The sequence below is a fragment of the Actinoplanes sp. NPDC049265 genome (assembly GCF_043197135.1).
GTDB lineage: Bacteria > Actinomycetota > Actinomycetes > Mycobacteriales > Micromonosporaceae > Actinoplanes.
Map to the genome: position 1 here is coordinate 56673 of NZ_JBICSP010000005.1, position 55794 is coordinate 112466.

Here is a 55794-nt window from a genome sequence, read left to right on the forward strand (position 1 = left end):
GCCGTAGGGCGACGCCATGAACGCCGCCCAGCCGCGCGCGGTCCGGCCGGGCAGCCGGGCGTGGCTGATCGTCAGCAGGGCCAGGTCGGCGTCGCCGCTGAACGCGTTGCCGATGCTCACCCCACCGCCGGAGAGCAGGCCCCGGCCGTCGCTGAGTCGCGGCTCGATCAGCGCGGCGTCGCGTGGCTTGTTGGTGACCATCAGCTTGCCGCTGTCCTTCTCGTACCAGCGGAAGCCGGGGATCTGCGCCGAGGCGCCGTGCAGAATGCCGGCCTGCGACGCGGGCGTGGTCGACGGCACGCCGGTGTGCCAGCGGGCCATCGTGTGGCTGCCGGAGCGCAGCCAGTGGCCGATGGTCGGCAGGTTGCCCGCCCGCACCGCCCAGCGCAGCACCGGTTCGGCCACCCCGTCGAGCTGGATGACCAGCAGGCCGGGCTCGGTGCCGGGCAGCGGGCGCCGGAACGAGAACAGCCGCCCGGTCTGCCGGCGGCGTACGCCCCGCATCAGCCGCCGCGCCTCTTTGACGAACGTGTCGTCGGAGCCGCTGTCGACCATCCAGTCGAGGATGGCGGCGAACACCACGGCCAGGATCGCGGCCACCACCACCGACGGCAGCCCGCTGACGTGGTCGCCGGGGTCCAGTTCGAACGCGGCCACGATGATCATGACCTGGGCGACCACCCCGAACAGCATGGCGCCCCAGCCGCCGAGCGCGGTGATGCCGACCAGCAGCAGCGGGCGCAGCACGGCCCCGGCCACGGCGACCAGCACGACCAGGTTGAGCGTGTCGAGCACGTCCGCGCTGGCCACCCCCGGCATCAGCCAGAGCGTCAACGTCAGCACCACGAAAGTGACCAGGGCGCTGCGGAGCACGGCCCGCATCCGGGCCAGGATGCGCCGCGGGCTGAACAGCGCACGCAGTTCACCCGGCCAGGTGTTCGTGCGTACGGTCACGGGACAAACGATCGCACAGGCGGCGTGACGCGGACGGGTGACGTCGCCAAGGCCACTATTGAACCCGGGACAAATCCGCCGGTAGCTTCGCGCGGGTGCCGCGCCGGATCGCCCTTCTTCTCGCCCTGTTCATTGTTGCTGGTTGTGCTCATGAGCCGCCTGTTCCGGAGAGGTCGATGCGCGTCGTCGGCTATTACCCCAACTGGGGTACGTACGCCCGCGACTTCCAGGTCGGCGACGTTCACGCCGACCAGCTCACCCACCTGGTGTACGCCTTCGGCAAGGTCACCCGCGGCCGGTGTGCGCCCGGCGACGAGTGGGCCGACTTCGGCCGGAACTCGGGCGGCAACATCGGCCGGCTGGCCCGGCTCAAGGCCGCCCATCCTGGGCTGAAGGTGATGTGGTCGTTCGGTGGCTGGTCCGGCTCGGACGGGTTCGCCGAGGCGGCTCGGGACCCGGCGCGGTTCGCCGACAGCTGCGCCGCGCTGCTGAACGACCGGCGCTGGGCCGGCGTGTTCGACGGCATCGACATCGACTGGGAGTATCCGAACGCGTGCGGTGAAACGTGTGACCACAGCGGCCCGCGCGCCCTGGGCGCCCTGCTGGCCGCCCTCAGGCCAAAGTTTCCCCTGGTCAGCGCGGCCGTGTCCGGTGACGCGGGCAAGCTCGGCCAGGCCGACTACGCGGCCGCGGCCCGGAGCGCCGACTGGCTCAACGCGATGACCTACGACTTCTTCGGCACCGGCGGGACACCCGGCCCCACCGCGGCTCATTCGGCGCTCACCGCGTACCCGGGCATCCCGAATCCCGGCGCGACCGCCGACACCACCGTGCGTACCCTCCGTGGCCTGGGTGTTCCCGCTTCGAAGATCCTGCTCGGGGTCGGCTTCTACGGCCGCGGCTGGACCGGCGTGCGCTCAGCAACCCCGGGCACGACCGGCACCGGCCCGGCGCCCGGCACGCACGAGAAGGGCCTGGAGGACTACCGCGTGCTGAGCCGCCGCTGCCCGCCCATCGGCACGCTCGGCGGCACGGCGCTCGCGGTCTGCGGCAGCGAGTGGTGGAGCTACGACACCCCCGAGACGATCAGGACCAAGATGGCGTACGCCCGGAGCAACGCCCTCGGTGGCGCTTTCGCCTGGGAACTCTCCGGCGACACGAAGTCGGCCGACCTGCTCCACGCGATGAACGCGGGCCTGCGCCCACCCGCCTCATGAGTCGCGCAGCCGATCGACCGCGGCCTGGCGCCCCGCCGTAGGCCGCGTCCCGGGGGCAACCGGAGTCGTCAGTCCTCGCGGACCACGATGCCGAGAGCCCGGGCCAGAACGTGCGACAACGCCGGCAGGTCGTCGGGGTGGATGATCGCGCCGGTCCAGCTCGACATGCCGCCCACACCATCCAGGGCGCAGCGCCGGAAGCGGCAGCCCGCCATGGTGGCGTTGCTGAACTGGGCGCCGGCCAGGTCGCAGTCGGTGAAGGCGGCGCCGCGCAGGTCCGCCTCGGCGAAGTCGGCGCCGGTCAGGTTGCAGTGGTCGAAGGCGACCGCGTCGAAGCGGGCCAGTCGCCAGTTGGCCAGGTCGATTTTGCAGCCGGTGAAGGTTACGTCGCTGAGGACGCCGTCGTTGAGGGCCAGGCCGGTCATCCGGGAGTCGGCCACCCGCAGCCGCTCGAACGCGCCGCGCTCGGCCCGCAGGTTGGACAGGTCGGTCGCCTCGATCACGCAGTCGACGAACCGGATCTGGGGCAGGTGGGATCCGGCGAGGGCGGCCTTCCGGAAGCGGCACTGCCGGAACTCGACGCCCTCGGCGCGGCTTCCGGCCAGGTCGATGTCGTCGTAGGCGGCGGTCCGCACGGTCTGTTCGGGTTCCAGTTCGAGCTGGATGCCGGCGGCGGGGGTGAGCTCGGCCGGTGTCTGGGGTGGTCGCGGCGGGCCGGAGCGCGGGCGACGGGAGCCGGCGGTTCGTCGGGTGGGCACGGCTGCCCACCCTACGAGACGCTAGGCCGCGTTTCGCAGTCCCATCGGGGCTGCGAAGCACGGCCTAGTTGTGCCGGTGACCGGCCTGGTGGGCCTTGAGCAGGTTGCCGGCCTTCGGCTTGCCGCTCTCGGCGAGCAGAGCGCCGGTCACGTCCCGGGTGCCGGAGTCGCAGTCCCGGCACTGCTGCTCGATGGCCTTGAGCTTGGCCCGGCGGCGGCGGGACAGCTGAGGTGGCCGTTCCGCGTCCTGACGGCGACGCAGACCCTTGACCACCTCAGCCGATTTGTCAGCAAGCTTCCGGGTTTGTCGAGATCCCATGAGGTGAGGCTAGCTTCGCCGCCACCGGTCGGGGCCTACTTCCGGCGCTTCCACGTCTGCTGGGAGTGCCCGGCGGCCTGGCACTGGACCATCTCCAGTTTGGTGCCGTCGGCCGTACCGTCACCGACGCTGTCGACGCAGTTGTCGATCAGCAGGGTACGGAGCATGTTGTTGACGATCGTCCACTGCTGCGAGGTGGTGCCGTTGCAGATGGCGACCTGGGCCACCACGCCCTGGCCCTTCTCACCCATCCGGACGTCCATGCACAGCCCGGTCGAGAGCACCCGGATGGTGCCGTCGCCGCGGACGTCCCAGCGCTGGGCGTCGCTGTTGGTGCAGGTCTTCTCGGTCAGCTGGGTCCAGTCGGTGCCGGCTCCGGCGTCGATGCACCGCTTCGAGGCGAGTTGGACGAACGAGACGCCCGGGCGCGGGGCGGCGGGCTTCTTGGCGGTCCCGGTGGTGCCCTTCTTCGTCGGCTCCTGCTCCTTGGGCGGCGTCGCCTTGCCGGTGGCCGAGGCGGCCGCGAGCGGCTTCTTCGAGGTGACCGGCGCGGTGGGCGGCACGGCCGGCGTGGTCGCGCCACCCTTCAGGCGGGTGTCCAGCTTGTAGGTGTCGGTGTAGGCGGCGACCTGCTTCAGGTAGGTCGTCGTGGCGCCCTGCGGCGATCCGCTGCTGCGCCGAACCGTGTCGGTGCCGGCCTTGTACGCCCACAGCGCCGCCAGGTACGGGTCACCGGGCAACCCGCCGAGCTCGCGGACCATGGCGCACATCGCCGTGCCGACCGCCGGCACCGCCGTCTTGATGTCGCCGGGCGCCGCGCTCCGCGGTGCGTACCGCTCCCAGATGTCGCTCCGGAACTGGGCCACACCACGCTCGCCGCGCGGGCCGACCTTGCCGGCGTCGAACCCGGACAGGGTCATGATCTGACCGGCGACCGCCGCGGCCGACACCTCGGGGCAGATCGCGCCGGCCCGCACGAGCGGCTGGACGTACTCGTCGGGGATCGGCTTGGCCTGGTTGGCCGGCGCGTCGACCAGGACGGTCCGGGGTTCTCCGCCGCCCAGGTAGGGCAGCGAGGCGTAGTAGGCGGCGTACCCGTCGGCCTTGCGCACGTATTCGGCGGCGGCGTCCGGCACCCGCCCGGCCTGACGCACGGCGGCCACCCCGGAGCGGTACGCGGCCAGGGACAACTGCCAGGCGTCGCCGGTCACCCCGGCCGACCGGATCTGACCGCTGAGGTCACACATCCGGTGGGCGAGCGCGATGATGTTCGCCTCGGGGTCCATGCGCCCGGCGTTCGACCAGGGTGTCCACTTCTGCCAGACCGTGTCGCTCAGACCGGCCAGCCCGCGGCCGCCCGAGGCGGTCTGCTGGGCGCTCTCGTCCAGGCCCGACTCGACCATCAGCTGGCCGGCGAGGCGCGCCGGGGTGAGCGCCGGGCACGACGTCGCGGCCTCGGTGAGCGCCTCGACCTGCTGGTCCGACAGCGCTTTGCCGACCAGGTGGTCGTCGTCGGCGGAGGCGACACCGTAACCGGCGGCGGTCACGGCGACGGAGAGGGCCGCGACCGCGGCGATCAGCGGGAGGAGTACGCGGCGGTTCAGCAGGGCGGCCTTCGGCGGCAGCGAGAGTCGCATCAAAACCATCACTTTCACGGGAGCGGCGACATGCACGACGTCGGAGCACCCCCACTGGTTCGGTGCGCTAGGTGAATTTTCGGTCTCAGTGCCGGAAATGTGGCCGGAGGTCGGCGGCGAGCAGACGGTCGAGCAAACGGTCGGGCAGCACGCGGGACACCCGGGTCAGCACCGCGGCGTCGCGCCCGACGGTGTACCGGGTACGCGGCCGCCGCGCGGTGACGGCCTTGGCGATCACCTGGGCGGCCCGGTCGGCGCTGACGCCGTTGGCGGTGAAGGCCCGGGCGTGGGAGACGATCGCCGGGATCAGCCGGCCGTAGCGGACGGCCTGTTCCGGGGTGAGGGCGGCGATCATCCGGTCCGCGGTGACGATGGCGTGCGAGGTCAGCTCGGTGCGCACGCCGCCGGGCTGGATGACGATCACCCGTACGCCGTGCGGTGCCATTTCCCGGCGCAGGGAGTCGCTCAGGCCTTCCAGCGCGAACTTGGCCGCGGCGTACGCGCCGTAGGTGGGCAGTGCGACCCGGCCGCCGACCGAGCTGATGTTGATCACCCGGCCGGCGCCGCGCAGCAGGGCGGGCAGCAGCGCCTGGGTGACGGCGATCTGACCGAACAGGTTGACCTCGAGCTGCTGCCGCCAGGCGTCCATCGGCAGCGCCTCGACCGGGCCGTTGATGCCGATGCCGGCGTTGTTGATCACCGCGCGCAGCGGCCGTCCGTCGGCGGCGACCCGGTCGGCCAGGGCCGCCACCTGGTCGGGGGACGTGATGTCGAGGGTGATCGGTTCGACCCCGGCGGACGGTTCGGTCGGCCGGCGCGCGCCGGCGAGGACGTGGAAGCCACGGCGGGCGAGTTCGCGGGCGGTGGCGGCGCCGATGCCGGACGAGGTGCCGGTCACGACGACGAGTTCAGTTGACGTTGTCATCTGAATGACGGTAGCAGTTGAGATGACGTTGTCAACAGTAAGCTGGTATCCGTGATCAGCCGCGTGGAGTCCGCCGCCGCCACCCGTCGCGCCCTCGTCGACGCCGCCGCCGACCTGCTCGACCAGGGCGGGCCCGACGCGGTCACGCTGCGCGAGGTAGGTGCCCGGGCCGGCGTGAGCCGCGGCGCGCCCTATCGGCACTTCGCCGACAAAGAGAGCCTGCTGACCGCGATCGCCGTCGAGAGCTGGGACCGCATCGGAGATCAGGTACGTGAGCTGCGTACCCGCGAAGAGCCGGCACCGGCCGGCAAGCTGCACCACGCACTGACCGCCCTGATCGGCGTCGGCCGCCGGCAGCCGCACCTGTTCCGGCTGATGTTCGCCACCCCGGCCGGCGATCCGTCGGCCGTGGTCCGGGCGGCCGGCCGCGCCCAGGACGAGTTCCTGGCCATCGTCGCCGAGTTGGTCGGCGACCAGGACGCGCGACGGATCGGCGCCCTGCTGATGACCAGCGCCCACGGGATCACCGGCATGGAGGTCAGCGGCCACCTCACGGCCGAGAAGTGGGGCACGTCGGGCGACGAGATCGTGACCAGCCTGATCGAGATGATCCCGAAAAAGAGAGAGAGTCTTCGAACGGAGGGCTGATCGCCAAGAGAAGAGATGATCTCCAAGAGGCGATAGCGTGGCTCGCATGGCGCGACCGAAGATCGTGATCGTCGGAGCCGGCTTCGCGGGCTTCACCGCCGCGCGCAAACTGGCCGCCCTGGCCGGTGGCAGCGCGGACATCATCGTGATCAACCCGACCGACTACTTCCTCTACCTGCCGCTGCTGCCCGAGGTGTCGGCCGGGATCCTGGAACCCCGCCGGGTCACCGTCTCGCTGGCCGGCGCGCTGCCCGGCGTACGGGTGATCCTCGGCGAGGTCGACTCGTTCGACCTGGCCGGGCGCACGGTCTCCTACCGCGACCCGGACGGCGGCAAGGGCACCGTCGGCTACCACCGCCTGGTGATCGCCGCCGGCAGTGTGAACAAGCTGCTGCCGGTGCCCGGCGTGACCGAGTACGCGCACGGCTACCGCGGCATCCCCGAGGCGCTCTTCCTGCGCGACCACATCACCCGGCAGATCGAGATGGCGGATACGGCCACCGACCCGGCCGAGCGTCGCGCGCGCACCACGTTCGTGGTCGTCGGCGCCGGCTACACCGGCACCGAGGTGGCCGCCCAGGGCGTGCTGTACACCGACGCGCTGACCCGCGACCGCCCCGAGGTGCATCCGGAGTGGCTGCTGATCGACACCGCCGACCGGATCCTGCCGACCCTCGACCAGCGGTTGGGCCGGGCCTCGGACCGCGCGTTGCGCGAGCGGGGGGTGGAGATCCGGCTGGGTACGAGCGTGAAGGAGGCCACCGCCGACGGCGTCCACCTCAGCGACGGCGACTACCTGCCCACCCGCTCACTGATCTGGTGCGTCGGCGTGCGGCCCGACCCGCTGATCCAGAGCATGGGCCTGGCTACCAAGCAGGGCCGGCTGGTGGTCGACGAGTTCCTCAACGTCCCGCACTACCCGGACGTGTACGCGTGCGGCGACGCGGCCGCCGTCGAGGACCTGACCCGGCCGGGTGAGCTGACCGGGATGACCGCCCAGCACGCCACGCGGCAGGGCACCACGGTGGCGAAGAACATCGCCGCGTCGTACGGGCATGGCCGGCGCCGCGCGTACAAACACCATGATCTTGGTTTCGTGGTCGACCTCGGTGGCCTCGACGCGGCGGCGAACCCGCTCGGCGTGCCGCTCTCCGGCCTGCCGGCCAAGGCGGTGACCCGCGGCTACCACCTGCTGTCGATGCCGGGCAACCGGGTGCGGGTGGCCGCCGACTGGCTGCTCGACGCCGTCCTGCCGCGCCAGGGCGTGCAACTGGGCCTGGTGCCGGGCAGCGCCGTGCCGCTCGACAGCGCCTCCCCGGAAACCGAGTCGTAGGACGCCGCTCAGTCTCGCGGGTCGATCACCGCGATTCCCGCATCCTTGGCGGCGACGGCGAGCCGGTCGTCATACGTGGCCAGGCCATCGACATCCGGGCCGAGCACGCGTGCGGTCGCGAGGTGGATCGCGTCCAGTGACCGCAGCATCCGGTCCGGCTCGTTCGTCGCGGCCTCAACGACTTCGTCATCGATTTTGTGGCCAATCACCATCGCGGCAGCACCCCTCCGCACCCCTCCCGCGGACCGAGTCAGGTGCGGAAGGACGACCGGCCGGTCTCTCGGGAGGCGACGATCCACGTCGGCTGATCGGTCGGCATTGAACGGACGAACGGCGGGCCGGTTGCTGTCTTCGCAAAACATGTCACAAGTAATAATTCGGGCATGAAGCGTAGTCTGTCCGCCGCCATCCTCGCCGCGATCGTGCTGACCGGCGTCGTACCCGCGCCCGCCTCGGCCTCGTCGCAGATGATCGCCCGGTACGACTTCGAGGGCCGCTCCGCCACCGCGCTCGACACCAGCGGGCGCGGGCACACCATGCACGTCGTCGCCCGGCGCGGCGGCGAGATCACCATCGTCACGCACGGCAGCGGCCACGCCCTGCAGTTCCCGCCCCGGTGCGGCGGCACCAAGTGCCCGCACGTCGTGCTCCAGGCGCCGCACGCGGCCGACCTCAACCCCGGCCGCCGCCCGATCATCTTCGGCGCCTCGGTCCGGCTGCCGGCCGCCGAGACGACCAAGGGCCAGAACGTGGTCCAGAAGGGCTACTCGACGCAGGGCAGCCAGTACAAACTGCAGATCGACGGGAGGCTCGGCCGACCCAGCTGCGTGCTGGTCGACGTGGCGCGGCGGGGCATCCACCTGGCCTACAGCTCGGTCTCGGTGGCCGACGGCGACTGGCACGCGATCCAGTGCAACCGCCTCGGCCGGGTCCTCAGTGTCGTGGTCGACGGCCAGGTGCGCGGCCGGTCCACCGTGCCCGCGACCCTGTCGGTGGTCAACCGGGCGCCGCTGAGCATCGGCGGGAAGGGCGCCTACCGCGACAACGACCAGTTCCAGGGCGCGGTCGACGACGTCTGGGTCCAGATCGGCTGAGGCCGGCGGGTCCAGTGGTGGGCGGGTGCCGGCAGGGCGGCGCCCGGCCCACGAACGGCGACGGCCCTCGCGGGAACCCCGCGAGGGCCGTCGTCGTGCGGAACCGAACTAGAAGACGAGGTTGAAGTCGTCCCAGCCCGAGCTGATCTGGCGGCCGCTGCTGTTCAGCCACCCGCCATGACCGTTGGTGGTGTACAACTTCAGGTCGCCGTTGGTGCGGACACCGACCAGGTCGACCAGGTTGTCGCCGTTCCAGTCGCCGGGCGACATGAACGTGGAGAAGCCGCCCCAGCCGGACCCGATCGCGGTGCCCTCCGGGTTGATCCAGCCACCGGCGCCGTTGCTGTTGTACAGCCGCAGCTCGCCGCCCGGGGTACGCCCGATCAGCGACTGGTGGCCGTCACCGAGCCAGGAGCCCGGGGTCAGCACGGTGTTGAACTTGTTCCAGCGGGTGCCGATCTGGGTGCCGCGCGGGTTGAGCCAGCCACCCGAGCCGTTGCTGGTGTAGAGCACCAGGCGGCCGTCGGAGGTGCGACCCATCAGGTTGGGCCGGCCGTCGCCGAGCCAGTTGCTGGTCACCATGATGTCGGTGTACGCGTTCCAGCCGTTGCCGATCTGCGCCGGCTGGCCACCGACGAAGCCGCCCTGGCCGTCGCTGCGGTACTTGAACAGACGACCGGCCGAGTCGCGGGCGAAGACCGCCTGGCGGCCGTCGCCGTCCCAGTTGTTCACCCGGAACAGCTTGGTGAAGTTGTTCCAGTTGCTCTCGCTGGCGTACCCGAAGTAGCTGAAGCCGGTCAGGTCACGGTTGGCCAGGCCGGCGCCCGAGCCGAGGTACAGCTCGCCTGTGTCCTTGATGCGGCCGAACAGGTCGCTGTGGCCGTCGCCGGTCCAGTCCAGGTTGTTCGGGCCGACCACGCTGAGCTGAGCCCGCACCGAGTCGGAGTAGTGGTTGAGCGCCTCGAACACACCGAGCTTGGCGCCGCAGTTGCTCGAGCCCCAGTCGGTGATGCCGACCTGCAGGTAGCTGCCGGCCGCACCGGTGAAGATCGGGCCACCGGAGTCGCCGAAGCAGGTGTCGGTGGTCGGCGGGAGGCCGGCGCACATCATCCGGTTCGGGTCGAACTTCGTGCCCCACTGCGCGGTGGAGGCACACGTCGAGTCGGCCGCGATCTGCACCGCGCCGGCCCGCAGGATGCCCGAGTCGTTGTTGTTCTCGTCGGTGACGCCGTAGCCGACGATGGTCGCCGGGGTGCCGCCGGCCGGGTCGGCCGCGCCCTGGTCGGCCAACTGCTGCGGGGTGTACGCGCTGGGCAGCGCGTCCTTGAGCGTCAGCACCGCCACGTCGTCCAGCGGCACGGCGTTGGGGTCGTTGAGCAGGTCCTGGTAGTTGTAGCCCTGGTGGGTCCAGGTGTTCGAGACCCGGGCGACGAAACCGGCGGCCTGGTTGGACAGGTCGTCGCGGCCGGCGATGACCGAGGTGGTGCCCCACGGGAAGTCGACCGTGCAGTGGCCGGCCGTCAGCACGTGGGTGGGGTCGATCACGGTGCCAGTGCAGGTGCTGATGTACCAGCCCTCGTTACCGTTCTCGTCGGCGCCGATGAAGATGGTCTGCAGGCCGACGACGCTCGGGAAGTCGGCCGACCGGACCGGAGCGCCCCCGACGATGCGGGCGCCGGTGCGCGGCGACTGGAAGAGCCTCGCCCGGGCGCCGGGCGCCTCCGGGCCCTTGGTGGCGCGCCTGGCGCCGGCCGGCAGCTTCTTGTGCGGGACGGCGAACTTCTTCGCCTCCTTAGGGATGGCGGGCAGCTCACCCTGGCTCGGCGCGCGGTACGCCTCGGCGGCACTGGCGACTGTGGACGGCAGCAGAGCGGCCGTGACCGCCACCGCCAATCCGGTCGCGAGGCCGACGATCCGACGCTTCTTCAACACGACGTCTCCTGTCGTTGTCCCCTCGTGGACCCGGACCATGACGGCAACAGAGACGGAAAGCGTGAATCGACGGCATCGCGACACGCGCGGAATGGCTTGTGGATCCCCGTTTTCCGGCTGGCGTACGAGCCGGGCGCTGCACGCTAGCAGTGCGGCGACGACAAACAAAAGGGCCATTCGCATATTTGACTATGCCCGCGCGGGCGAACTAGCGAGCGGTCACGTCCCTTACCGCGTCGGCGACGGCGCGGAAGTCCCGCTTGAGAATCGCGCCGTGGTTGCTGGCGACCTTCGCGGCGAGCCGGATGTTGGGGTTGCGGGCGATCACCGCCTCCAGACCGCCGCGGATCCGCTCCTGCTCGTCGCCGCGGCTGCCGAGCGAGGTTCCGGAGGCGACGACATACCGCGCCGGGACGGTGATGGCGTCGAGCACCGGGCCGAGCTCGCGCTCACGCGACAGCCGGCCGAGCTCGATGTTGCTGTCGGCCTGCTGATCGGCGGTCATCCGCGGGGTCAGGCCGGTCGGGCGCAGCACCGGCGTCAGCCACCGCATCCGCTTGAACAGCTTGCGGATCCGCAGCTCCATGGCGTCGTCGAGCCAATCGTGCGGGTACGCACCGTCCACCATCACCACGCCCAGGGTGCGCTCCGGGTTCCGGGCGGCCCAGTGTGCCGCCACCACCGCCCCGTACGACCAGCCGACCAGCACCGCGCGGTCCACGCCGCGGGCGGCGAGCACGGCGTCGACGTCCCGGACCGCCGCCGCGAAGGTGTAGTCGGCCGACGTCCCGGACTTCCGGCCGCGGGCACGTTCGTCGTAGGTGATGTGCCGCCACCGTGGGCCCAGGTCGGCGAGGACGCGTCGCCAGTAGCCCTGGGTGGCGAACTGGCCGTTGAGGTAGACGACCGGTACGCCGGTGCCACCGGTGTCGGTGACGGCCAGGGCCGTGTCGTCGATCGGCACCATGCTGGTCGAGGTGGTCATGTCGTTCCCCGTCTCTCTCGTGTTTCCGATATGAGAAACGCTACGTTGCTTTCCAGACCAGGCAACCACTTCTTTGCAATGGGAACACGTTTATGCAGCTCAAGACTACTAAGTCGTTGCAACAGGTGTGTCTTCAATGCAATGGAATCGTTGCGCCTGCTAGGGTTCGGACATGCCCGGAGGGAGATTGACCCAGCACGAGCGGCGGCAGATCGCGCTCGGGCTGGCCGACAGCCTGGCGTACGCCGAGATCGCCCGTCGCCTCGACCGGCCGACCTCGACCATCACCCGCGAGGTCATGCGCAACGGCGGCCCGACGGCGTACCGCGCTGATCTGGCCCACCACGCCACCGCCCACCGCGCTCACCGGCGCCGCCCCACCGCCACCCCGCGCGTGATCGCCTCCACCCCCGCACCCGGCCGCGACGCCCAGGCCGTGGCCGAGTACGCGGAAACCCTCACCACCGTCCTCATGGCCTCCGGCCTGCCCCGGATGACGGCCAGGGTGCTGACCTGCCTCTACACCACCGACGCGGGCAGCCTCACCGCCGCCGAGCTGGCCCGCGACCTGCGGGTCAGCCCCGCCTCCATCTCCAAGGCGATCGCCTTCCTAGAGGGCCTGAGCCTGGTCCGCCGGGAACGCGACGACCGCCGCCGCGACCGCTACGTCGTCGACGACGAGCTCTTCTACCAGTCGACGCTGGCCGGCGCCCGGGCCAACGACCAGCTCGTGGCCACCGCCCGCCAGGGCGTCGCCATCCTCGGACCGGACACCCCGGCGGCCGCCCGCCTCGAGAGCATCGCCCGCTTCCTGACCTTCATCAGCGAGAGCATGGTCCGCGCGGCCGAACAGGCCCGCACCATCCTGCACACCAGGCCCTGACACCGCGACCAGGCGGCACCGAAGGCGCCGGCGAGGACGGCAGCGCGCGGGCGCTAGAGCTAGGCGGGGACCCGCAGGCCGGCCAGGGCGAACCCGAGCACCCGGTCGCGTTGCGCCGCGTCGATGAAGGCGCCCGAGGTCAGCCCGGAGACCATGCGCAACATGTCGTCGAAGCTGGCGTCGGTACGCACCTCGCCGGCCTCCTGGGCGCGCTGGAACAGCGGTTCCCCGGCCTCGTACATGGCCGCGCGGCAAGCCCGGAACATCTCCGACTCGCGGTTCAGAGCCTCGACCAGCGCCCGTTTGGTCGCGACATAGGCGACGAAGCGGTCGAGCCACGCGGCCAGTGCCTCCCAGGGCGGCAGGGCGGCGACCGACGAGGCCACCTCGGCGAGCTGGTTGACCTCGTCGACGTACACGGCCTCGAACAGATCCTGCCGCGTCGGAAAGTTGCGGTACAGCGTCCCGATCCCGACCCCGGCCCGCCGCGCGATGTCCTCCAGCGACGCCTCGGTGCCGTTCTCGGCGAACGCGTCACGAGCGGCCGCGAGCAACGCGTCGAAGTTTCGCCGGGCGTCGGCGCGCTGCGGACGGCGTACGGAAACAGCCACGGAGACGCTCCTCACAGGAAACTCGCTTGCGAAGCGGAGGCACACCTCCACTAAAGTGGAGGCATGCCTCGACTTTATCAGAGCAGGCCACGTACGACCTTCGCGGTTCTGGCCGCCGCCGCCGCGGCCTTCTCGCTCATGCAGTCGCTGGTCACGCCGGTCCTTCCGACGATCCAGCAGGATCTGCACACCTCCACCGGCACGGTCACCTGGGTGCTCACCGCCTGGTTGCTGGCCGCCTCGGTCGCCACTCCGCTGATGGGCCGCATCGCCGACATGACCGGCAAGGACCGCGCCCTGCTGGTCGCGCTGGCCGCGATCGCCGTCGGCTGCCTGCTCGCCGCGGTCGCCCCCAACGTCACAGTGCTCATCGTCGCCCGCGTCATCCAGGGCCTCGGCGGCGCGATCTTCCCGGTCTCGTTCGGCATCGTCCGCGACGAGTTCCCGCCCGCGCGGGTCAGCTCGGCGATCGGAATGCTGGCCGCGGTCATCGCCACCGGCGGCGGCCTCGGCATCGTGCTGGCCGGCCCGATCGTGGGCGCGCTCAGCTGGCGCTGGCTGTTCTGGCTGCCGATGGTGGTGGTGATCGGCGTCGGCCTACTCGCGTGGCGGCTGATTCCCCGGTCACCCGTACGCACCCCCGGCCGCGTCAACTGGCTCTCCGCCGCCCTGCTGTCCGGCTGGCTCGTCGCGCTACTCCTGCCGTTGAGCAAGGCCGCCGCCTGGGGCTGGGCCTCCACCCGCACGCTCGGGCTCTTCGCCGCCGCCGTCGTGCTCTGCGCCGCCTGGCTGGTCGCGGAGCTGCGCTCGGACGAACCGCTGATCGACCTGCGCATGATGCGTCTGCCCGCGGTCTGGACCGCCAACCTGGTCGCGCTGCTGTTCGGCGCCGCGATGTTCGGGGTGTTCGCGTTCCTGCCGCAGCTCATGCAGATCCCGGTCACGTCCGGTTACGGCTTCGGCGCCTCGGTCACCGGCGCCGGCCTGTTGATGCTGCCGATGCTGGTCACCATGGCCGTGTTCGGCTCCCTCAGCGGCCCGCTCACCCGCTGGGCCGGCAGCAAGGCCCAGCTGCTGTGGGGCGCGGGCCTGAGCGCCCTGGCCACCCTGTCGCTGGCGCTGCGGCACGGCGAGCGGTGGGAGGTCGCGGTGGCCGGCGGCCTGTTCGGCATCGGGCTCGGCCTCGTCTACTCGTCGCTGGTCAACCTGATCGTGCTCAGCGTGCCGCGCCACCAGACGGGCGTGGCCAGCGGCATGAACACCAACATCCGGACGATCGGCGCCTCCCTCGGCACAGCGATCGTCAGCTCGATCATCACCAGCCATCCCGGCGCCCAGGGGTTGCCGGCCGAGTCCGGCTACACCACGTCGTTCCTGGTGCTGTCGGTCGTGGCGGCGGCCGCCTTCCTGGTCGCCCTGCTCGTACCGGTCGCTCGCCGGGCCACCGAGCCGCAGCCCGAGCGCCCGGCCGAGGTGCTCACGCCCGTCGAGGTCTAGGGGGCATCTGACGGGTCACTCACGCCGCAGGCCTGGTGATCCGTCAGATCCGCCCTAGGACATGAGGAGCCCAAAACATGACGGTACGACGAGTCGCCACTGGTCATAACGCGGCGGGCAAGTCCGTTTTCGCCGGCGACGTAGAACTCGAGCACGACGGGGGCGGTGGCCCTATTCACCAGATCTGGGCGGCCGACCACAACGGTGTGCACCTCCCGGACGACGGTTCGGAGCCGGCCTGTGAGGACGAGTACTTCCCGAAACCCGGCGGGTTCCGTTTCGTCATCGTCTCGCTGGCACCGCGGGGCGCCGACCCTCTGCCGGAGCTCGCACCGGGCACATTCACCCCGCGGCGGCCCATTCGTTACGGCTTCGACGGCGACTTTCCCGAAGGCGGCGGGATGCACAGGTCGGCCAGCATCGATCTGATGGTGGTCCTGTCCGGGGAACTCACCCTCGAACTCGACGACGGCGCCAGTAAGACCATGAAGGCCGGCGACACGATCATCCAGAACGGTACGAAGCACCGGTGGATCAACAACGGCGACGTGCCGGCGGTGTGCGCCGCCGTCATCGTCGGCGTCGACCACGACGACTTCACCTAGGGCGCATCGGTGAGGCCCGTGGTGCGCGCTGGGCGTGCACCACGGCGTCGGCCCCCGGCCATGTGCACGTGAGGCTGACGACCCCGCGGTCCAGCCGGGGCCACGGCACTCGGCTGGACCGGGAAACAGATCTAGCTCCCGCCCCGCGCGGCCTCCCGCGCCGCCGCCGGGTCGCCCGCGGCCAGCACCGCCTGGGCCGCGGCCCGGCACTCGTCGATCGTCCGGGCGGCCAGGGCCGCCCGCACCCGCGGAATCGCCGCCGGAGCCATCGACAGGCTGGTTACGCCCATCCCGGCCAGCACCACGGCGAAGTCGGGATCGGCGGCCGCCTCGCCGCACACCCCGACCGGGCGGCCCATCACCTGACCGGCCGCGGCGCACAGGGCGACCAGCGAGATCAGCGCCGGCTGCCACGGGTCGAGCAGGTCGGCCAGTTCGCCGCTGCGGCGGTCGGCGGCGAACGTGTACTGGCTCAGGTCGTTGGTGCCGACGCTGAGGAAGTCGACGGCCTGCAGGAACTCGCGGGCCCGGACGGCGGCGGCCGGAACCTCGACCATGGCGCCGACCCGGGGCAGGCCGAGGTCGCGGCACAGGGCGGCGAACTGGGCCGCCTCCCCCACCGTCGTCACCATCGGCGCCATCACCGCCACCTTCGCCGCCGACGAGCGGGCGGCCTCGGCGATCGCGCTGATCTGCGTACGCAGAATGTCCTCGCGCCGGCGCGCCACCCGCAGCCCGCGGATGCCCAGCGCCGGATTGGGCTCCTGATAGTCGCGCAGGAACGGCAAGGGTTTGTCCGAGCCGGCGTCGAGCGTGCGCACCACCACCTGCCGGTCCGGCATCGCCTCGAACACCGCGCGGTAGGCCGCCACCTGCTCGGCCAGGCCGGGCGGGTCGATGTGGTGCTGGAAGAGCAACTCGGTGCGGAACAGGCCGACGCCCTCCACCGGCACGCCGTCGAGTTCGGCCGCGCTGCCGATGTTGGCCAGCAGGGGCACCGGGTGGCCGTCGCGGGTGGCGCCGCGGATGCCGGTCGGCAGGGCCGGGGACTCGACCCGGGGCACCGGCCGCCCGGGGCCGACGGTGACCCGGCCGGTGGCGCCGTCGACCATGGCGACCGGGCCGCCCAGGCCGACAGTGACCCGGCCGGTCGTACCGTCCACGGTGACCATCGTGCCGTCGGTGATGTCGAGGGCGCCGGAGCAGGCCACCACGGTCGGTACGCCGCGGGCGCGGGCCAGGATCGCGGTGTGGCTGACGTACGAGCCGGCCGAGGTGAGCACGGCCAGGACCTGGGCCGGGTCGAGCATGGCGGCGTCGGCCGGAGCGAGATCGACCGCGAGGAGTACGAACGGACGGCCCGGCCGCGGCAGCGACGGCATCGGCAGGCCGAGGCAGCCGGCCACCACCCGGTCGCGAAGGTCGTCCAGGTCGACGGCCCGGGCGGCGAGCAGACCACCGGCGGCGAGCAGGGCCGACCGGTGCTCGGCGAGCACGGTGGCCACGGCGTGCGGTGCCTCGTGACCGGCCCGGACGGCCATCGCGATGCCGTCGCGCAGCGTCCGGTCGGCGGCCAGGGCGGCTTGCACACGGAGGATCTCGCTGGTGGTCGGGTCGGTGGCGGCGTCGGCCCGGGCGCCGATGTCGTGGCTGACCGCGTCGATCGCGGCGAACGCCCGCTCGACCTCGGCGTCCGGGTCGGTCACCGGCCGGGCCGGTGGCAGCCGGGGCGGGTCGGCGAGCCGGTACGCGGGACCGGTGGCGGTGCCGGGGCTGGCCCCGAGACCGCGAAGCAGATCAGCCATCAGCTCGCCCCGAGACCGCGAAGCACGTCAGCCATCGACTTCCCCGAGACCGCCAGAAGCAGGTCAGCCATCGACTCCCCCGAGACCGCCAGAAGCAGGTCAGCCATCGACTCCCCCGAGACCGTCCGAAGCAACGAAGCCGTCGTGCGCGGCGATCGCCTGCGCGACCAGGGACAGATCGACCACCGAGGACGACTCCAGGACCAGCTCGGTGCCGTACGGCGCGGCCAGGGTCAGCAGGGACAGCACGGAGTCGGCCGGCACCGGTTTGCCGTCGTCACGGCGTACCCACACCGGGCTCTGACAGGAAGCGGCGACCGCCGCGACCCGCGCCGCGGCCCGGGCGTGCAACCCGCTCGCGCTGCCCACCAGCACCGTCACGATCATGCCGCGACCTCGGGGTTGAGCATCGCCAGGATGTCCGCGGGATCGGCCGTCGAGCGCAGCGCCAGCGCTCGCCGGGGATCGAGCAGGATCCCGGCCAGCGCCGACAGCACCGAGAGGTGGCCCTCGCCGCGCACCGCGATCGCCACGCACACCGTGACCAGGCCGCCGTCCCACGGCACGCCGCCGGGGAACCGCAGCACGGCCAGCGAATCGCGTCGGACCAGCGCACGCGAGCCGTCGACGCCGTGCGGGATGGCCACGCCCTCGCCGAGCCAGGTCGACATCAGGCGTTCCCGTTCCAGCATGGCCCACCGGTAGCCGCGCTCGACCGCGCCGATCTCTTCCAGCACGTCGGCGCAGCGGTGCACGGCGACCAGCCGGTCCACGGCCGACTCGGCCACGCGGATGGCCCGCAGGTCGAGCACCGCGCCGATCCCGGTCATCCGGCCAGCCTCACCAGCGCGCGCCCCAGCACGCCGTCATTGTCGTCGGCGTTCCAGGTGACCAGTGCCCCGGGGGTCATCGACCAACGTTGATCAGCGATTTGGTACAGCGACTCCGGGCTGGGCCAGGCGTTCGAGACGACGAGCAGGCCGTGCACGCCGCCCTCGCGGAACACCTGTTGCGCGGCGGCCACGGTGGCGCTCGGCAGCACGCCCGAGTCCAGATAGCACAGTGCGATGCCGAAGATCCGGTGGAAGATCGCGGCGTACAGGTTGCTGCCGTGGTCCTCCGGCACCCAGGACAGATTGGCCGAGGTGCGCCGGAGCGAGTCGATGACGGCCCGTTCGTAGGTGACCCGGCGCAGGTCGGCCAGGCGCATCGGGTCGAGCACCTCGACCAGCCGGCGCCGGGCCGGACCGGGCATCTCGTCCAGCATCATCGCCAGGTGTTCCGAGGACACCCGGTCGAGCTGGGCACCGGCCCGGTCCGGGGGCAGCGCGGCCATCACCTCGGCCGCCTCGATCAGCGGCAGCAGCGCGAGTTCGGCGGCGAGCCGGGCGTCGTCGAGGAAGCCGAGCAGGGTGGCCCGGCGGGCCGGGTCGGCGGCGATCAGCAGCTTGGCGATCAGGCGCCCGTCCATGGCCGCGATCAGCCGGACGATCCGGTCACGTGGCATCGACAGCAGAACCTGGCCGGCCCGCCGCGGCGGCGTGGCACCGAGCATGGTGACCACGTGTTCGGTCGGCATGGCCCCGAGCACGCGCGTCAGCCTCCCTGCTTGATCGCGGCTACCACCTTCGCCACCGCCGGGTCGCCGAGGAACAGCCGGAACGGCACCACCTCGGCGTGCGGCGCGGCGGCGCGGACCCGGTCGTACAGGGCGGCCTGACAGAGCACCAGTTCGGCGTCGGCCGGGATGGCGGCCACCGGGCAGTGCTCGACCTGGACGGGCAGGTTCCGGAACTCCCGCTTGAGCGTGCTGGCCAGCATCACACTGCTGCCCATGCCGGCGTCGCAGGCGACGACAAGTTTGCCGATCATCGTCACAGACCTTCCTCGTCGCGGCTCAGCCGACCGAACCCCAGCAGCAGCGAGCCGACCATGAACGACACCAGGGCGGCGACCGCGATGCCGGCCAGCACGCCGAGATAGGCGCCGCGCGGGGTGTTGGTGAGGAAGGCGAAGATGCTGCCCGGCGAGGGCGTGGCGACCAGCCCGGCCCCGGTCACCATGAACGTGCCGATGCCGGCCGCCCCGCCGCAGATCGCGGCCAGGATCATGCTCGGCTTCATCAGCACGTACGGGAAGTAGATCTCGTGGATGCCGCCGAGGAACTGGATCGCCATCGCGGCGGGCACGCTCGGCCGCAGCGCCTTGGGCCCGAAGCAGAGGTACGCCAGCAGGATGCCGAAGCCCGGACCGGGGTTGGTCTCGAGCATGAACAGGACGGACCGCCCGGTCTGGGCCGACTCGGCCACCCCGAGCGGGCCGAGCACACCGTGGTTGACCGCGTTGTTCAGGAACAGCACCTTGGCCGGCTCGATCAGCAGCGCGGCCGCGGGCAGCAGCGACTGGTCGATCAGGAACTGCACGCCCCGGCCGGCCGCCTCGGTGAACAGTTCCATCACCGGCCCGATGGCCAGCACACCGGCGATCGCGAACAGAGCGCCGAGGATGCCGGCGGTGAAGTTGTCGACCAGCATCTCGAAACCCGGGCGGATCCGGTCCTTGAGGGCACCGTCGATCAACTTCAGCACGTACGCGGTCAGCGGCGCGATCAGCATGGCCCCGAAGAACATCGGGGCGTCGGCGCCGATCACGATGCCGACCGTGGCGACCGCGCCGACCACGGCCCCGCGCTGGCCGTGCACCATCCGGCCGCCGGTGTATCCGATCAGGACCGGGAGCAGGACATGCACCATCGGGTCGACCAGCGTCGCCAGCCTCGGGTTGGGCAACCAGCCGCCCGGGATGAACAACGCGGTGATCAGGCCCCACGCGATGAACGCGGCGATGTTGGGCATGACCATGCCGGCCAGGTGCCCGCCAAATCGCTGAACGCGAGCTTTGACACCGGTCTCGCCGGCCGGCACAGCGGGGGTGTAAAGCTCTGCCACGCGAAGCTCCTGCAGCCTGTTCTACAAGGGGAGGCTTCGTTGTACCGACGAGATCACCGAGTGTCAACGGCTGTCCGGTCTAGATTTCGGATGTTGCTGAGCGTCAGCGGACAATAAGGACTTCTCAGTGTCCTGTGAATGGGGACGGAGCGTCGGTATTCGTCCGGTCGTTAGCGTTCCCCGGTGCGCACATTGATCTCGTTGGCCGCGATCGCCTCGGCTGTCCTCATCCCGCTGTCCACCATGTCCGCTCCGGCGCAGGCCGCGGCGCCCCAGCAGTACGTTGCGCTGGGCGACTCGTACGCGTCCGGCGTCGGCGCCTACCCGTACGACGACGCCACCTGCCTGCGCAGCCCCCGCAGCTACCCGCGGACCTGGGCCGCCGCCCACCCGTCGTACACGCTGACCGACCGGACCTGCAGCGGCGCGACGATCGCGGACGTGCGGAACACCCAGCTGTCGGCCCTCAACGCCACTACCGCGCTGGTGACCATCCAGGTCGGCGGCAACGACGACGGTTTCCGCTCGACTGTGGAGAACTGCCTGACCGGCAGCGACAGCCTGTGTTCGGTGTCGTCGCAGCTGGGCTCGCACTACGCCACCCACGACCTGGTCGACAACCTGGCCGCGCTCTACGCCGACGTGCAGGCCCGGGCGCCGCACGCCGCCATCGCCGTGCTCGGCTACCCGCGGCTGGTGACCGCGACCGGCTCCTGCGGACTGGTGAATCCGAGCGCGGCCAAGCGGACCGCGCTGAACAGCAACGCCGACGCCATGGCCCAGGGCGTGAAGGCCGCGGCCGACCGCCGTGGGCTCTACTTCATCGACGTGCGGTCGCTGTTCCAGGGGCACGAGGCCTGCGGCACCGCGCCCTGGATCAACGGTGTGGACCTCGCCCACCAGACCGAGATCTTCCATCCCACCGCGGCCGGTCACAAGGCGTACGCCGACATCCTGACGATCGCCACCGACTGGTAGCTGTCACTCGGGCAGGATCGTGCTCCCGAGCTGCTCGATCAGCGGCGCGAGTTTCATGAACCGCTCCGGCGCCCACGGTTCGGGCAGGGCGCCGGGGACCGGTTCGTCGCCGCCCTGCACGAACAGCTGTTCCGGCCCGGCCGGCGTGAAGAGGAAGAGCGTCTCGGCCGGCTTCGAGCTGATGTTCTTGAAACGGTGCCGGTGCCGGCGCGGGATGAAGACGAACGATCCGGCCTCGGCCACGAACGTCTTCTCCCCGTCGAGGAACTCCAGTTCACCCGAGAGCAGGTAGAACGCCTCGTCCTCGGCGCCGTGGCTGTGCGCGACCGGGCCGGATCCGGGCGGGACGATCGCGTGGACGAAGGACAGCGTGCCGTTCGTGTCGCTCCGCGCCGCCTTGATTGTGTAGACGTCGCCGGACATCCACTTGACCACTCCTTCGGCCGCGGGCACGTGCAGCACCCCACCGCCGGGGGTGGCGCGGGGTTCGTCAGGGATCGAGAAAGTCATGGAGCGGAAACTATTCATTAGTTGATGCTCTAGTCAATGTTGTGGGTAAAGTCTGCCCATGCCGGCTGCCCGTTATTACTCACCGCGGCGGGAGGACGCCGCCGCGGCCACCCGAACGGCGATCCTCACCCACGCGTTGCGGCTGTTCCTCGAGCACGGCTACGCCGGCGTCACCGTCACCCAGATCGCCAAGGCGGCCGAGGTGGCGCCGCAGACCGTCTACGCCAGCGCCGGCGGCAAGGCCGGCATCCTGGCCGCGCTGTTCCGCCCGATCCTCGAGGACACCACAGCCAAGGAGGCCAACGGCGCCGGGCGGGACACCACCGACCCGAGGCAGGTGATCGCCCTGGCCGCCGCCGGCACCCGCCACGTGTCCGAGCAATACCGCGATCTGCTCAACGATCTGGTCCGGCAGGCGCCGGGCGAGCCGGCCGCGCAAGAGGTGGTCGACACCGTGATGGCGAAGTGCCTGCTCGGCCTCTCCGGCGTCGCCGACCGCCTGATCGAACTCGGCGTCCTGCGCGCCGGCATCGACCGCGAGCAGGCCATCGACACACTGTGGTTCTACTTCGGGCACAACGCCTGGTACGGCCTGGTCGCCGACCGCGGCTGGCCCTGGGACCGAGCCCAGGCGTGGCTCGGCGACGGCGCCTGCCGGGCCCTGCTGAATCAGGACTGATCGACGCCGAGCGCGGCGAACGCGGTGTCGATCAGCTCGGGCCGAGCGGAACGGCCGTCGACCGCGACCCACTCGTCGATCGCCACCGCGAGCGCGGTCAGCGCCGTCGCGGCGAGCACCTGACGCTCGAACGCGGTCAGGTCGCCCCGCCCGGCGGTCGCCTCGGCGAACAGGGCCCGGGTGCCCCGCTGAGCCTCCAGCTGCCCGGCCCGCAACTAACACTTAGGGGAGGAACTCCTCCGGACGGCCAGAACCGGCCGCGTCCTTCCGGCGGCCGAACAGCTTCCAGCCCCGCTTCTTCGGCTCGGCGGCACGCACCGTCTCGCCGTTCAGCACGGCCAGCCGATGCTGCGCGACCGGGTTCTCCGGCTCCAGGCGCAGCGAGATCAGCAACGCCTGCCGGGCCTGGTCGGCGTGCCCGAGGGCGTCCAGGGCCACGCCGTGGGTGAAGTAGTAGTGCGCCTCGTTCGGATCCAGGCCGATCGCCGTACGCGCGGCCTGCTCGGCGTCGGCGATCTGCCGGTCGGCGGCGAGCAGCGCCCAGGCCACCCGGTCGTGCCACAGCGGGTTCTTCGGCTCCACGATCACCGCGCGGTAGGCCATCGTCACGGCCTCGTCGTGCCGACCCATCAGGGTCAGCGCGCGGCTGGCGGAGGCCAGCGGCCGGGGATCGTCCGGGGCCAGCGCGATCGCCTTGGCCGCGGCGTCCAGAGCACCCTCGGTCAGGTCGAGCACCAGCCGGATCCGGGCCATCAGGATCCAGCCCACGGCCGAGGACGGGTCGCCGGCCAGCACCTTCTCCAGCAATGCGGCGGCCTTGGCCGGATCGACCCGCTCGAACAGTGCGGCGGCACGGGCCACACCGAGCTCGGTCGGCGTCATGCTCTCGATGTCGATGAGAAGGTCGTGGCTCACACAGGCCATCATCGGCAGCCCCTCGCCCGATGTAAGCCGTTTCCAGGGATTTCTCCCGTTAGGATCGCCGCCGCCGAATCATGATCACGATGTAGATCCCGGCCACGGCCAGCAGCGCGGCGGTCACGTCGAGGCCGGCCAGCAGGGCGACCAGGGCCACGACGGCGCAGACGACACCGACGGCGGCCAGAAAACCCACGCTTCCCGGGTACGCCGGCCGCCGGCCCGCCGCGACCACGTGCTCGGCCAGCCGCTCCCGGGCCTCGGCGTCGCCCGGGTCACGCAGCACCCGGTCGAGCAGCGCCCGGCGCCGGGCCTCGCGTTCGAATCTCGGATCGGGGGTCACCCGCCTGCTGTCGGCCGGTAGTCCCAGTACCTGAGCGACATTGAACTTCCGGCCGGCTCCTTCGTCGTCGCCAGCATGACCACGACTGAGCTGGACTTCACGACCAGCGTCTTCGACCAGGAACACATCACCCTCGCGGGCACACGCGAGGGCATCGTGCGCGGCGGCCGTGATCTGTTCGACCGGCTGCCCCGGGCGTTCGAGGGCATCAACCAGACCGCCGTGATCGGCTGGGGCCCGCAGGGCTCGGCGCAGGCCCAGAACCTGCGCGATTCCCTCGGCGGCCGGCTCAGGGTGGTCGTGGGCCTGCGCGATGGTTCGTCGTCGTTCGCCGCCGCCCGGGACGCCGGTTTCACCGAGGCGGACGGGACGCTGGGCGAGATGTTCGAGGTCATCGCCGCCTCCGACATGGTCCTGCTGCTCATCTCCGACGCCGCCCAGGCCGCCCTGTACGAGCGGATCTTCGCCGCCCTGCGGCCCGGCGCGACGCTCGGCCTGTCGCACGGCTTCCTGCTCGGCCACCTCGACCGGCAGGGCGCCACCTTCCCGGCCGGCATCGACGTGATCGCGGTGTGCCCCAAGGGCATGGGCGCCTCGGTACGGGCCCTCTACGTGCAGGGGGCGCGGACCAACGGCGCCGGCATCAACGCCAGCTTCGCGGTCGAACAGGACGTCAGCGGCCGGGCCGTCGAGCGGGCGCTGGGCTGGTCGGTCGGGCTGGGCGCGCCATACACCTTCCGGACCACGCTGCGCTCGGAGTACGTGTCCGACCTGACCGGCGAGCGGGCGATCCTGCTCGGCGGCGTGCACGGCATCGTCGAGAGCCTCTACCGGCGGTTCCGGGATCAGGGCCTGAGCGAGACCGACGCGTACCGGCACTCGGTCGACTGCGTCACCGGGCCGATCTCGCGGACCGTGTCCAAGGACGGTCTGCTCGGCCTGTACCGGCGGCTGGACGCGGGCCAGCGGGAGACCTTCGGGCGGGCGTACGCGGCCGCGTACCCGGTCGGCCTGGAACTCACCCACGAGATCTACGACGAGGTCAGCTCGGGCAACGAGATCCGCAGCGTCATCCTGGCCGGCCGGCGGCTGGACCGGTTCCCGATGGGCCGCATCGACCAGGCCGACATGTGGCGGGCCGGTGAGGTCGCCCGGCAGGACCGCGACGACGAGGCGCTGCCCCTCGACCCGTTCACCGCGGGCATCTTCTGCGGCGTCATGATGGCGCAGATCGACACGTTCATCGAGCAGGGTCACCCGTACTCGGAGATCGCCAACGAGTCGGTCATCGAGGCGACGGACTCGCTCAACCCGTACATGCACGCCCGCGGCGTCGCGTACATGGTGGACAACTGCTCGACCACGGCCCGGCTGGGCTCCCGCAAGTGGGCGCCCCGGTTCGACTACCTGCTCACCCAGACCGCGTACCCCGCCGCCGACCACGACCCCGGCTCGCTCGACACCACCCTGGTCAAGGCGTTCGAAGAGCACCCGATCCACGAGGTGCTGCGGATCTGCGCCCAGATGCGGCCCTCGGTCGACATCTTCGTCCAGTGACCGACCCGGCGTCCTTCGCCGACCTGCTGGCCGGCAGCTACCTGCGGCTGACCGGCCGGCCCCTGGTCCCCGACGGCCTGCACGGCCCGGAGGCGGCGGCATGGCTCGGCGCGGCGCCGTTCGGGTTGCTGGCCCACGACACGTCGCCCGACCCGGTGTTCGTCTACGCCAACCGGACCGCCCAGGAGCTGTTCGGGTACGACACGGATGAACTGGTCGGCCTGCCCTCCCGCCTGTCGGCGGGGGCGCAGGACCGCGACGAGCGCCGGGCCTTCATGGAGTCGGTGCGGCGCGACGGGTACGCCGACGACTACCGCGGTCCCCGGGTCCGCAAGGACGGCGGCCGGTTCTGGATCGAGGACAGCACGGTCTGGAACCTGGTCGACGGCGGCGCGCTCGTCGGCCAGGCCGCCCAGATCCGGAGCTGGACCTAGGGTGACCGGGATCGGCCTACGCGCTGTCAGTTCGCGCTTTCCCATCAGCCGGGCGCATCGTCGCGGCTGAGCAGAAACGGGACGGCGTCGGGGGCACGACGTCAGCGGACGAGATCGGGGTGCACCGGGTCGCCGGCCCGGCCGGCGGCCTCGTGCGCCGCCTCTTCCAGCGGCCGGACCCGCGCCGGGGCCGGGATCCGGGGCCGGCCGGCAGCACGGCCAGAACGGTGGGCAAGGTGACGGCGACGGCTCGGGCATACCCCTCGGCGGAAGGGTGGAAGCGGTCATGTCCGAACATGCGCTCGGGGTCGGCCGCGAAGTAGGGGTTGAGAAGACTCGCGAGCGACACGGTGAAACCACCCGCCCGAGCCACCTCGATGGTCTGGGCCGCCGCCAGCCGACGGCTCAGAAACCGGGCCACCCAGCTCAACGGTGGTCGGAACGGCGGTAGCACGCCCAGGTCGGGACAGGTGCCGACGACGACCGTGCAGCCGGCCGCACGTAGCCGGCGCACCTCGATGCCCAGCTGTCGCACCCGTTTCCGCTGGCCGGCCAGCATGGTGACATCGTTCCCGCCGATGTAGATGACCGCCAGGTCCGGCGCCAGGCACAGGGCTCGGTCCACCTGGTAAGGCAGGTCGGGGGTCTCCGCACCCGGCACGGCCAGAGTGTGAGCTGTGACCCGCCGCCGAAGCCGGCGCGAGATCCCGGCGGCCAGGAGCGCGGCCGGGGTCTCACGCGAGCGGTGGGCGCCGTACCCGGCGGCGAACGAGTCGCCCAGTAGCACCAGGGAGAACGGGTCACGCGAGGTACGCGGGCCGTAACCCACGTCGCCCCGTGGCGGAGGTGCCACCGGTTCCGGGATACCGCGCCGGGTCGCAACTGTCTGCCATTTGAACGCGGCGGTTCCACCGAACAGGCAAGCGATCACCGGCAGCAGGACGACGATGTTCATCAGTCGGTGGCGACGGTCAGGAGAGGGATCGGGACCAGCAGGATCAGCTTTCGCATTCAGGAAAACTATGGCGGGCCCGGTAGTCGGCGCTTCGTTCCTTTTTGTGTGACACGGGCCCCACCCGATGAATTGGTCCAGGTCCCGAGGGAGGCTCGCGGCGCTCGGCCGGCCGGAAACCCAAATCTGGGTGCCCTTCTGTCCCTGCGCGGCCCTACGAGCGTTCCCCCTATCGTGGGTGTGTGGACCATGGAGTTGAGACCATCGGGCTGGTGCTGCACCCGCGGAAGCCGGTCGGCGAGTCGATCACCACGATCGTGCGGTGGGCCGAGGCCGCCGGGCAGCCGGTGCTGGCCCTCGACCAGGATCGCGATCGGGTTCCGCCGGAGGTCGAGGTGGTGTCCGACGACGAGTTCCGGCGCCGGGTCGCGGGCGTGGTCTCGCTCGGCGGGGACGGGACCATGCTCGGGGCGATGCGCCTGGTCGCCGACCGGCCGGTCCCGGTGCTCGGGGTCAACCACGGCAACCTGGGCTTCCTGGTCGAGGTGACGCCCTCGGGGCTGGAGGCGGCGCTGGCCCGGCTGGCCGACGGCGACTTCACCGTCGAGCAGCACGGTTGCCTGGTCGCCGAGACCAGCGGGCCCGACGAACTGTCGACCGGTTACGGCTTCAACGACGTGGTGCTGGCCCGCCTCGGCCGCACCGGCGCCGTCTCGATCGACCTGGCCGTGAACGACCTGCGGTACGGCTACTACAAGTGCGACGCGGTGGTGCTGGCCACTCCGAACGGCTCGACCGCCTACAACTACGCGGCCGGCGGGCCGATCCTCTCCCCCTCGGCCGCGTGCACGGTGATCGCGCCGGTCGCGCCGATGGCCGGCATCGGCCGGGCGGTCGTGCTCGGCGCCGGTGACGTGGTGTCGCTGACCGTGGCCGAGGACAGCGCGCCGGTCGCGGTCGACGTGGACGGGACCGCGGCCGGCGAGCTGAAACCCGGTGACGTTCTGACCGCCCGGATGCGGGTGGACGCGGCCGAGGTGGTCCGGCTGGACGCGAGCGCGCACGCCGGCCGCAGCCGGGTGAAGCTCAGCCTGCTCGATCTGCCGCTGCGCCGGGACCAACTGCTCGAGCTGATCCCGGCGGAGCTGCGTCAGGAGGCGGCGGAGCTCAACGCACGCCGATCCGGTGCTGAAGGTCCGCTCGGCTGAGCGGCTGGGCGGCGCTCTTCTCGGCGGCGGCCGCGGCCGGCGGGGCGAGCGGCTTGCACTTCAGGTCCGAGGTGTTGGCCTTGACCCGCTTGGGCAGAGACCCGTTCGCGAGGTACGCGGCCACGGCGCCGTCCACGCACTTGTTGCCGAACAGCGAGCCGGCGTGCGTGGTCCCGCCGACGCCCTCGATCAGCGCCGCCCGGGGGAACCGCTTGCGCACCTCGAGGCTGCCGGTGAACGGGGTCGCCGCGTCCAGCGTCTCGCTGATCAGCAGCACCGGCGGCGCCTTGATCCCGGTCACCGCGACCGGTTTGGCCGACCTGGCCCCCCACTTCCGGCAGGGCGCGTTGAACCAGGCGTTGCCCCAGGTCTCGAAGGGCGCCTGGGCGTGCACGGCCCAGTTGTCCGAGCGCCACGTCGACCAGGGCGACGGCCACGGCGCGTCGGTGCACTGGACGGCGAGGTAGACGGCGTACCCGTTGTCGGCGTTCGCGGTCTGCGGGTTGCCCTCGTCGAAGAGCTTCTTCAGCGGCGCGGCGTCCTTCTTCACGGCGTACGCCGAGAATGCCTCGGCGACCGTCGCCCAGCCGAACACGTAGTAGCCGGCCTGGAGGAACACGTCGGTCAGCTCGGCCGGCCCGATCACCTTGGCCGCCGGCTTGCTCGCCACCTGCTTGAGCAGGCCGTAGTAGCGCTTCTCGACCGCCGCGCCGGTCCGGCCCAGGTGGTAGACGTCGTCGTGGGCGGCGACCCAGGCCCAGTAGACCTTCATCGACTTCTCGAAGGCGAGGTCCTGGTCGAGGTTGGCGTCGTACCAGACCCGGGCCGGGTCCACGTTGCCGTCCAGGACCATCCGCCGCACCCGCTGCGGGAACAGCGTGGCGTAGACCTGGCCGAGGTAGGTGCCGTACGAGAAGCCGTAGAAGTTGATCTGCTCGGCGCCCAGCGCGCGGCGGATCGCGTCCATGTCGCGGACGTTGTCCACGGTTGTCATGTGGTCGAGCAGTTTGCCGCCGGCCCGGTCACAGTCGGCGGCGTACTTCGCGGTACGGGCCAGCCAGTCCTTCTCGATCGCGGCCGTGCTCGGCACGTAGGCCGGGCGGTCGTACCCGATGTACTTGTCGTCGCAGCTCAGCACCGGTTTGGACGAGCCGACGCCGCGTGGGTCGAACCCGATCCAGTCGTACGCCTTGCCCGCACCGCCGGGCACGTAGTCGCCGAGCGCCGACAGGGTGAGCCCGGCCCCGCCCGGCCCGCCCGGGTTGACCAGCATGATGCCCTGGTAGTCGGCGGCCGTGTGCTTGATCCGGGACACGGCCAGCTTGAGCGTCGCTCCGTCCGGACGGGCCCAGTCCCGTGGCACTGCCACGAACCCGCACTCCGCCTTCCGCGCTGCCAGCGCCGGGCTCGCGCATTTGCCCCAGGTGATCCCCGCGGCCGGCTGGTCCGGTCCGGCCCAGGCGTTCGCGGCCACGGCGGCGCCGGCCACTGTCACACCGATGGCCGTCGCGGCCATCAGAATCCTTCGCATTCCATACCTCTCGCCGGTTTTCGCCCAAATTAGGCTTCACCTCGCGAAACCGGGTCGCCCGTAGCGGCGACACGGGTGAAATACGACTCAATACGACAAGTCTGTCGGTTAGCGTCAAATCATGACCGCTGTGACGATCAAGAAGCCGCCGGTCCGGGACCGGCTGCTGGCCGCGGCCGACGAGCTGTTCTATGCCGAGGGCGTGCACACCGTCGGCATCGACCGGGTCATCGATCGCGCCGGCGTGGCCAAGGCCTCCCTGTACAGCGCCTTCCGCAGCAAGGAGGCGCTGGTCCGGGCCTACCTGGAGGGGCGGCACGAGCGGCGCCGGGTGCGCCTGCTGCACAGCCTCGCGGCGTACGAGGATCCGAGGGAACGCCTGCTCGGTGTGTTCGACGTGCTGGCCGAGGTCGCCGGCGCGCCGACCTTCCGGGGGTGTGCGTTCTACAACGCCTCGGCCGAGTCCCCGGACGGCGGGGCCGTGCAGGAGGTGTGTGACACCACCCGGGCCTGGACCCGGGGGTTGTTCACCGAGCTGGCCCGGGACGCCGGCGCCCGCGACCCCGAGCAGCTGACCGCTCAGCTGATGGTGCTCTACGACGGCGCGATGGCCGGGGCCCGGATGGACCGGCGCCCGCAGGCGATGGCCGACGCCCGTTCGGTCGCCGCCACCCTGCTCGCCGCCCAGCTGTAACGCCGACGCTCACGCTCAGAGCGGTGTCCGATCGCCGGATACCGCTCTGAGCTCGTGCGGGTAGATGGAGACCCCGGCCTCGTAGTCGCCGACGGCCACGATCGCCACGCCGTCCACCTCGGTCACCGCAACGCAGGTGACCGATCCGAGCAGGCCCGCGACGTCCGGTCCGGACCGGGCGGCGCGGCCGAGGTCCCAGCTCTCCACACCCTCCTCGGCCGCGACGAACGCGATCGGGCGGCCGTGCACCGTCGCCACCTCGATCGCCTGGATCCAGCCGGCTTCGCGTTCCAGCGTCGCCCGGCGTTCACCCGTGGCCAGATCGCACAGGTGCAGCCAGCCGGCTTCGTACGGGTCGGTCCATTCGTCACCGTCGGCGGTGTACGCGTCGGTGCTGTGCACCGCCATCACCCGGCCGCCGACCTCGGTGAACACACCGGCTCCACGGTCCTCGGGGGTCAGCCACGGCGGTAGCAGCGGGACGGCGGCGGCGACGTCCCAGATCGTCACCATCCCCAGTTCCGGCTCCGCGTCGGGAAACAGCTCCGGATCCGGCTCACCGGCGGTCAGCGCGACCAGCTTGCCGTCCGCGACGGCGAGAGCGTGCACGGCGGCCTCGCCCGGCACCCGCAGGTCCCCGACGACAGCACCGGTCGGGGCGTCCCACACCCGCAGATGTCCGTCGGTGACCGTGGCGACCAGTGATCCCGTGGCAGCGAGCCGCCCGCCGCCGACTTCGGACAGGGGCTCGCCGATCCGCTCGCCGGTGTCCGGGTCCCAGCGCCGGATTCCGTCGTCGGCCGCGCTGATCAGAATCCCACCGGCGTAGACCAGACCACCGATCTCTCCGTCATGGGCCGCGATCGGGCCACCGACGGTCCGGCCGGCCGCGTCCCACAGGAGGATCGCGCCGCTCTCATCGGCGGATGCGAAGCCGGGCCGCCCCGCTCGCACCACCGCGGTCAGGCCGGTGACGGGGTCAGTGTGACCGGCGCCCCGGGACGATTCGTCGACCAGCCACAGTCGCGGCGACTCCGGCTGATGGGCGGCGATCACCGCCGGCCGGCCGGCCCAGCGGGTAACCCCCAGGGCCGACACGGGGCCGGCGCCCCCTTGCCACGGCATCCCGATCGGCTCGCCGGTCGAGACATCCCAGACTCGGACCAGGCCGTTGTCCGAACCGGTGGCGAGCAGCGAGCCACCCACGGCGAGGGCGGTCACCGGGTACGGCGGCACACCGTCCGCGTGCCGGTTGCGGTGATCGATGGTCGCCACGTCGGAGCCGGAGGCGGTGTCCCGGATCCGGATCCCGTCGCCTCTGATCGTCGCGACCCGCGCCGGAGTTGCCGGGACGATCGGGCCGTCCCCGGCTCGGTGGCGGATCGGCCGGCCGCCTTCCAGGTCCCAGACCCGGCCGCTGTCGAAGATCACGACCGGCCGGCCGCCGGCCGTGCCCAGTCCGCTGAACCCCTCCATCGGGCCGCCGTAGAGGTCGCTTTCCAGCGCTACACCGGTCGAGGTGTCCAGCACCGACAAGGCGCCGTGCTCCCCGGCGAAGGCGACGAAGCCGGCCGAGACGGCGCCCGCCCCGGCCCCTTCGGAGCGGAGCGCTTCCTCCTCGCCGGGCAGCCAGATGTCCACCCGGCGCTCGGATCCGATCTTCCAGACCAACGCCGCCGCGAGTTCGCCACCGATCTCGGCCAGCCCGAGCCGGGTCAGCCACACAGTCTCGTTCGAGGTCGCCGGGACCTCCGGCCCGGTCCGCCACAGCCTCGGCAGGGTGTGCTCCGCACCGGCGGACACGTTCCAGGCCGGCGGCGCGGCGTCCGGTCCCTGGTTCCAACGCTGCGAGACGATCAGCAACTCGCCCCGGTGCTCGACCGCCGCGACCATGGCATCGTGCCCGGGGAACGAGGCGCCGACGGGCTCGGCGGTGAGCGCGTCCAGGACTTGCAGTTGCCCGGCGGCCCCGGTCACCACCAGCAGCCGGTCGCCGTGCTCGACGAACGCGAGCCCACCGGTGGGATGGGTGGCTCGGGGTGTGCCGTCCAGCTCCCAGACCCGGATCTCGTCCCGGTTGGCCGAGGCGACCAGGCCCGCGCCGAGCCCGACCGCTGTCGGATAGGCCGGCCCGCGCCGGCCCGGGGCGGCCGGTTCGCCGGTCGCCGGGTCGCGCACCGTGACCAGATCCGACGAACCGGTCACGAGCAGCGGACGGCCGTCGGCGCGGCCCAGTTGCATCGCACTCGGTACCGCCCAGCCGTGCAGCAGCGACCGGTCCGGCCGCCGTACGCCGGTCTCGAGATCGAGCACGCGCAGCGGTACGTCGGACGCCGACCGGCCGGCGAACACCACCACCGGCCGCCCGTCGATCTCGGCGAACTCGATCCGCTCGGTCTCGAAGTCCGCGCCGAGACCCTCACCCGAGAACTGATGCGGCGCCTGCGGGGAGGCGACCCAACCGGAAGACATGAATCGCGACAATAGTGCTTCGAGCCATTGTGGTCGCACGGCCAGAACGAAAGTGCACCGCCTCTGTCCCGGACCACCTCGGGTTGCGCGGCGAGCCGGCGGCGCGGTCGGTCAGCGCTCGGCCACCGGCGTGGCCGGGGTCAGCGGCTGCGCCTCGGCGATCTCGGCCTCGAGCTTGGTCTCGGCGGTGACCTCGTCGGTGGCTTCCGGCGTGCGCGGGCCACGGACCAGCGAGGCCAGCGCGCCGAGGACGCCCAGCCCGATCGCCATCCAGAAGACGATCACCAGGCCGTCGTGGAACGGGCCGGCGATCAGCCGCGGGAAGAACGACAGGCCGGTCAGCACGGCCGCGTTGCCGGGCGGCAGCGCGCCCAGCACCTGGGGCCCGAGCAACTCGGCGATCGGGTTGTAGCCGAGGAACGCCGCGAACAGGGTGCCGACCGGCGGCAGGCCCGCGACCTGGCCGGCGGTCGCCGCGGGCACGCCCTGCGCGGTCAGCCCGGCGCTCAGTGTGCCGGGCAGGTGGTCGGCCAGCCCGGCCACCATCAGCGAGAAGAACACCCCGATGGACAGCACCTGGCCGGCGTTCATGAAGGTCGCGCGCATGCCGGACGCGGCGCCGCGCATGTTGGCCGGCACGCTGGACATCACCAGCGAGGTGTTCGGCGCCGAGAACAGGCCGCCGCCGACACCGTTGACGAAGATCAAGATCGCGAAGACGGGGTACGAGAAATCACCGGGTACGAGCAGCAGCCCGGCGAACGACGCGGCCATCACCAGCAGGCCACCGGCGGCGAACGGGCGCGACCCGAAACGGTCGGAGAGCCAGCCCGACAACGGCCCGGCGATCAGGAAGCCGATGGTCAGCGGGAGCAGATAGATGCCGGCCCAGAGCGGGGTGGACTCGTAGTCGTACCCGTGCAGTGGCAGCCAGATGCCCTGCAACCAGATGATCAGCATGAACTGCAGGCCGCCACGGGCGATCGCGGCCAGCAGGCTGGCCGCGTTGCCACTGGTGAAAGCCGCGTTGCGGAACAGCGCGAGCGGAAACATGGGCTCGGCGGCCCGGGCCTCGATCACGCCGAAGAGCACCAGGATCACGACGCCGCCGATCAGCCCGGTCAGCACCCACGGGTTGGTCCAGCCCATCGTGTGGCCGCCGTAGGGCTGGATCCCGTACGTGATGGCGGCCAGCACCGCGGTGAGACCGACCGCGAAGGTCAGGTTGCCCCACCAGTCGATCTTCGCCTTCCGGCGGACGCCACTGTCGTGCAGCGAGCGGTACGCCCACACCGTCCCCAGGATGCCGAGCGGGATGTTCACCCAGAACACCGAGCGCCAGTCCCACTCGGCCAGCACCCCGCCGGCCACCAGGCCGATGAACGAGCCGGCCAGCGCCGACACGATGTTGACGCCGAGCGCCATGCCGCGCTGCCGGGCCGGGAACGCGTCGGTGATGATCGCGGCCGAGTTGGCCATCAGCATCGCGCCGCCGATCGCCTGCACCACCCGCCAGCCGATCAGCCACAGGGCGCCGCCGCTGCCGTCGAACGGGTCGAGGGAGAGCACGATCGAGGTCAGCGTGAAGATCGCGAAGCCGGCGTTGTAGATCCGGACCCGGCCGTACATGTCACCCAGCCGGCCCAGGGTGACCACCAGCACCGCGGTGACCAGCATGTAGCCCATCAGCATCCAGAGCAGGTAGCTGACGTTGCCGGGGGTGAGCGGGTTGAGGTCGATGCCCTTGAAGATCGCCGGTAGCGAGATCAGCACGATCGAGGCGTTGATGGTGGCGAGCAGGGTGCCGAGGGTCGTGTTCGACAGCGCGACCCACTTGTAGCGGGGGTGGTCCACGGAGAGCACGGAACGGCTCCTCTTTTACTCAGTGATCAGGTCACCCAGCCGCCGGAGGGCGGGGAGTGCTTCGAGCAGGGCGGCGTGCTCGTCGTCGGGCAGCTGCTCCAGCAGGTCGGCCAGCGCCCGGGCCCGGCCGTCGCGGCGACGGGCCACGGCGCTGCGGCCCTCGTCGGTGATGCTGACGACGACCACCCGGCCGTCGGCGGGGTCGCCGCCCCGGCGGACCAGGCCTTCCCGCTCGAGCCGGGTGACCAGCTGGGTCATCGCCGGTTGGGAGACGCCCTCGGGCACGTACAGCTCGCTGAGCCGGTGCGGACCGGACCGTTCGAGCCGCCGCAGCGTGGAGGCGGCGGTCAGGCTCAGCTCCGAGCGTGGCGTCAGCCGCCGCAGGGCCTCGTAGAACCGCTCGAATCCAGCGATGACGCGCGCATCGTCGGGCTTGATCGTCGTGGCCACCGGCTGCACCCCTGATTTATATCACTGGCTTATACAGATAAACCCGTCGCGAACCTGTGACGAGCACCATCCACCCGGACGCGCCCGGTCCGGGTCCGGCCGGCCCAGCGTCCGGTTTGTCACCATGCGGTGATGGAGACGTGGTTGCGTCCACAGCTGGGTACGACCACCCGGGACGACTCCCGCGCGCCCAAGGCCTACATGGCAGCCTTGCAGCACGTCGCACTGACCCTGGCCGCCGACCCCGCGTGGCGCTCCTGGTGGCGTGGCTCCGGCATGACCACCTGCGAGCTGGGCATCGTCGCCGAGGACAAGCTCGACCACCTGCGCCCCAGCGCCGACATCCGCCGGCACGGCACCCAGGTGCGGGCCAACTTCACCAGCGCCGCCCCGCCCGTACCGTCCGACCTGGTCAAACTGGCCGCGGCCGAGCTGACCGGCATGTTCGAGGTGATCCGCGAGGCGATGGGCCTCCCCCGCCTGCCGCCCATGCCCCCGCTGGCCGCGATGCCGGCCGAGCCCCCCACGGTCGAGGTGACGAAGAAGTCACTGCCCAGCGCGCCGCGCGAACTCGAACACCAGCAGGGCTACCTGACGCTGGCGCAGATCCACGAGTTCTTCGGCTGACCAGCCTCAGGTTTCACCCTCGCTGCCGAACAGAACTGTGTCCGGAGTTCGGCAGAGAGGTCCCCCATGAGCGCCGCCGGGAGCGAGACGCCCCTCTGGGCCGGCCCGCGTACCACCGTGCGCCGGGACGGCGGCTTCGTGGTCAAGGAAACGCACGGCCCGGACGCCGCCGCCCGGGTCCAGCACGAACGGCACATCCTGGAACGGCTGGCCGGCGTCGACGGCGTGACCCGGCTGGCACCCCAGCATCCGGGCGAACCGCACCGGCTGGTGCTGCACGACGTACCCGGGCGGACCGGACTGCGCGCCCTGCCGCCACCGGTGCTCGGCCGGCTGGCGCTGCGGCTCGCGCACATCGTCGAACGCGTACACGCGGCCCGGGTGATGCACCGCGACATCAACCCGGACAACGTCGTCCTGGGCGAACCCGACCACGAGCCCGTGCTCATCGACTTCGACCTGGCCACGACCTTCGCCGAGGTCCGGCCGGCGTTCATGCGCCCGGAGCGGATCCCGGGGCAGCTGCCCTACCTCGCGCCCGAGCAGACCGGCCGCACCGCGCTCGCCGTCGACCAGCGCGCCGACCTCTACGCCCTCGGCGCCACCGTGTACGCGTTCGCGACCGGCCGGCCGCCGTTCCCCGACGACGACCCGCTGCACCTGGTGCACGAGGTCCTGACCGCCGTCCCGGCGCCGCTGGCCGAGGTGGTGCCCGAGGTCGGCGTCGGTCTGTCGGACATCGTGGCCCGGCTGCTGGAGAAGGATCCCGGCCATCGTTATCAGAGCGCCGGCGGGCTGGCCTACGACCTCAGCCGGCTCCTCGCCGACGGCGAGCTCAACCAGCTCGGTGAGCGCGACTACCCCGAACGGATCATGCCCGCCTCACTGGTCGGCCGCACCGCCGAGCTGGACCTGCTCCGGACCTCGTTCGCCGAGGCCATGCGGGGCCGGCGCCGCAGCGTACTGGTCGCCGGGACCAGCGGGGTCGGCAAGTCGACGCTGATCACCCGGACGGCGGCCTGGGCGACCCGGCGGCGCGGCTGGTTCGTCTCGGCCAAGCACGACCAGTACCGGCAGGACAACGTGGTCAACGGCGTCCTGCAGGCCCTGCAGGAGCTGGCCCGGCGGTTGCTGGCCGAGCCCGAGCGGGAGCTGGCGGCCCACCGGGCCCGCATCACCGGCACCGTCCACGACGTCGCCCTCGCCGCCGCGGTCCTCCCCGAGGTCGCCGCCCTGGTCGGGGCCGAGCACGACCCGGCCGCGCTGACCGGGACCACGCAGCTCTTCGAGATCGCGATCGAGGTGTTCCGGGCCGTCGCCACGCCCGAGCAACCGGTGGTGCTGGTCCTGGACGACCTGCAGTGGGCCAGCGTGTCGGCGCTGCAGTTCGTCGACGCCGTGGTGACCGCCGACGACCTGCGCGGCCTGTTCCTGATCGGGGCCTACCGCGACAACGAGGTCGACGCCGCGCATCCGCTGACCGCGCTGCGGGAACGCTGGCGGGCCATGGACTGCGCGCCACCGCTGATCACCCTGGGCGGGCTGGACGAGAACGACCAGATCACGTTCGTGGCCGAGCTGCTGCGGCAGCCCCGCCGGTCGGCCCGGGAGCTGGCGGCGGTCCTCGGCGAACGGTGCGGCGGCAACCCGTTCGACACCACCGAGCTGATCAACGCGCTGCGCCACGACGGTGTCCTGCGGCTCGACGACCAAGGCTGGAGCTGGGACGAGAGGCAGATCCGGCGGTACGTGGGCAGCGGCGCGGTCGTCGACCTGCTCGCCGCCCGGCTGGCCGAGCTGCCCGCCGACGCCCGCCGGTGCCTGCGGGTGATGGGCTGGCTGGGCAACGTGGTGCCGGTCCCGGTGCTGGCCGCCGCCACCGGCACGGACGCCGGCGAGCTGATCGGCACCCTGGCCCCGGCCCTCGAGGACGGCCTGCTCAGCATCGGCGGCGACGACGCGGTCCTGGGCTTCCGGCACGACCGGGTCCAGCAGGCGGCGAGCGCGCTGGTCACCGGGGCCGAGCGGCTCCCGGTCGCCCGCCGGCTGCTGCACAGCGGCGCCTTCGAGGCCGAGGCGGTCGAGCAGTACCTCGCCTGCTGGGAGGAGATCGACGAGCCGGAGGAGCGCCGGCGGGTCGGCGACCTGTTCCAGGTGGCGGCCGGGCACGCCGTCCGGGTGAGCAACCACGCCACCGCGGAACGTCTGCTCGCCGCCGCCTGCGCGATGGACGCCACCGGCGCCGCGGCGCCCCTGATCGGCTGGCACCGGACGCTCTACCTGCTCGGCCGGCTGGACGAGGCCGACCGCGTGTACGACCGGATCATCGCCACCGGCGGCGACCCGGTCGAGCTCACGCCGGCCGTCAGCACCCAGGTCGACTCCCTGCTCAACCGGGCCCGCCCGGCCGATGCCATGGTGCTCGGCCTGGACTGGCTGGCCCGGCTCGGCTTCGGGGTGCCGGCCGACGACGCCGGGGCCGTCGGCCACGGGCTGGACGTCGTCCGGCGGTGGATCGGGCAGACCAGCGTCAGCACGGACGCCGATCGGCCCGTCCCGGCCGGCGCACGGATCCAGATGGCCGGCGCGCTGCTCGGCCGGGTCAGCGGGGCCGCGTTCTTCGCCGATCAGGGGGTCTACGCCCGGCTCGTCGTGCTGTCCCATCGGATCTGGCGTGAGCACGGGCCACTACCGGCCCTGGCCTCGGTGATGTCCAACATCGGGAGCCTGTTCATCTCGCTCCGGGACGACTACCGGAGCGGCCCACGGGTGGTCCGGCACGTGCGCGAGGTGACCGAACGGCTGAATTCCCCGGTCGCCGCGGCGCAGGCCGGCTTCTACTGGCTGGCGGCCAACATGCACTGGGTCGAGGACCTCGCCGACGTTCCGCGCGAGGCCGCTCTGATGCGCGACACGCTCGTCCAGGGCGGTGACCCGCAGCACGCCTGCTTCGTCTACTTCCCGGCGCTCGGGGCGATGATCGACGTCGCGGCGACGCTCGGCTCACTCGACCAGGAGATCGACACCGCCCTGGCCCTGGCCGCCCGGACCCGGAACGTCACCACGACCACCACGATCATGACGTACCGGAGGTTCGTCGAGGCCGTCACCGGCGACGCCGACGTCGTGACCGTCTTCGACGACCCGGCCGAGCAGCGGATCCGGCAGCGGGGCGGGCGGGGGGCCGCGCACTCCTACCTGCTCCAGGCGATGGCCGCCGCGATCCTGGACGACCAGGTCACCCTGCGGCGGGCGATGCTCGCCGCCGGCGACTGGATCCGCACCACCACCGGCCAGTACCAGTACGCGTTGAGCATGCTCCTGCGGGTGATCGCCGGGCTGCCCGCGGACGGGGTGGCGGAGTGGTTCGCCGAACGGGCCGAGCAGATGCCGGCCAACTTCCGGCACCTGCTCCACCTGGTCCGGGCCGAGCAGGCGTGGAAGGCCGGCGACGAGGTCACCGCCCGGATGGCGTACGACGAGGCCCTGACCGCTCTGGACACCGTGCGACGGCCCTGGCACCGCGCGCTCACACTGGAGCGGGCGGCCGAGTTCCACCGGTCGTCCGGGCTGCCCGCCACCGCCCAGCTGCTGCTGGCCGAGGCCTACGACGAGTACGAGGCGTGGGGCGCCACGGCCAAGGTCCGCAGGCTGCGTGACCGAGTCGGCCGCCGCCGCGCGGTGAACACCGCCGGAACCTCGGTCGGGATGCTCGCTTCCGACGTCGACCTGCTGGCCATCCTGGCCGCGTCCCAGGCCATCAGCTCGGCCGTCGGCCTGCGCCATCTGCACGCGGCGGTGCAGGAGCAGCTGTGCGCGGTGGCCGGCGCGACCGCGGTCACCCTGCTCGTCCGCGACGAGGTGACCGGCCGGCTCGACCTGGTCGACGGGGACACCGGGGACGTACGCACCCCCGCGCCGGCCGAGGCACCGCTGTCCGTGGTCCGCTACGTCCAACGCACCAACACCCAGCTCGTCCTCGACGACGCCCTGGGCGACGAACGTTTCGCCCGCGACCCGTACTTCGCCGGGCGGCAGCTGTGTTCGGTGCTGGCCGTGCCGATCGCGGCCGGTCTGCTGGTGCTCGAGAACACCAATAGCCGCGGCGCCTTCACCGGTGACCGGACCGACGCCGTCCGCCTGCTCGGTGGTCAGCTGGCGGTGTCGGTGGCCAACGCGATCCTCTACCGCACCCTGGAGGACCGGATCGCCGGGCGTACCCGGGAACTGCAGAACGCCAAGGACGAGGTCGAACGCCTGAGCCTGATGGACACCCTGACCAACGTCGGCAACCGCCGACTGTTCGACCGCCGGATCGACGCCACCTGGAAGCGGGCGGTCTCGTCGCACGAGTGTGTCGGACTCGTCCTGATCGACGTGGACCACTTCAAACTCTTCAACGACCGGTACGGCCACCTGGCCGGCGACGAGTGCCTGCGCCGGGTGGCCGAGGCGATCTCGGGCGCCGTCCGGGAGTCCGATGTGGTCGCCCGCTACGGCGGCGAGGAGTTCGTGGTGCTGTTGTCCGACGTCCGCGAGACGGCGGTGGTGGCCGCGGTGGCCGAACGCATCCGCCAGGCGGTCGAGAACCTGGCCATCCCGCACGAGGACAGTCCGTCGGCCACGGTCAGCGTCAGCGCCGGTGTGGCCACCGCGGTCCCCGCACCGGCGGCGACCGCTACCGACCTGGTCGACGCGGCCGACGGCGCCCTCTACCGGGCCAAGGGAGAGGGCCGCAACCGCGTCACCCTGGCCGGCTGAACGGGTCAGCCGGTCTCCGCCGCCGGCGGGTCGCGCGGACGCGTGCGCCGTCGCAGCGAGAAGCCGCTGAGCAGCACGACTTCGACCACCAGCAGGATCGCGGCGAGGGCCAACGCGATACCGCGCGTCGCCGGGCTCCGTACGGTGTCCCCCCGAGAAGCGGCCGGTGCTGCGGGTGGGCTCGGAGCACGCTCCGCCCCGGGCGGAGCCTCGGTCAGCACGCCGCGGCCGTGCGCGTCCGGCGGCAGCAGCAGAATCCAGCCGGGTTCGACAGTGGACGAGTTCGTCATCCGCCCGCCGTCCGGTTGCGGCCGATCGCGATTGAGGGCAAAGAGCTCACGATGCCGGCGACCGTCGCCGAGCGTCTTGGCCGCGATCGTGAACAGGCCTTCGCTCTGGCCATGCGGAGGCCGGGCGACGATGTAGTACTTGGCCGGCGTGGGCGGGCCGGCCGCCTCGACCGCCTGTGCGGGGGCCGGTCGCTGGTAGGAAAGACCACCCGCGTTGACCGCCAGTTCCGCGGCGAACACGAACAGGAGGGCCGCCGTCGCGTAACGCTGGATCCGGAGCCAGGACGGCCGGCGTTCCAGGAAGGCGGCGATGCTTCCCGCCCCACACACCAGGCCGACGTGCGTGGCCAGGCTGACCGCGATGTGCGTACCGCCGAGCACGGCCGCCTGCGCCGCCAGGTGACCTCGCTCCATGCGGATGAACTGGGGCAGCAGTGAGACGTACATCAGCGGGGCCTTGGGGTTGAGCACGTTCGTCAGAGTGCCCATGAGCAGCAGGCGGATCCCGGACGACGGACTCTTCACGGCGGTTCCCGGTCGGCGCGCGGCGGCGAACGACGGCCCGTTCCTGCGTACCGCGCACCAGGCCAGCCAGATCAGATAGGCCGCACCCGCGAGCTGCAACGTGAGGTACAGCCGGGGCACGGCGGTGAGAGCGGCCGACAGCCCGAAGACGGCGGCCGTCAGGTGCAGTACGTAACCGATGCCGACGCCGGCGAGGGCCACCAGACCGGACCGGCGTCCTTCCTCGATGCTCCGCGAGAGCAGGTAGATGACGTTCGGGCCGGGCGTCACGGCCATGCCGAGCGCGACCACGGCGACGGCCAGCATCGTCGATGGATCAACCATGTCCGCGAACCCTCATTCGCCGCCGCTTTCGACCCCTCCTACGACGAAAGGCGAGGGTTGCTGGTTCACGGCGTCCTCAATTGGTGCCCGGGTCACCCGCCTCCCGCGGACGCATGCGGTGGACGCGGCGCGCACCGGCGGGCCGGATGTCCCGCCGCAGGAGGTCGAAACGGGCGGCGTCCGGGGTGCGCGGCGGCGGGATCAGCGTCTGGATCCGCTGGTCCGACCCGGGCGCCATCATCACCTCGCCCTCGACCCGGATCTCCCCGGCCACCGGGTGCTCGATCCGGCCGGGCCGGCCGCCGCGCCCGTTGCCGGTGCCGGTCCGCCAGAGCTCGGCGAACCGCGGACCGGCCAGCATGCGCTCGATCATCGCGGCCAGCCGCCGGTCGGCGGGATAGGTGGCGGCCGCGAACCGGAGGTCCCCGACCAGCGCGGTCTCCGTCGCGGCGGGCCCCTCGCCGACCCGGACCGGCCACGGTCCGATCTCCTCGACGGTGCGGCCGTCGGAGTTCAGGAACACCGCCGCGATCAGGTTGTCGAAGGGCCAGTCGTATTTCGCCGGATCACCGGCCGCCGCGACCCACATGTCGTTCCAGCCCAGGACCGTCCAGTCCGGGGCCACGATCAACGCCGGCCGGTCGGACAGCCCCGCGACGATCCGTTCCACCGCCGGATCGACCTCGAGGGGCACATCACCCCGTGGCGGCAGCTGGCCGGCGCACCGGAACAGGTACTCACGCTCCCACGACGACAGCCGCAGGGCCCGGGCCAGCGCGGAGACGACCTGGGCCGACGGCGTGGAGCCGCGCCCCTGCTCGAGCAGCTTCACGTAGTCGACCGACAAGCCGGACAGCCGGGCCAGCTCGGTGCGGCTCAGCCCGGGAACCCGGCGGCGACGGTGCACCGGCAGGCCGAACCGCACCGGGTCGGCGCGTTCACGCCAGCCGCGCAGCGCGACGCCGAACGGACTCGACGCACCGTCGCGGCCGGGCATGAACGAACTCTTTCCGCCGAGTCGGGTCCGGCCGTCAGGCCGCCGGGGCCACGACGACGACCTTGCCGAGCGTCTCGCCCGCGCCGATCCGGGCGTGGACCGTCGCCAGCTCGGCCAGCGGCACCCGCTGCCCGACGTCGATCCGCAGCTCGCCCCGGTCGACCAGCTCGACCAGCCGGCCCAGCTGCCCGGCGTCGCTGCGGACGAACAGGTCGATGCCGCGTACGCCGCGCTCGGCGTCCGAGGGGGCCGGCATCCACACCGTCGTGTTCACCAGCACCCCGCCCGGCCGGATCAGGCCGGCCAGCTGGTTCAGCACGGCCGGGTCGACCGGCGCCAGGTTGAGCACGACGTCGACCGGCTCGGTCACCGCCGCGACCACGTCGGTGGTGGTGTGGTCGAGGACCTCGTCGGCGCCCGCCGCCTTGACCGCGTCCGCGCTGCGGGGGCTGGCCGTGGCGATCACGTACGCTCCGACGTCCTTGGCCAGTTGCACGGCGTACCCACCGACGGCGCCACCGGCCCCGTTGACCAGCACCCGCTGGCCGGCCGTGAGCTCGGCGTGCTCGAACAGTGCCTGCCAGGCGGTGAGGCCCACCACCGGAAGGGCGGCGGCGTCGGCCAGCGGCACGCTCGTCGGTGCCGCGGCCAGGATGTCGGCCGAGGCGATGACGTACTCGGCGGACGCGCCGACCCCGGTCATCGGCAGGAACCCGACCACCCGGTCGCCGACCGCGACCGCGGTCACGCCCTCGCCGAGCGCATCGACCGTGCCGGCCAGGTCGAAGCCGGGCGTGTGCGGCAGCTCCACCGGGATCGGACCGCGCATGTTGCCGGCGCGGATGTTCGCGTCGACGCCGTTGAACGACGTCGCGGCGACCCGGACGCGTACCTGCCCGGCGCCGGGGACGGGTTGCTCCACGTCCTCGTAGCGCAGGACGTCGGGGCCGCCGTACTCGTGGAAACGCACTGCCTTCATCGGAGAGCCTCGCCTCTGGAGATGTAGGTGCTTCGAAGATGAAGCATCTCTTCAACTGAAGGTACTGCTTCAATTTCGAAGCAACCAGTGTTCGTGACGCTTGTCTCGCCGCTGGGGCCGAGCGCCACGATCCGGTTGGTTTCGTCGGCATCATGGGGCTGAGCTCGAGCCAGTGACAGCCTTGCAATCGGTTGTAGCGGACGATACCGTCCGCTTTGAGCTGGCGCAATGGCAAGATCGTCCGACCATTTGTGCCATCATCACTCGCGTGCCAGAGCGCAGCGCACGCCAGCCCCGCCGGGACGCGGCCCTCAACCGCGAACGGGTGCTCGACGCCGCCACCGATCTGGTCCGGCGCGAGGGCGAAAAGGTGCCGATGGCCGACATCGCCGGCCTCGCCGGCGTCGGTGTGGGCACCGTCTACCGGCACTTCCCCACCCGCGAGGACCTGATGGGCGCGATGGTGCACCGGTCGTTCACCATGGCCCTCAGCCACGCCCGGGCGGCCGCCGCCCACCCGGGCCCGGCCGGCGAGGCGATCCGCGACTACCTGGCCGGCATCGTGCGCGACCGCGACCGCTTCATCCTGCCGCTGCAGGGGGGCCCGCTGATCTTCACCGCGGCCATCCGCGAGCTGCAGGGCGAGATCCGCGGCGTCCTACAGGTGCTGCTCGACCGCGGGAAGGCCGCGGGTGAGATCCGCCCCGACCTCAGTCCGGAGGACGTGATCGTCACGTCCGCGGTCCTGGCCCGCCCCCTGCCCGCCATCGACGACTGGGACATGCGGGCCAACCGCTACATCGAGTTGCTGGTGAACGGCATCCGGGCGGACGGCCCCGGATAAGGATCAGCGATCGGCGGCGGCGCGCTTGGCCGGGCCGGCCACCGCGTACGCGATCAGCCCGGCCGCCGCCAGCACCCCGGCCGTGACGGCCGCGGCAGTGCTCTCCGGCGCCTGCGCCGGCCAGGTCAGCACCCGGCCGAGGAGGGGCTCCGCGTGGGGGAACATCACCGCGGCCAGGGTCCACCCCAGCGGCAGGAACCACGCCCGCGCCGGGCCGATCGCGGCGGCGCCCAGGGCGGTCAGCCCGAGCAGTCCGGCCGCGTCCCGCACGACCAGCCCGGCCGGCCCGAAGCGGGCCTCGGTGGCCAGCGTGATCAGCAACGGCAGCACCACGACGAGGAACGCCACCAACAGATGCGCGGCCCGGCGCAGGAACACCGGCAACGAGCCGGTCAGCTCCAGGGCCGTGTCGGGACCGCCGAGCGTGGTGGTCAGGGCGGCCACCACGACCAGCACGGTCAGGATGACCATCGGCAGTCCTACGTCACGGCTGTTGGAGAAGATCGACCACAGCGACCACATCAGCACCACGCCGCCGATCGCCATCACCAGTGCCGCGGGGACGTGCCGGGAGCGCAGGTAGAGGCCGGCCCACCTCACCGCGCGCCCCGGGTCAGCATGCCGTCCTCGGCCGAGCAGGTGATCGCGGCCTGGCGCAGCTTCGCGACCCGGGCCATCGCGTCGCCGGCGGGCAACTGCCGCAGGTCCCGCAGCAGGTTCGCGGCCTCGGTGAACGGCGCGGGGTCGGCACCGACGACCTCGGGGTCGGGCTTCGGCTCGCGGCCGACGAGCCAGTAGGCGGCGGCCAGCCTCTCCCGGAAGGACACGGACTTCTCGCATGCGGGCGGGCTGGCGAAGGCCGCGACCGCCACGTCCGCGGCCACATCGGCGGTGTCTCTGAGGTGACCGTCCGGGCCGACGTCGATGCTCAGGAGGGCTACGTCGTCATGCCACTCCGGATAGACGTCGGGGTAATAGGTGGTGGTGTCCTCGTGTACCCGGGTCGGCGCACCGGGCATCTTGGCCACGATCGCCAGGCCCGCGCGGGCCCGGGTGGCGACCTCGGGCAGCAACCCCGCATGGACCCGGCTGACACAGACGACCGGCTCGCCGTCGGCGCACACCAACTCCTTCGCGGCCCGGTCGACCGCGCCGATGACCACCCGGCTCTGGTGCGGCATGACGCCGATGGCCAGGACGGCGCCCAGCACCGCGGGCAGCAGCGCGGCGGTACGCAGCCGCCAGTCGCCGACCAGCAGCATCAGGGCGGCGACGGCGAGCGCGCCCAGCCAGATGGCCTGCGCGGCGCTGGCCCGGCCGGGCACTGTCGCGTAGGCGTCCGGCATGTTCATCTCGTAGATCGGCGAGAAGACCAGGGCCAGCCATCCGCGCGGCCGGGTCCAGCCGGGGATCAGCAACAGGAACGCGAGGCCGGCCACGGCGAGCAGCGGCGGCGTCACCGGCCAGGGCAGCAGCCGCCCGACCGCCTGGCCGAGCCAGACCGCCGCGATCAGTGCCAGCACACCGACCGCGGTGACGACGAAGAACGCCATCGGCAGGTATCGCGCGGTGCCGGCGATCCACAGCAGCGGGGCGACGCTCATGGCCAGGTAGCCGCACACCACCGCCACGGCCATCGCGCTGATCGTCGGCACCACCCGTTGCATCCGGGGGCGGGGCGTGGTGGCGAACAGCTCGGCCACCTTGGAGCGCGACTCGCGGCGGGTCTGCCAGGCGCCCGCGGCCAGCGCCAGCGGCCAGAGGATGGCGAGGTAGAGCCGCTGGGTCATGGCGATCTGCATCCGCCCGGCGGCGAACCCGATGCCCTCGGCGAAGAACATCAGCACCGTACCGATCACCAGCAGGGCGACGGCCGTGGCGGGCGCGGCCGAGCGGCGCAGCTCGACTCCGACGACGCGCATCATCGGCCGGCCCCGGTCTGGGAATGATTGGCGTTCATGCTCAGAAGGACGACCGGGCCGCGCTACCGGTTCTCACGCGGGTGTGACCTGAGCCACACCACGCTGTAGACCAGCACTCCGACGGCGACGCCGGTCATCGCGCCGGTCACGACCAGACGCAGCACGACCGCCGAGTGGACCGCGTCGAGAACGCTGTAGCCGTGACGCGCCGGTCGCACCACGGCGGCGACGACACCGGCGGCCATGATCGCCGCGATGCTCCACCGGCGTGCGACCGGCCCGAGTGCGATGCCGGGCCGCTCCGGGCGGTCCGGCTGGTGACGCCACCACCAGAGCAGCCGGCCGGCCAGGACCAGCGCCCCGGCCAGCGTGCTGACCCACCACAGGGCGTCGGCGACCCGCGGCGAGCCCGGGAGCGGCGACCACGACCCGGAGCCGTTCTCATGCACCACGGCGTCCCAGAGCAGGTGACTGAGCACGCCGACCGCCGCCGACAGGGTGATCCAGGCGACCCGCGCCGGCCCCGACCAGGGGAACCGGGTCGCCGGGTCGGCCAGCCGCCCGGCCGCGCCCCCCGGCAGCAGGGCGATCAGCGGTCTCGCGAGCACGTGGTGGAACAGAGCGAGCAGGACCAGAGCCCCGATCGTCCCGGCGACCATCCCGGTGCCGAACTCGTGGGTGTAGGTCAGGTTGTAGTCGCCGTACGGCCCCCACGCCGCCGAGGTGGCCTGCGGCAACAGGTAGGGCAGGTCGGGGGCGACCGCACCGGCGACCAGGGCCGAGGCGACCAGCGGGCGGCGGCTCAGCGGCAGGATCACCGCCGGATGGCTCAGCGTGAAGGGCATCAGCTGATTGTGGGCCGCGGCCGCCAGCCGGCCGGATCAACTCGCATAGATCACCCGGAACCCGAGATGGTCGGCCAGGGCCTGCCAGCGGGCCGAGCGCATCAGGCGTTCCAGGCTGTCGACCCGGCCGCCGTTGACCAGAGTGTCGAGGACCAGGGTCTCGAGGGCCGCGCTCTCGATCCAGTCGATCTGCTTGGTGTAGCCGCAGAGCATGGTGGCGCCGGTCTCGTGCAGGAATTCCTGCAGATCGCCGTTGGGCGCGCGGAGGATCGAACAGGCACCGAAGTAGAGCTTCTTGCCCTCGCACTTGCCCGACATCCAGCCGGCCACCTCGTCCAGTTCGACCGTCTGCCGGCTGTTCAGGCAGAGCTGGCTCGGGTTGCCGTGCATGGCGAAGAAGCCGACCTTGAAGGTGGCGTACCGCCTGGTCAGCCAGGTTTCGAGGTAGTGGTGGAGCTCATCCGGGGTGGCGGTGTCGCGATGGATGAACCGGATCCGGCCCAGGCGCTCGAGCAGCTCCAGCAGCGGCAGCACCGAGCCTTGCCTGGTCAGATCGTCGTCCCATTGACCCTCAACGCAGAACACCCCACCGGCGCGCGCCATCGACCCTCCCCCGTCCTGTCGAGCACCGGCGAATGTAGCTCGCGGGTACGACAGAACATCAGGCCGACTTCTGGATCCGCTCGGGTCGATGGGCGCCGGGAGACCGCTGCTGGGGTACGGCCGGAGCCACCACCACCGCCGTCCCGCCCAGCCCGATCCCCGCGTACGTGATCGGGCTCCGGGTCTTGAGCGCGAGCCCGAACAGCGCACCGGAGCCGAGGACCAGGGCGAAGGCGGCCGGAACGGCGATCACCAGCCAGTGCCGGGACGGGACGCCCAGCAGCGCCGGAAGGTTCCTCGCGGCCAGGTACAGCAGGGCGCCGAGCAGGACCGTGGCCAGCACCGGGGCCACGAAGGCACGCCACGCGCCCTCGTGGTTGGGCGCCCGGTTGAGGAAGAGCATGGTCGCCAGCGCGGCCCCGAGGAGCAGGAGCAGAACGCCGAGCGCACCGGCGGTGGTCAGCCACGGATAGAGCTCGGTGTACGGCTCCCAGCCGGCCACGTACGACAGGCTCAGCACCACCAACGCGACCACACTCTGCGTGATCGACGCGGTGAACGGCACCGAGGTCCGGGCACCGGTACGTCCCAGCCGGTTCGGCAGAACACCCTCGCGGGCCAGGGCGAACGAGTACCGCGCGATGGTGTGGTGCAGCGAGATCATCGCCGCGATCAGTCCGGTCAGGAGCATGACCCGACCGAGCGTGACGGCCCACGGGGCGAGGCGGTCGCCGATCAGCTCGAAGAGCAGCTCGCCGCCGTCCAGCGAGCGGGCGGCGATCCGGTCCGGGCCGGCGGCGACGCTGGTGGTCCAGGCCGAGAAGGCGTAGAGGAGCGTCAGGCCGAGGATCGAGAGCGCGGCCGCCCGGGCCACGGATCGGCGGGGACGGGACGCTTCCTCCGCGTACGCCGCGGCCGTCTCGAAACCCACGAAGCCGAACGCGGCGACCACCAGGAGCAGCCCCAGCGCCGGGCGGTCGACGACCCCGGCCGGCACCAGCGTGTCGGTGGTGATCCGATCGCCGGCCGGATCGATCAGGTTGGCCGCGCCGAAGCCGGTGATCACCGCGACCTCGGCCAGCACGACCAGGGCCAGCACCGCGCCGACGAGTTCGACCCGGAGCAGGCCGCAGAGGGCGACGACGAGCCAGCAGCCGGCCGCGACGGTCCACCACGGGGCGCTCAGGCCGAACCAGCTGTCCAGCATCGGCGCTGCGAGCAGCCCGGCCGCGCCGTAGAGGCCGATCTGCAGGGCGTTGTAGGAGAGCAGGGCCAGCCAGCCGGCCCCGATGCCGGTGGGCCGGCCGAGGCCGCGGGCGACGAACGAGTAGAGCGCGCCGGCGTTGGGCGAGCGGCGGATCATGGCGGCGTAGCCGACCGCGAAGAGCAGCAGGACAAGGGCGACGGCCGGGAAGAGCAGGGGTACGAAGGTGACGTCGTTCCCGGCGTACGCGATGGGGATGGTCGTCGTGACGACGGAGAGCGGTGTGGCGGCGGCGAGGGCGACGAAGATCAGTGCCGGCGCACCGAGGCGACCGGCGGCGAGGGGATGCGTCGCGGGCGGGGGCATAGATCCATTGAGACCTACGAGTCGGCCTTTGACAACCCGTAGTGACGCATGCCTAACTCAAAGTGAGATGAATGGCATGAGTCACGGTTCAATCATGATCTTCGTTCCAGCCGCATGGTCTTCTCGTGCCAGATCGGATCATCCGGCGGAAACTCGATCGCGTGCGACAGCCGGGCCGCACCCGGCGACGGCCGCACCTCGGGCCGGCCGTGCGGCGTCCACACCCGCCAGCCCTGGCGCACCGAGATCACCCGGATCAGCGCGGCCCCGGCGACGAGCAGCACCACCACGACCGGGCTGGCCCGATGCTCACCGAGCAGCCACGCGCCGACCACGGTCAGCACGGTGGGCACTATCGCCGGATCGCCGTGGAAGAGCTTCGGACGCTCGCCGACCAGGAGATCGCTGAGGACACCACCACCGACGGCGGTCAGGGTTCCGCCCACCAGCATCCCGCCCAGGCCGAACCCGGCGTCGGCGGCCCGCATGGCACCGAACAGCGCGAAGGCGCCGAGCCCGACGGCGTCCAGCACCACCAGGCCCGATTCCAGCCGGTCGAACCGGCGGAAGAACACCACGGCCAGGGTCGCGGCGAGCAGCACCACCCCGACGTAGGAGTAGTCGACCAGATAGACCGGGGTCCCGTGCAGGATCAACTCACGGACCGTGCCGCCGCCCATCGCCACCACACCGGCGCAGACCACGACTCCGAAGAGGTTCATCCGCGCCTGCAGCGCGCGATAGGCGCCATAGCTGCCGAAGGCGAAGACCCCGACCAGATCCAAAATGTACGACAGCATCGGCCGATACCGTACGAGACCACCTCGACCCACCACCGGCGGCCGGTACGCCAGGGCACACTTTCTTCCCTCGCCGGTCGCCACGGGCCGGCCGGCGAGGGAGGAGGGGTCAGGGCTCGATCAGGATCTTCCGGCCGACGCCGTTCTTGAACTGCTCCAGGGCCGCCGCGTAGTCGGCCAGCGGGAACCGGTGGCTGACGAACACCTCCGGGTCGAGCACGCCGGCCGCCATCAGCTCACCGGCCCGGTCGAAGCTGTGCAGCACGGCCATCGAACCGGCGATGGTGATCTCGCGCCGATAGATCTCGTACGGCTCGATCTCCACCTTGGTGCCGGTGTTGGCCACCCCGAACTGCAGGAACGTACCGCCCCGGCCGACCCGGGTGAGGCCGTCCCGGATCGCGGCGGCCACCCCCGTGCAGTCGATGACGATGTCCCAGCCGCGCGGGGCGTCGAGCTCGTCGGCGCTGGTCACGGCGGCGGTGCAGCCGAGCCGCGTGGCCGTCTCGAGCCGCTGCGGGTTGAGGTCGACCATCGACACCGTGGCCGCCCCGGCCCGCTTGGCCAGCTCCATCATCATCAGGCCCATCGTGCCCGAGCCGTAGATGAGGAAGTTGTCGGCCACATTCCGCGGCAGCACGTCGAAGCCGCGGACCGCGCAGGACAGCGGCTCGATCAGGGCCGCGTTCCGCGCCTCCAGGTGAGCTGGGAGCTTGAACAGGTTGGCCATCGGCGCCAGGACCAGCTCGGCCGCCCCGCCGCCGGCGGTCACCCCGATCGCCGCCCAGTTCTCGCACTGGTTGCCGCGGGCCCGCTTGCAGTAATAGCAATACCCGCAGTAGAGCGACGGGTCGACGGCCACCTGGTCGCCGACGGCGTACCCGCTGACCTCGGACCCGACCGCGACGATCTCGCCGGCGAACTCGTGGCCCGGCACGATCGGGAAGGCGGGCGCAAACTCGCCCTCCATGATGTGCAGGTCGGTGCCGCAGATCCCGACCGCGGCCGGCTTGACCACCACGTCGGTGGGGCCGGGCGCGGGATCGGGAAGCTGCTGGATCTCGATCGTGCCGGGCGTGACGACGACGGCTGCCTTCACTTGACGGCTCCCATCTTCACTTGACGGCTCCCATGGAAAGGCCGCGGACCAGCTTGTTCTGGGCCACCCAGCCGGCGATCAGCACCGGCAGCGACAGCAGGGTGGCCGCCGCGGACAGGTCGGCCAGGAACGGGCCGCGGCCGGAGATGAAGCCGAGCAGGTAGATCGGCGCGGTCGACGCGACCGTGTCGGTCAGGTTGACCGCCAGGAAGAACTCGTTCCACGTGAAGATGAAGCAGATCAGCGCGGTGGCGGCCAGGCCGGGCGCGACGATCGGCAGGATCAGCTTGCGGATCGAAGTGATCAGCCCGGCGCCGTCGACCTCACCGGCCTCGAGGACCTCCTTGGGCACCTCCAGGAGGAACGAGCGCATCATCCAGATGGCCAGCGGCAGGTTCATCGACGTGTAAAGGATGACCATCGTCCAGATGTTGTCCTTCATGCCGATCTGCACGGTCAGCAGATACACCGGCAGCACGGCGGCCACCGGCGGCATCATCTTGGTCGAGATGAAGAAGAACAGGGCATCGGTCCATTTGCGTACGGGTCGCAGCGACAGCGCGTACGCCGCCGGGGTGGCCAGCACGACGACCAGCAGGGTGGAGAAGACGCTGGCCATCAGCGAGTTCAACAGGAACGGCGTGATGTTGCCGCCGAGGACGTTGCTGAAGTGCTCGAACGTCGGGGTGAAGAACCACACCGGCGGGTTGGTGGTGACGTCCTTGGACTGCTTGAGCGCGGTCAGCACCATCCAGATGACCGGGAACACGAAGATGATCCCGGCGATCCAGGCCACCACGCCCCAGACCGAGTTGCCCAGCCGGCGCTTGCGTGCCGCCGGGGTGGTCACGGCTACCGCGGTCATCGGCTCTCCTCCATCTTGAACAGGCCGGAGATGACCCGCAGGGCGAAGTTGGCCACGATGATCGTCAGGATCACGACGACGACACCGGCGGCGCTGGCCTCGCCGTACTCGTACTTGCTGAAGATGGTCTGGTAGATCTCGTAGGGCAGGTTGGTGGTGGCCGTACCCGGGCCGCCCTGGGTGATCGTGAAGATCGCGTCGAAGGTGTTGACCAGGTAGATCGAGCCCAGCAGCGCACCGAGCTCCAGGTACTGCCGCAGGTGCGGCAGCGTCATCGTGGTGAAGATCCGCCACGATCCGGCGCCGTCGACCCGGGCCGCCTCGAGGACCTCGTTGCTCTGCGACTGCAGGCCGGCCAGCAGGATCAGCATCATGAACGGCGTCCACTGCCAGACCAGCGTGGTGATGATCGCGGTCTTCGGGAAGGACGTGGTCCACGCCGTGTCCCCGCCGAACAGACCGTTGATCAGGCCGTAGTCGGGGTTGAAGATGCCGTGCTTCCAGAGCAGCGCGGCCGCCACCGGCATGATCAGGAACGGCGTGATCAGCAGGGTACGCACGACGCCGCGGCCGAAGAACTTGCGGTCCATCAGGATGGCCAGGCCAAGGCCGAGGATCATCGAGAAGATGACCGCGCCGGCAGTGAGCAGCACGGTGTTGAGCAGAGCGGACCGCAGCCGGTCGTCGGTCAGAACGGTGACGTAGTTCTCGACGCCGACGAAGTCTTTGGAGCCCGGCCGCAGCGCGTTCCAGCTCAGGGTCGAGTAATAGATCGTGAACAGGAACGGAACCTGCGTGATGATGATCGCGAAGATCAGAGCGGGCAGCAGCGGAGCGCGGCGCGACCACCGCTCCTTCGCACCGCCCTTGGGGGGTACTGCCGGGGGTGAGGCCTTCTTTTCTTCCGCCCGGGTGATGACGTCGGTCATGGGCTTGCCTTCCGGTCGGTACGGCGGCGCCACCCCAGGGAGGGCGGCGCCGCCGCGGGGCACTACTTGTACTTGCTCGCGACGCCCTCGGCGAGCTTCTGACCGTCATTCAGTGCCTGGTCGACCGTCTTGCTGCCGGCCATCGACGCGCTGACCTCCTGAGAGACCTTGGTGCCGAGGTCGGCGAACTCGGGAATGCCGACGAACTGCACGCCCAGGGCCGGCCGGGGCTGCACGCCCGGGTTCTGCGGGTTGGCATTCTCGATCGACTTCAGGGTGAGGTCGGCGAACGCCTTGGCCGAGTCCTTGTACTCCGGGATCTGGTAGGTCGAGGTGCGCTTGCCGGACGGGACCCGGGACCAGCCGAGCTTGGAGCCGACCAGCTTCTCGTAGTCCTTACCGGTGGCCCAGGAGATGAACTTCCAGGCGTTATCGGCCTTCTTGGTGGTCTTGGGCATGGCCCACGCCCAGGTCCACAGCCAGCCGGAGTACTCGGTCTTGTTGACCGGGGCGTACGCGTAACCGACCTTGCCCGCCACCTTCGACGCGCTCGGGTCCTCCAGCGTGCCGGCCGCCGACGTGGCGTCGTACCACATGGCCGACTTGCCCTGGCTGAACGTGTTGAGGCACTCGGTGAAGCCGGCCTGCGGAGCGCCCTTCTCACCGTAGTTCTTGACCAGGTTCACGTAGAAGTTGGTGGCTTCCTTGAACTCCGGCGCGTTCACCTTCGGCGTCCAGTCCTTCTCGAACCAGGTGCCGCCGTAGGTGTTGACCACGGTGGTCAGCGGCGCGAACACCTCGCCCCAGCCGGGGAGACCACGCAGGCAGATGCCGGCCACGCCGTCCTTGTTGAGCTTCTGCGCGTACTCGGCCACCTGGGCCCAGGTCGGCTTCTCCGGCATGGTGATGCCCGCCGCGGCGAACATGTCCTTGTTGTACATCAGGAAGGACGACTCGCCGTAGAACGGGGCGGCGTACATCTTGCCGTCCTCGCCGGTCAGCGACTGCACCATCGGCTTGAGCAGGTCGGCCTGGTCGTACGAGCTGTCCGCGGCGGCCTGCGTGGAGAGTTCGTGCAGCCAGCCGTTCTTCGACCAGATCGGCACCTCGTACGCGCCGACCGTCGCGACGTCGTACTGACCGCCCTGGTTGGCCACGTCCTGGGTCACCTTGTCGCGCAGTTCGTTCTCCGGCAGGATCGTGAACTTCACGGTGATGCCGGTCTGCTTGGTGAAGTTGTCGGCGGTCAGCTTCTGGATGTCCTCCATCTGCGGGTTGCCGACCATGAGCGCGGTGATGGTGTTGTCGCCCCCGGATTCGCCACCGCCACCGGTGGAACCGGCGCCCGAGCAGCCGGATAGTACGAGCGCGACGGCCGACGCTCCGGCCAGCGCGATCGACAATTTCCTACCTGTTTTTTGCACGGTTGATCCTCCGTCGAAATGCGCACTCAATTGCAAAATCGGGATTACTAAACTCGGAGCACCTGGGGCCCGAGCCGGGAATAACGTTGCGCCTCGGACGCCGGCAACCCGGTGTCCGTGACCAGTGATTCGAAATCGGATATCTCGGCGAACCGGCAGAACGTACGGACGCCGAACTTGGTGTGTACGCCGGCGAAGACGCGCCGCCGCGCCGCGCGAACGGCTTGCGCCTTCACGTCGGCCACCGCGGGATCGGGCGTGGTCAGCCCCACCTCGCGGGAGATGCCGTTGGCCCCGACGAACGCCAGGTCGAGCACGAAGCCGGAGAGCATCGTGCTGGCCCAGTGGTCGACGGTGGCCAGGGTGCGCCCCCGCACCCGGCCGCCGAGCAGCAGCACGGTGACCGGCGAGTTGGTGGACAGCCAGGCGGCTGTGTTGAGCGAGGCGGTCACCACGGTCAGCGGCCGGTCGATGGGCAGCGCCTCGGCGATCAGCTGGGGGGTGAAGCCCTCGTCGATGAAAATGGTCTCGGCGTCACCGATCAGACCCACCGCGGCCGCGGCGATCCGTCTTTTCTCGGGTACGCCGCGGGTGGTCCGCATGGCCAGATCGGTCTCGAATTTGGCTGTCTCGACCGGATAGGCGCCGCCGTGTGTGCGGCGCAGCAGTCCGTGCTTTTCCAGCCGGCGCAGGTCGCGGCGGATGGTCTCGGCCGAAACGGTCAGCTCGGCGGAGAGTTTGGCCACGTCGACCTCGCCCTGCCGCCGGGCGAGAGCAACGATCTGGTGTTGCCGCTCGTCCGCATTCATCCGTGCACCTCCCGCCCTGCCGTGCTTCTTTTTAACACCGGCGAAACGTGTGGTCCCCATCACAGGCTAGGCGACTTGTCTGTGTCGTTGACCGTTTCCCGGTAACTCCAGGGCCAATAGAATCCCATCAGACCGGCACGAAGGCGGATCAAGGTCATGACCGTTTGGGCAGAAAAGGTGCCCGATCTCTGCCCGCCGTGTGGGAGTGCCCGTCCCGGCGTGTGGTTTCGGGCACCGGACGACCGAACGGGAAACCGCTCAGATCCGGGCCTGACCCGCCGACCTTCCTCACCGTGGCGCTTGCAACCCAGCAACTGACGGAATTCCTCTCCGTCGTGGCCGACGGTCCCCCGGGACCGGCCGCACAGCACGCTGCCGTCGAGTGCGCGGCCCGTGCACTCGAGGCCGACCTGGCGGTGCTCGCGATCGACGGCGCGGTGGTGGCGACGATCGGCGTGTCCGCCGACGACGTCTCCGCCTACGAGGTCGGCGAGGTGGCCGCCGGTCGGCGCAGCCACCTCGACCTGCCCGGCGGCCCCTACGCGATCACCCACGCGGAGATCGACGGCCGCGCCCCGGCCGTGCTGATCCTGGCCCGGAGCTCGTCGCCGTTCAGCGCCGAGGAGGTCTGTCTGCTCCGCGGCATGGCCCGGGTGCTCGAACTCAGCCTGCAGGCGCTGAACATGGTCGCGGTCGAGCGGATTGACTCGCTGCAGGAGCGCGAGCGCCTGTTCGAGCAGCTGTCGGCGATCCAGCGGGCGATCGGCCGGCGCGCGCCGCTGCAACAGATCCTGGACACGGTGACCCAGAGCGCCAGCGACCTGATCGGCGTCGAGAGCGC

Annotated in this window: 55 protein-coding genes (2 of these 55 running past the window's edge); 17 read left to right on the plus strand and 38 right to left on the minus strand. The window is 71.3% G+C overall.

Going from position 1 to position 55794, the window contains the following annotated elements; genetic code table 11:
• Positions 1-882: the beginning of an alkaline phosphatase family protein gene (locus tag ACGFIO_RS14810; RefSeq protein ID WP_392827069.1), read on the minus strand. The gene continues 1032 nt to the left of window position 1, outside the view; the window shows 882 of its 1914 coding nt (coding positions 1-882); its start codon is at positions 880-882; its stop codon lies beyond the left edge, outside the window.
• Between the two features lie 248 nt (positions 883-1130).
• Between ACGFIO_RS14810 and ACGFIO_RS14815 the strand changes: the two genes are divergently transcribed.
• Positions 1131-2171: a glycoside hydrolase family 18 protein gene (locus ACGFIO_RS14815; RefSeq protein ID WP_392826507.1), complete on the plus strand. Its 1041-nt coding sequence runs from the start codon at positions 1131-1133 to the stop codon at positions 2169-2171.
• 68 nt (positions 2172-2239) lie between these two features.
• On the opposite strand, the gene ACGFIO_RS14820 is transcribed toward ACGFIO_RS14815, so the two are convergent.
• The 4 genes from ACGFIO_RS14820 to ACGFIO_RS14835 form a co-directional block, all read right to left on the minus strand.
• On the minus strand, positions 2240-2929 hold the full coding sequence (locus tag ACGFIO_RS14820) for a pentapeptide repeat-containing protein (RefSeq protein ID WP_392826509.1): 690 nt from the start codon (positions 2927-2929) through the stop codon (positions 2240-2242).
• A 64-nt stretch (positions 2930-2993) separates the two neighbouring features.
• Complete coding sequence (locus tag ACGFIO_RS14825) at positions 2994-3248, minus strand: hypothetical protein (protein WP_392826511.1); 255 nt, start codon at positions 3246-3248, stop codon at positions 2994-2996.
• A 35-nt stretch (positions 3249-3283) separates the two neighbouring features.
• On the minus strand, positions 3284-4885 hold the full coding sequence (locus ACGFIO_RS14830; RefSeq protein ID WP_392826513.1) for a ricin-type beta-trefoil lectin domain protein: 1602 nt from the start codon (positions 4883-4885) through the stop codon (positions 3284-3286).
• 85 nt (positions 4886-4970) lie between these two features.
• Entirely contained in the window at positions 4971-5810 is an 840-nt protein-coding gene (locus tag ACGFIO_RS14835) for an SDR family oxidoreductase (protein ID WP_392826515.1), read from the minus strand.
• Between the two features lie 51 nt (positions 5811-5861).
• On the opposite strand from ACGFIO_RS14835, the gene ACGFIO_RS14840 reads away from it, so the two are divergent.
• Positions 5862-6458, plus strand: a complete 597-nt coding sequence (locus ACGFIO_RS14840) for a TetR/AcrR family transcriptional regulator (protein WP_392826517.1) — start codon at positions 5862-5864, stop codon at positions 6456-6458.
• Positions 6459-6504: 46 nt separating this feature from the next.
• A complete protein-coding gene (locus tag ACGFIO_RS14845) occupies positions 6505-7791 on the plus strand; it encodes an NAD(P)/FAD-dependent oxidoreductase (RefSeq protein ID WP_392826519.1) in 1287 nt (428 codons plus the stop codon).
• Positions 7792-7799: 8 nt separating this feature from the next.
• On the opposite strand, the gene ACGFIO_RS14850 is transcribed toward ACGFIO_RS14845, so the two are convergent.
• Positions 7800-8003, minus strand: coding sequence for a hypothetical protein (locus ACGFIO_RS14850; RefSeq protein WP_392826521.1), 204 nt, complete (start codon positions 8001-8003; stop codon positions 7800-7802).
• Positions 8004-8174: 171 nt separating this feature from the next.
• Here ACGFIO_RS14850 and ACGFIO_RS14855 point away from each other — a divergent pair, with 171 nt between their 5' ends.
• Complete coding sequence (locus ACGFIO_RS14855; RefSeq protein WP_392826523.1) at positions 8175-8885, plus strand: LamG-like jellyroll fold domain-containing protein; 711 nt, start codon at positions 8175-8177, stop codon at positions 8883-8885.
• A gap of 108 nt (positions 8886-8993) precedes the next feature.
• On the opposite strand, the gene ACGFIO_RS14860 is transcribed toward ACGFIO_RS14855, so the two are convergent.
• Positions 8994-10817, minus strand: a complete 1824-nt coding sequence (locus tag ACGFIO_RS14860) for a trypsin-like serine protease (protein ID WP_392826525.1) — start codon at positions 10815-10817, stop codon at positions 8994-8996.
• Positions 10818-11025: 208 nt separating this feature from the next.
• Positions 11026-11802, minus strand: a complete 777-nt coding sequence (locus ACGFIO_RS14865) for an alpha/beta fold hydrolase (protein WP_392826527.1) — start codon at positions 11800-11802, stop codon at positions 11026-11028.
• A 172-nt stretch (positions 11803-11974) separates the two neighbouring features.
• On the opposite strand from ACGFIO_RS14865, the gene ACGFIO_RS14870 reads away from it, so the two are divergent.
• A complete protein-coding gene (locus ACGFIO_RS14870) occupies positions 11975-12685 on the plus strand; it encodes a helix-turn-helix domain-containing protein (RefSeq protein WP_392826529.1) in 711 nt (236 codons plus the stop codon).
• Between the two features lie 59 nt (positions 12686-12744).
• Here the strand turns inward: ACGFIO_RS14870 and ACGFIO_RS14875 are convergent, their stop codons facing one another.
• A complete protein-coding gene (locus ACGFIO_RS14875; protein WP_392826531.1) occupies positions 12745-13296 on the minus strand; it encodes a TetR/AcrR family transcriptional regulator in 552 nt (183 codons plus the stop codon).
• A 63-nt stretch (positions 13297-13359) separates the two neighbouring features.
• Between ACGFIO_RS14875 and ACGFIO_RS14880 the strand changes: the two genes are divergently transcribed.
• Positions 13360-14793: an MFS transporter gene (locus ACGFIO_RS14880; RefSeq protein ID WP_392826533.1), complete on the plus strand. Its 1434-nt coding sequence runs from the start codon at positions 13360-13362 to the stop codon at positions 14791-14793.
• 77 nt (positions 14794-14870) lie between these two features.
• Positions 14871-15398 carry a cupin domain-containing protein gene (locus ACGFIO_RS14885; RefSeq protein WP_392826535.1) on the plus strand — a complete coding sequence of 176 codons (528 nt, stop codon included), beginning with the start codon at positions 14871-14873 and terminating at the stop codon, positions 15396-15398.
• Positions 15399-15529: 131 nt separating this feature from the next.
• Here ACGFIO_RS14885 and ACGFIO_RS14890 read toward each other — a convergent pair whose 3' ends face one another.
• The 6 genes from ACGFIO_RS14890 to ACGFIO_RS14915 all read right to left on the minus strand — a co-directional run bounded on the left by ACGFIO_RS14890 (position 15530) and on the right by ACGFIO_RS14915 (position 20151).
• Complete coding sequence (locus tag ACGFIO_RS14890) at positions 15530-17203, minus strand: phosphoenolpyruvate--protein phosphotransferase (RefSeq protein ID WP_392826537.1); 1674 nt, start codon at positions 17201-17203, stop codon at positions 15530-15532.
• A 99-nt stretch (positions 17204-17302) separates the two neighbouring features.
• Complete coding sequence (locus ACGFIO_RS14895; protein WP_392826539.1) at positions 17303-17590, minus strand: HPr family phosphocarrier protein; 288 nt, start codon at positions 17588-17590, stop codon at positions 17303-17305.
• Positions 17587-18033, minus strand: a complete 447-nt coding sequence (locus ACGFIO_RS14900) for a PTS sugar transporter subunit IIA (RefSeq protein WP_392826542.1) — start codon at positions 18031-18033, stop codon at positions 17587-17589. Before ACGFIO_RS14900 ends, ACGFIO_RS14895 begins: the two co-directional genes overlap by 4 nt.
• Positions 18030-18794, minus strand: coding sequence for a magnesium transporter MgtE N-terminal domain-containing protein (locus ACGFIO_RS14905; RefSeq protein ID WP_392826544.1), 765 nt, complete (start codon positions 18792-18794; stop codon positions 18030-18032). The genes ACGFIO_RS14900 and ACGFIO_RS14905 overlap by 4 nt, the downstream gene beginning before the upstream one ends.
• Before the next feature lie 5 nt (positions 18795-18799).
• A complete protein-coding gene (locus ACGFIO_RS14910; RefSeq protein WP_392826546.1) occupies positions 18800-19075 on the minus strand; it encodes a PTS lactose transporter subunit IIB in 276 nt (91 codons plus the stop codon).
• Between the two features lie 2 nt (positions 19076-19077).
• Complete coding sequence (locus ACGFIO_RS14915; RefSeq protein WP_392826548.1) at positions 19078-20151, minus strand: PTS transporter subunit EIIC; 1074 nt, start codon at positions 20149-20151, stop codon at positions 19078-19080.
• 183 nt (positions 20152-20334) lie between these two features.
• Between ACGFIO_RS14915 and ACGFIO_RS14920 the strand changes: the two genes are divergently transcribed.
• On the plus strand, positions 20335-21129 hold the full coding sequence (locus ACGFIO_RS14920) for an SGNH/GDSL hydrolase family protein (RefSeq protein WP_392826550.1): 795 nt from the start codon (positions 20335-20337) through the stop codon (positions 21127-21129).
• Between the two features lie 3 nt (positions 21130-21132).
• On the opposite strand, the gene ACGFIO_RS14925 is transcribed toward ACGFIO_RS14920, so the two are convergent.
• On the minus strand, positions 21133-21639 hold the full coding sequence (locus ACGFIO_RS14925) for a cupin domain-containing protein (protein WP_392826552.1): 507 nt from the start codon (positions 21637-21639) through the stop codon (positions 21133-21135).
• Between the two features lie 58 nt (positions 21640-21697).
• On the opposite strand from ACGFIO_RS14925, the gene ACGFIO_RS14930 reads away from it, so the two are divergent.
• Positions 21698-22318 carry a TetR/AcrR family transcriptional regulator gene (locus ACGFIO_RS14930; RefSeq protein ID WP_392826554.1) on the plus strand — a complete coding sequence of 207 codons (621 nt, stop codon included), beginning with the start codon at positions 21698-21700 and terminating at the stop codon, positions 22316-22318.
• Here ACGFIO_RS14930 and ACGFIO_RS14935 read toward each other — a convergent pair.
• The 3 genes from ACGFIO_RS14935 to ACGFIO_RS14945 are packed head-to-tail and all read right to left on the minus strand — an operon-like array spanning position 22309 to position 23579.
• Complete coding sequence (locus tag ACGFIO_RS14935) at positions 22309-22533, minus strand: hypothetical protein (RefSeq protein WP_392826556.1); 225 nt, start codon at positions 22531-22533, stop codon at positions 22309-22311. The genes ACGFIO_RS14930 and ACGFIO_RS14935 overlap by 10 nt on opposite strands.
• 7 nt (positions 22534-22540) lie before the next feature.
• Positions 22541-23233: a tetratricopeptide repeat protein gene (locus tag ACGFIO_RS14940; protein ID WP_392826558.1), complete on the minus strand. Its 693-nt coding sequence runs from the start codon at positions 23231-23233 to the stop codon at positions 22541-22543.
• A 58-nt stretch (positions 23234-23291) separates the two neighbouring features.
• Positions 23292-23579 (minus strand): hypothetical protein, encoded by a 288-nt coding sequence (locus tag ACGFIO_RS14945; RefSeq protein WP_392826560.1) that lies wholly within the window; start codon positions 23577-23579, stop codon positions 23292-23294.
• A gap of 75 nt (positions 23580-23654) precedes the next feature.
• On the opposite strand from ACGFIO_RS14945, the gene ACGFIO_RS14950 reads away from it, so the two are divergent.
• Together ACGFIO_RS14950 and ACGFIO_RS14955 are read left to right on the plus strand one after the other, a co-directional pair.
• Positions 23655-25136: a hypothetical protein gene (locus ACGFIO_RS14950; protein ID WP_392826562.1), complete on the plus strand. Its 1482-nt coding sequence runs from the start codon at positions 23655-23657 to the stop codon at positions 25134-25136.
• Positions 25133-25570: an MEKHLA domain-containing protein gene (locus ACGFIO_RS14955; RefSeq protein WP_392826564.1), complete on the plus strand. Its 438-nt coding sequence runs from the start codon at positions 25133-25135 to the stop codon at positions 25568-25570. The genes ACGFIO_RS14950 and ACGFIO_RS14955 overlap by 4 nt, the downstream gene beginning before the upstream one ends.
• A 16-nt stretch (positions 25571-25586) precedes the next feature.
• Here ACGFIO_RS14955 and ACGFIO_RS14960 read toward each other — a convergent pair whose 3' ends face one another.
• Positions 25587-26525, minus strand: a complete 939-nt coding sequence (locus ACGFIO_RS14960; RefSeq protein ID WP_392826566.1) for an SGNH/GDSL hydrolase family protein — start codon at positions 26523-26525, stop codon at positions 25587-25589.
• Positions 26526-26764: 239 nt separating this feature from the next.
• On the opposite strand from ACGFIO_RS14960, the gene ACGFIO_RS14965 reads away from it, so the two are divergent.
• Positions 26765-27730: an NAD(+)/NADH kinase gene (locus ACGFIO_RS14965; RefSeq protein ID WP_392826568.1), complete on the plus strand. Its 966-nt coding sequence runs from the start codon at positions 26765-26767 to the stop codon at positions 27728-27730.
• On the opposite strand, the gene ACGFIO_RS14970 is transcribed toward ACGFIO_RS14965, so the two are convergent.
• Positions 27690-29246, minus strand: a complete 1557-nt coding sequence (locus ACGFIO_RS14970) for an alpha/beta hydrolase (protein ID WP_392826570.1) — start codon at positions 29244-29246, stop codon at positions 27690-27692. The genes ACGFIO_RS14965 and ACGFIO_RS14970 overlap by 41 nt on opposite strands.
• 136 nt (positions 29247-29382) lie before the next feature.
• On the opposite strand from ACGFIO_RS14970, the gene ACGFIO_RS14975 reads away from it, so the two are divergent.
• A complete protein-coding gene (locus ACGFIO_RS14975; RefSeq protein WP_392826572.1) occupies positions 29383-29955 on the plus strand; it encodes a TetR/AcrR family transcriptional regulator in 573 nt (190 codons plus the stop codon).
• Positions 29956-29970: 15 nt separating this feature from the next.
• Here ACGFIO_RS14975 and ACGFIO_RS14980 read toward each other — a convergent pair whose 3' ends face one another.
• The 3 genes from ACGFIO_RS14980 to ACGFIO_RS14990 all read right to left on the minus strand — a co-directional run bounded on the left by ACGFIO_RS14980 (position 29971) and on the right by ACGFIO_RS14990 (position 34740).
• Positions 29971-32427 (minus strand): WD40 repeat domain-containing protein, encoded by a 2457-nt coding sequence (locus ACGFIO_RS14980; RefSeq protein WP_392826574.1) that lies wholly within the window; start codon positions 32425-32427, stop codon positions 29971-29973.
• A 111-nt stretch (positions 32428-32538) separates the two neighbouring features.
• A complete protein-coding gene (locus ACGFIO_RS14985) occupies positions 32539-34290 on the minus strand; it encodes an MFS transporter (RefSeq protein ID WP_392826576.1) in 1752 nt (583 codons plus the stop codon).
• Between the two features lie 15 nt (positions 34291-34305).
• On the minus strand, positions 34306-34740 hold the full coding sequence (locus ACGFIO_RS14990; RefSeq protein WP_392826578.1) for a MarR family winged helix-turn-helix transcriptional regulator: 435 nt from the start codon (positions 34738-34740) through the stop codon (positions 34306-34308).
• Positions 34741-34872: 132 nt separating this feature from the next.
• On the opposite strand from ACGFIO_RS14990, the gene ACGFIO_RS14995 reads away from it, so the two are divergent.
• Together ACGFIO_RS14995 and ACGFIO_RS15000 are read left to right on the plus strand one after the other, a co-directional pair.
• Positions 34873-35367: a hypothetical protein gene (locus tag ACGFIO_RS14995; RefSeq protein ID WP_392826579.1), complete on the plus strand. Its 495-nt coding sequence runs from the start codon at positions 34873-34875 to the stop codon at positions 35365-35367.
• Between the two features lie 66 nt (positions 35368-35433).
• Positions 35434-40128, plus strand: coding sequence for a diguanylate cyclase (locus ACGFIO_RS15000; RefSeq protein ID WP_392826580.1), 4695 nt, complete (start codon positions 35434-35436; stop codon positions 40126-40128).
• A gap of 5 nt (positions 40129-40133) precedes the next feature.
• On the opposite strand, the gene ACGFIO_RS15005 is transcribed toward ACGFIO_RS15000, so the two are convergent.
• The 3 genes from ACGFIO_RS15005 to ACGFIO_RS15015 all read right to left on the minus strand — a co-directional run bounded on the left by ACGFIO_RS15005 (position 40134) and on the right by ACGFIO_RS15015 (position 43243).
• Complete coding sequence (locus ACGFIO_RS15005; RefSeq protein ID WP_392826582.1) at positions 40134-41267, minus strand: LysE family transporter; 1134 nt, start codon at positions 41265-41267, stop codon at positions 40134-40136.
• 76 nt (positions 41268-41343) lie between these two features.
• Positions 41344-42264 carry a helix-turn-helix domain-containing protein gene (locus ACGFIO_RS15010; RefSeq protein WP_392826584.1) on the minus strand — a complete coding sequence of 307 codons (921 nt, stop codon included), beginning with the start codon at positions 42262-42264 and terminating at the stop codon, positions 41344-41346.
• A gap of 34 nt (positions 42265-42298) precedes the next feature.
• A complete protein-coding gene (locus tag ACGFIO_RS15015; protein ID WP_392826585.1) occupies positions 42299-43243 on the minus strand; it encodes an NADP-dependent oxidoreductase in 945 nt (314 codons plus the stop codon).
• 268 nt (positions 43244-43511) lie between these two features.
• Here ACGFIO_RS15015 and ACGFIO_RS15020 point away from each other — a divergent pair, with 268 nt between their 5' ends.
• Entirely contained in the window at positions 43512-44087 is a 576-nt protein-coding gene (locus ACGFIO_RS15020) for a TetR/AcrR family transcriptional regulator (RefSeq protein WP_392826587.1), read from the plus strand.
• Positions 44088-44090: 3 nt separating this feature from the next.
• On the opposite strand, the gene ACGFIO_RS15025 is transcribed toward ACGFIO_RS15020, so the two are convergent.
• The 11 genes from ACGFIO_RS15025 to ACGFIO_RS15075 all read right to left on the minus strand — a co-directional run bounded on the left by ACGFIO_RS15025 (position 44091) and on the right by ACGFIO_RS15075 (position 54953).
• On the minus strand, positions 44091-44687 hold the full coding sequence (locus ACGFIO_RS15025) for a hypothetical protein (protein WP_392826589.1): 597 nt from the start codon (positions 44685-44687) through the stop codon (positions 44091-44093).
• Positions 44684-46012, minus strand: a complete 1329-nt coding sequence (locus ACGFIO_RS15030) for a hypothetical protein (RefSeq protein ID WP_392826591.1) — start codon at positions 46010-46012, stop codon at positions 44684-44686. The genes ACGFIO_RS15025 and ACGFIO_RS15030 overlap by 4 nt, the downstream gene beginning before the upstream one ends.
• Positions 46013-46071: 59 nt before the next feature.
• A complete protein-coding gene (locus ACGFIO_RS15035; RefSeq protein ID WP_392826593.1) occupies positions 46072-46854 on the minus strand; it encodes a DUF4184 family protein in 783 nt (260 codons plus the stop codon).
• Between the two features lie 36 nt (positions 46855-46890).
• A complete protein-coding gene (locus ACGFIO_RS15040; RefSeq protein WP_392826595.1) occupies positions 46891-47457 on the minus strand; it encodes a DUF6642 family protein in 567 nt (188 codons plus the stop codon).
• Between the two features lie 58 nt (positions 47458-47515).
• A complete protein-coding gene (locus ACGFIO_RS15045; protein ID WP_392826597.1) occupies positions 47516-49027 on the minus strand; it encodes an APC family permease in 1512 nt (503 codons plus the stop codon).
• A 92-nt stretch (positions 49028-49119) separates the two neighbouring features.
• A complete protein-coding gene (locus ACGFIO_RS15050; protein WP_392826599.1) occupies positions 49120-49827 on the minus strand; it encodes a trimeric intracellular cation channel family protein in 708 nt (235 codons plus the stop codon).
• A 109-nt stretch (positions 49828-49936) separates the two neighbouring features.
• On the minus strand, positions 49937-50926 hold the full coding sequence (locus ACGFIO_RS15055; RefSeq protein WP_392826600.1) for a zinc-dependent alcohol dehydrogenase family protein: 990 nt from the start codon (positions 50924-50926) through the stop codon (positions 49937-49939).
• Between the two features lie 16 nt (positions 50927-50942).
• Positions 50943-51791, minus strand: a complete 849-nt coding sequence (locus ACGFIO_RS15060) for a carbohydrate ABC transporter permease (RefSeq protein WP_392826601.1) — start codon at positions 51789-51791, stop codon at positions 50943-50945.
• The gene (locus ACGFIO_RS15065; protein ID WP_392826603.1) at positions 51788-52720 is read right to left on the minus strand and encodes a carbohydrate ABC transporter permease; all 933 of its coding nucleotides are present in this window, start codon (positions 52718-52720) and stop codon (positions 51788-51790) included. The genes ACGFIO_RS15060 and ACGFIO_RS15065 overlap by 4 nt, the downstream gene beginning before the upstream one ends.
• A 62-nt stretch (positions 52721-52782) precedes the next feature.
• The gene (locus ACGFIO_RS15070) at positions 52783-54123 is read right to left on the minus strand and encodes an ABC transporter substrate-binding protein (protein ID WP_392826605.1); all 1341 of its coding nucleotides are present in this window, start codon (positions 54121-54123) and stop codon (positions 52783-52785) included.
• Between the two features lie 68 nt (positions 54124-54191).
• A complete protein-coding gene (locus tag ACGFIO_RS15075; RefSeq protein ID WP_392826607.1) occupies positions 54192-54953 on the minus strand; it encodes a DeoR/GlpR family DNA-binding transcription regulator in 762 nt (253 codons plus the stop codon).
• 293 nt (positions 54954-55246) lie between these two features.
• On the opposite strand from ACGFIO_RS15075, the gene ACGFIO_RS15080 reads away from it, so the two are divergent.
• A protein-coding gene (locus ACGFIO_RS15080) for a putative bifunctional diguanylate cyclase/phosphodiesterase (protein ID WP_392826609.1) crosses the window boundary here: on the plus strand, positions 55247-55794 show its 5' portion. It continues 1657 nt past the right edge of the window; 548 of the gene's 2205 nt are visible here — the first part of the coding sequence; the start codon lies at positions 55247-55249; its stop codon lies off the right edge, out of view.

Excerpts from the sequence above, each read along its gene's own strand:
- ACGFIO_RS14815 (WP_392826507.1), top strand. The coding sequence starts at position 1,131 with ATGCGCGTCGTCGGCTATTACCCCAACTGGGGTACGTACGCCCGCGAC.
- ACGFIO_RS14825 (WP_392826511.1), bottom strand. The coding sequence starts at position 3,248 with ATGGGATCTCGACAAACCCGGAAGCTTGCTGACAAATCGGCTGAGGTG.
- ACGFIO_RS14830 (WP_392826513.1), bottom strand. The coding sequence starts at position 4,885 with ATGCGACTCTCGCTGCCGCCGAAGGCCGCCCTGCTGAACCGCCGCGTA.
- ACGFIO_RS14835 (WP_392826515.1), bottom strand. The coding sequence starts at position 5,810 with ATGACAACGTCAACTGAACTCGTCGTCGTGACCGGCACCTCGTCCGGC.
- ACGFIO_RS14845 (WP_392826519.1), top strand. The coding sequence starts at position 6,505 with ATGGCGCGACCGAAGATCGTGATCGTCGGAGCCGGCTTCGCGGGCTTC.
- ACGFIO_RS14850 (WP_392826521.1), bottom strand. The coding sequence starts at position 8,003 with ATGGTGATTGGCCACAAAATCGATGACGAAGTCGTTGAGGCCGCGACG.
- ACGFIO_RS14855 (WP_392826523.1), top strand. The coding sequence starts at position 8,175 with ATGAAGCGTAGTCTGTCCGCCGCCATCCTCGCCGCGATCGTGCTGACC.
- ACGFIO_RS14865 (WP_392826527.1), bottom strand. The coding sequence starts at position 11,802 with ATGACCACCTCGACCAGCATGGTGCCGATCGACGACACGGCCCTGGCC.
- ACGFIO_RS14870 (WP_392826529.1), top strand. The coding sequence starts at position 11,975 with ATGCCCGGAGGGAGATTGACCCAGCACGAGCGGCGGCAGATCGCGCTC.
- ACGFIO_RS14880 (WP_392826533.1), top strand. The coding sequence starts at position 13,360 with ATGCCTCGACTTTATCAGAGCAGGCCACGTACGACCTTCGCGGTTCTG.
- ACGFIO_RS14885 (WP_392826535.1), top strand. The coding sequence starts at position 14,871 with ATGACGGTACGACGAGTCGCCACTGGTCATAACGCGGCGGGCAAGTCC.
- ACGFIO_RS14890 (WP_392826537.1), bottom strand. The coding sequence starts at position 17,203 with ATGGCTGATCTGCTTCGCGGTCTCGGGGCCAGCCCCGGCACCGCCACC.
- ACGFIO_RS14895 (WP_392826539.1), bottom strand. The coding sequence starts at position 17,590 with ATGATCGTGACGGTGCTGGTGGGCAGCGCGAGCGGGTTGCACGCCCGG.
- ACGFIO_RS14900 (WP_392826542.1), bottom strand. The coding sequence starts at position 18,033 with ATGACCGGGATCGGCGCGGTGCTCGACCTGCGGGCCATCCGCGTGGCC.
- ACGFIO_RS14910 (WP_392826546.1), bottom strand. The coding sequence starts at position 19,075 with ATGATCGGCAAACTTGTCGTCGCCTGCGACGCCGGCATGGGCAGCAGT.
- ACGFIO_RS14925 (WP_392826552.1), bottom strand. The coding sequence starts at position 21,639 with ATGACTTTCTCGATCCCTGACGAACCCCGCGCCACCCCCGGCGGTGGG.
- ACGFIO_RS14930 (WP_392826554.1), top strand. The coding sequence starts at position 21,698 with ATGCCGGCTGCCCGTTATTACTCACCGCGGCGGGAGGACGCCGCCGCG.
- ACGFIO_RS14950 (WP_392826562.1), top strand. The coding sequence starts at position 23,655 with ATGACCACGACTGAGCTGGACTTCACGACCAGCGTCTTCGACCAGGAA.
- ACGFIO_RS14960 (WP_392826566.1), bottom strand. The coding sequence starts at position 26,525 with ATGAACATCGTCGTCCTGCTGCCGGTGATCGCTTGCCTGTTCGGTGGA.
- ACGFIO_RS14970 (WP_392826570.1), bottom strand. The coding sequence starts at position 29,246 with ATGGCCGCGACGGCCATCGGTGTGACAGTGGCCGGCGCCGCCGTGGCC.
- ACGFIO_RS14975 (WP_392826572.1), top strand. The coding sequence starts at position 29,383 with ATGACCGCTGTGACGATCAAGAAGCCGCCGGTCCGGGACCGGCTGCTG.
- ACGFIO_RS14980 (WP_392826574.1), bottom strand. The coding sequence starts at position 32,427 with ATGTCTTCCGGTTGGGTCGCCTCCCCGCAGGCGCCGCATCAGTTCTCG.
- ACGFIO_RS14995 (WP_392826579.1), top strand. The coding sequence starts at position 34,873 with ATGGAGACGTGGTTGCGTCCACAGCTGGGTACGACCACCCGGGACGAC.
- ACGFIO_RS15000 (WP_392826580.1), top strand. The coding sequence starts at position 35,434 with ATGAGCGCCGCCGGGAGCGAGACGCCCCTCTGGGCCGGCCCGCGTACC.
- ACGFIO_RS15005 (WP_392826582.1), bottom strand. The coding sequence starts at position 41,267 with ATGGTTGATCCATCGACGATGCTGGCCGTCGCCGTGGTCGCGCTCGGC.
- ACGFIO_RS15010 (WP_392826584.1), bottom strand. The coding sequence starts at position 42,264 with ATGCCCGGCCGCGACGGTGCGTCGAGTCCGTTCGGCGTCGCGCTGCGC.
- ACGFIO_RS15015 (WP_392826585.1), bottom strand. The coding sequence starts at position 43,243 with ATGAAGGCAGTGCGTTTCCACGAGTACGGCGGCCCCGACGTCCTGCGC.
- ACGFIO_RS15030 (WP_392826591.1), bottom strand. The coding sequence starts at position 46,012 with ATGATGCGCGTCGTCGGAGTCGAGCTGCGCCGCTCGGCCGCGCCCGCC.
- ACGFIO_RS15035 (WP_392826593.1), bottom strand. The coding sequence starts at position 46,854 with ATGCCCTTCACGCTGAGCCATCCGGCGGTGATCCTGCCGCTGAGCCGC.
- ACGFIO_RS15040 (WP_392826595.1), bottom strand. The coding sequence starts at position 47,457 with ATGGCGCGCGCCGGTGGGGTGTTCTGCGTTGAGGGTCAATGGGACGAC.
- ACGFIO_RS15045 (WP_392826597.1), bottom strand. The coding sequence starts at position 49,027 with ATGCCCCCGCCCGCGACGCATCCCCTCGCCGCCGGTCGCCTCGGTGCG.
- ACGFIO_RS15050 (WP_392826599.1), bottom strand. The coding sequence starts at position 49,827 with ATGCTGTCGTACATTTTGGATCTGGTCGGGGTCTTCGCCTTCGGCAGC.
- ACGFIO_RS15060 (WP_392826601.1), bottom strand. The coding sequence starts at position 51,791 with ATGACCGCGGTAGCCGTGACCACCCCGGCGGCACGCAAGCGCCGGCTG.
- ACGFIO_RS15065 (WP_392826603.1), bottom strand. The coding sequence starts at position 52,720 with ATGACCGACGTCATCACCCGGGCGGAAGAAAAGAAGGCCTCACCCCCG.
- ACGFIO_RS15075 (WP_392826607.1), bottom strand. The coding sequence starts at position 54,953 with ATGAATGCGGACGAGCGGCAACACCAGATCGTTGCTCTCGCCCGGCGG.